Consider the following 57,671-nt stretch of genomic DNA (forward strand, 5'->3'; position numbering starts at 1 on the left):
TGAAAGCACTGCTAAGTTTTAGAATACCTAATGAGGAATTGAAACAGAAATTTGTGGAAGAAAATTCAGAATGCAAATTAGTTTTAGAATACCTAATGAGGAATTGAAACAGTGGTAAAAGATGTCCAAATTGCTTCGGAACTCCCGTTTTAGAATACCTAATTAGGAATTGAAACCAGATAAACATTCCAGCTATCATTTTGCAGTTCCCATGTTTTAAAATACCTAGTAAAGAATTGAAGCTGCTTTTTAAATATTTAGAAAAGAGGTAAACTATGGATAGATATATGTATTATGCAGTATTTGAGCCGTGTGAGAAAGGTGGATATTCAATATATTTCCCGGATTTGCCGAGTTGTATAACCGAGGGAGATGATTTGAGCGAGGCTCTTGCAATGGCAAAGGATGCACTAGAACTCCATATGTATTGTATAGAAGAAGATAGTGACGATATTCCCCAACCTACTCCGCCAGAAAAAATTAAAGTTGCTGGAGGTGACTTTGTTGTGCCTATCATAGCAGATATGAAGTTGGTAAGGACACAAATAAGCAATAAAACTGCCAACATTACTGTGACCGTGCCGCAATGGCTGAAGGACCGGGGAGAAGAAAGCGATCTGAACTTTTCTCAGCTTCTGCAGGAGGCAGTAAAACAAAAACTGAACATCGCTGACTAGCTATAATACTTTGTCCTACCTTGGGTGTAATGTCGTAAATCCAAGATTCAAATAATTTACAATCAGGAGTAGAAATATACATGCTAAACTTGCGGCATTCATAATACAATATAAATATATACAAAAAGTTAAAATACCTCTGGAAACCCACCGTATTTAATTGCGTGGGGCCTCAGAGGATCGCATTATGTTATTAGGCTGACAGAGTGAGATGTTTTGATTTATGAAAATTCTTCTAATTTCACATTACTGATGGGATAGTTGTAAGCATTTGGGCCATAGAAGTGCCACCATTCACTTTTGAGGCGTGTAAATCCGTGTTTCATCATAATTCCTGCAAGAAATTCCCTATTTTTGATGGCTTGGGCAGAAGCACCGCTGTAGTCGATAAAGGCTTTTTCTGTAAAATCATCAAAATCACTTGGCATTTCTACATTTATTCCATTTTTGTCTATGAGGGTTATATCCACGGCAGCACCCCTGTTGTGTACGGAACCGTGAGAGGGGTTTGCAACAAAGTCATCATCGGGCATAATTTTCCACATCATCTTCTGAACTGAAAGTGGTCTATATGCGTCCCATACTTTTATGGTAAGTCCATATTTATGGAATTCGCTGTTTGCTTCTGCAAGCTTTTTTGCAACTTCAAGCTGAAGAACAGCTTTCTTAACCGGGTAGACACTTTTCTTTAAGAAATTATCCTTTTTTGTATATTTTAAGTCAACTGCCAAAGTAGGATCTATTTTTGTAATTTCAACCAGCCCATCTATAATCTTCAGCTTTTTACCATTTACTTTTTTTATCATCATATCACTCCCATTTGATTCTTTTGCTTTTATTTAAGACTGCTGCCTGAATATTTCCTCGGTAGTTTGCCTGATAAATTCGTCTGTTTCATTAACATCAGTTTCATTGGAAGCAAAGCACAATATGAACGGCCTTTTGGCGTATACAATCCCTGCATCATGTGTGATCCCGTCATCATCGCCTGTTTTATGTGCGATACATATGTCTTCTGGCAGCAGATAGGGCATCTTGTAGTTGATCTGCTGGAGTTTGAATATCTCGAGCATGTCTCTGCTGTCATCAGGGGAGATCAAACTTCCATTCCACATCATTTCAAATAATCTGAGAATTTCACCAGGTGCAAAGTAGTTTTCTTTTCCGGATTTCTGGGCATCTGAATCAAATAAGATTCTGTTTACTCTTGTTTTTTTCAGGCTGAGTTTTTTCATTGTACTGTTGATGTCGTCCATTTTTAATTTATTTATCAAGATGTTTGCAGCCATGTTGTCACTTAGAATGATCATCAATATGCAGAGATCCTTCAGTGTAAGTTTTGCTCCAGGATGTATATAGGCAGCAGCTCCACAGGATGGAACTCTGTCTGATTCCCTGATCTCGACAAGTTCGTTCTTTGATAAGTCTTCTTCTTTAAATTTTCTGTATGCTTCAATTAAAACAGGTATTTTAATTATACTTGCAGCAATGAAGGGATCATCTTCGTTTACACCAAAACTATATCCGCTTTCCAGATCTTTGTAGCAAAATCCAACTTTACCTTTAAGGTTTTTAATTTTCTCCTTAATAATTTCAGAATTCATAAATTACCATCCCCTAAAAATGATTATTTGTTTAAGAAATCTCTGTCGACACAGTCAATTCCCGTTTTATTTCGCTCGTCGATTTTAACATACAGGTAAAACGGTATACCCAGAAGCATCAGTATGAATCCCCACAATACGGCTTCCTGACCGCAGCCGTAGACAGCATAGCAGCTGTAGGCGAAAGCTACAAGAGGGACAATTGATTTTCCGATAAAATTGCCGATATTTAGATTTTTACTATATTTTTTGCAAGTCAGCATCTCGGCACCGGCAGTTGTAATATAGGCCGGCAGAGTGGACATCGTAGACAGGAGCATTATAAATTGATATGCTGCATTTAATCCTTTTACATAATTTAAGATCAACAGAAGATTGGTTAATATACCTACAATGATCAATGACATTTCTGGCGTCCCATATTTCAAGTTCATTTTTTTAAAAACGGCCGGGAATGTTTTGTTGGCTGCACAGGCATAGGAACATCTTGCCGTAACTATGGCACATCCTGTTGCCGCTCCCAATGTTGATATGACAACTCCGATGGAAATAAATATACCTCCCCACCTGCCGCCGGTCATTAAATTCAGCATCTCGGCTATCGGTGCTTTTGAATCCGCAAGCTGATTTTGAGGCATAATACCAAATGAGACAGCGCTAACCAGTATGTAGATAATTGCTACAAAGATTGTTCCGAAGATTGTGGCCTTTTTAATGAATACAGGTGCATTTTTAGTTTCCTCTGCAGGGAAAACTCCCATTTCCAGACCCATGAAAGACCACAATGTGACTCCAATAGCCGCAGATAAAGTATTAATGCCTGATACTTTTTGGCTGGATACAGTATTAAAGTATTCCGGGTGAAAATGAAATAATCCAATTATCAAAAAAACCGCCAGGGGAATCAACTTGCATATGGTAGTGAATACAACAACACTTCCAGCTTGCTTAATACCTCTTATGTTAAAATAAATTATCGCCCACAGTATAATAGATGCTGCAGCGAAAGCAACTGCTCCATTTCCACTGATCACAGGAATTATATTTCCAAGGTACCTTATACATCCGTTTATCAATGCCCCTAAAGATGTCCATGCACCTATCCAATAAGCCCACCCCACCAAAAATGATGGAAATTCTCCAAATGCAACTCTTGTATATACCACCGGACCACCGGTTCTGGGAATCTTTGCCACCATATTTGCAAAAGTGATTGCAATGAAAATAGAACCAGTTCCTGTAATTGCCCAAGCTATGATTGCAGTCTTGGGATTTGTACTTGCAGCTAAATTTTGAGGTGCCATAAAAATACCTGATGCAATCATGCTTCCTACAACCATTGCTATAGCTGATGGAAAACCAAGTTCTCTTTTAAAGCCTGATCTTTCATCTTCGTTTTTATTATCATTTGACATTTTAATAACCCCCTTAATTTGTATCTTTTTTAATTATACTCCATAAATGAAATATTCTGAAAGGCTTAAATATCCAATTGTTTTTTATATTTACAAATGGTGAAGATAAAAATCAAGGCTGCCGCCGCATTGCAAAATAGAATCACTATTCCCATGGGGACAGATGTTTTTTCGCCGGCTATTCCTACAAGCGGGGAAGCTAGAGCACCTAATGCAAAGGGAACAAATCCCAGTAAAGAAGATGCACTGCCTGCATTGTCGCCTTTGGGATCCATTGCCAGGGATCCTGTAGTTGTTGTTATGGTACCGACAGAGGATATGACGATAAAAAGTGGAATCAGTATTGAAATCAGCGGGCCATTTATAACTGTCATGGCAAATAGTATTAAACTCCCCAAAAATGAAATGAGTAATCCAACCCCTAATATTTTATTTATGGCGAATTTCTTTGCCAGGTGTCCTGAAATCTGTGTTGTAAGGACAATACCCAATCCATTTATGGCGAAGCATAGACTGAACTGCTGGGCGGACAAACCATATATATCCTGAATGACAAAAGGTGAGGCCGATATGTATCCGAACATTCCTGCCAGGATAAAACCCTGAATGAAGGTGTACCCTATAAAAATTTTATCTTTGAAAAGATAGATCAAGCTTACAAAACTATTTTTTAGATTCCCGTTTATGCGCTTGTTTAATGGCAAGCTTTCTCTTGTACCTATCCATACTGTTATACACAGTAAAATTCCTAAAAATGTGAGAATGTAAAATATGCCTTTCCAGTTCACAAATCTCAGGAGCTGGGCTCCCAGTACAGGTGAGATTATTGGGGCAATTCCATTTACCAGCATTAGCATCGAAAAAAATTGTACTAAAAGTTTTCCGGAGTAAATGTCCCTTGCCATGGCCCTTGAAATGACAATACCGCCGGCTCCCGCAAGTCCCTGCAGAAATCTCATAAGAATGAAAATGTAAATCGATGAGGTCAGGGGGCACAGCAGAGAAGAAAGTGTAAAAATAATCAGTGATAGAATAAGGGGTTTTCTTCTTCCCGTTTTGTCACTTATGGGCCCGATGATAATTTGCCCAATAGCTAGACCCAGTAAACTTGTTGTTAAGCTTAACTGAGTAGTTGAAGTGGAGGCATTGAAAAAATTTGAGACAGTTGGGAGAGACGGAATATATAAATCGGTCACGAGAGGTCCCAGTCCGGCCAGGATTCCCAATATTATTGCAAGTTTTAGAAAATTTTTATCCATAAGTTTTGTCCTCCTTTATAATCAACTATTTAATTTTAACATAAAAATATAAAAAATCTTATTAATGTATGGTGAAAAATAGACTGTCCTGCATATATATTGATTGTAATGGCAAAGGGAAGGTGATATATATGTATGACCAACTGGTTAATTTAATCGGTACCTTAGGGGTTTCCCGCAGCAGTTAGTATATACCTGCTTTTTAGCTTTGGTGCAAAGCTTGATGCACTTATCAAGTCTGTGCAGGAGCTTGAAAGGAGTATATCAGCCGTTATGAAACATTTAGAATAGAAATAATTTCAATTTTCTCCGGTATTTAGATTAAATTTTCTAAATGTCGAGGAATTTGTTCATTTTTCCAAAGAAAATTCGATAATATAATGATTTTATAATAACTGCATTTTAGGTTAAAAAGCGGCAAAATATAAGCGAAAAGGGATATGATCTCAATTATGGATTATTGTATATTTTAATTGGGAAAGGGGATTAATATGGATATTTTTTTAGCGAGACAGCCAATTATTGACAAATCAGGAAGAGTTTTTGGATATGAAATCTTATTTAGAAACAGCGGTGATAGTAATAAATATGAGATGAGTTATGAAGATGGGGATAAAGCTACTATCAGGGTTATGCAGAATATTTTAGTCAACATGGGGGTAGACAGGATTGTTGGAAATAAGAAAGCTTTTATCAACTTCACTGAAAATATTTTGGAGTCGGATCTGTATTCTGTCGTTTCTCCTAAAAATGTGGTAATCGAAATTTTGGAAGGGATAAGTCCCACCGAGAAAGTCATAAATTCATGTAAATTTTTGAAGAAAAACGGATTTATTGTTGTACTGGATGATTTCGTGTTCAATAATACATATGTTGAACTCCTCAAATTTGTAGATAGTATAAAAATTGATTTCCTTGCAACAAAGGGAGAAGAAAGAAAAAATGTGATAGATAAAGCAAAGAGTATAAATCCAAATTTAAAATTTATAGCTGAAAAAGTTGAAACCCTGAAGGATTTTGATGAAGCTGTATCTCTGGGATATTCTTATTTTCAAGGTTATTATTTTAGCAAACCCCAGATAATTAAAGGTAAAAAAATACCTGTGAATAAAGTAATATATTTAAATTTGATAAAGGAATTGAATTCCAGTGAATTTTCCGTGGAAAATGTTGAAAATTTAATAAAAAAGGATGTCTCGCTGTCTTATGAGATGTTGAAATTGATAAATTCTGCAAAATATTTTTTCAAGAATAAAATTACTTCTATAAGGCAGACTGTGACGCTGCTGGGTGAGAGAGAAGTAAAAAAGTGGATATACTTTATATGTATGAAACCCATATGTGATGACAGGCCGCAGGTAGTTATGATAGAATCTTTATTTAGGGCAGAATTTTCAGAACTGTTGGTTGAAAGAAATAAAAAAGGCTCTCAATATCCCATGAATGCATATCTGACGGGAATTATGTCTCTTATGGATGTGATTTTACAAAAACCTCTCTATGAAATATTAGATGAACTGGTGATTCCGCAGGAAGTAAAATGTGCACTGGTAGGCAAAGAGAAAAATTATTACAGTAAAATACTTGATATAGTTATTGCATACCAAAAGGGAGAATGGGAAAAAAGTATAATGATGGCATCCTGTTTTGATATTGACAAGGAAGATTTGGCCGTTTCCTACCTCAAATCTATCAAATGGCTGGATGATGCTATTCCGGAACTTTAACTTCTGTTTTTGAACCAAGATTTAAATTTATACTTGCAGCAGATCCATTTATATGTCTTATACTGAATTTATAGCCTATCTTCACTACGGTGAGTATGTATTTTGGATCTCTGCTGTTAAGCTCTATTTTTTTCTCAAATTCTTTGTATGGGCATCTATGGTTCTGTCGAAATTTTAGTGTATACTTCCAAGTATTTATTTATGGTCCGGATTTAAGTGATGTAACATGTTTATTGATCATTATTTCATATCTTCACTTAAATAAGTTTTATTAAAAGCTATATTTTGTGCAGGATTTTTAACAAAAAAAATCGAATAAAGTATCGTATAAGTTAATTACCCCTAGTTATGTAAAATACGAATAAATGGAGGCTAATTATGGAAGTACATGAGATAAATGTTAAAACATATATTCTACAGGATATTACAGTAGAAGAAGCTTTGGAAGATCTGAGTAAATTGATCGACAAATCTTTTTATAAAAATAAAAATTTGACAAATTTTCATGAAGAGAATAAAATGAAAAACTATTGTTTTAACAGCCTGTATCCGTTGAATATGAAAACTAAAATATATGAAAAAGGATGCATATATAATTTTCAATTGAGATGTATAGGCTTTAAATTAAGAGATCATTTTTTAAAATTTTTAGCAAATGAGTATACATCGAAAGTAAAAGTACTTACATGTCAGAGTAAAAATATATATAAAAGACCTATAGATAGAATTTATAGTATAACTCCCTTGGTGGTGAAAATGCCAGGCAGTGAAAAGATTATATATTGGAGAAATGGATATACTGAAGATGAATTTTTTGAATACATAAGAACAACCAGTATAAAAAAATATGAGGTTTTAACGGGAGAGTGTTTGGACAAAAATTTGAAGCTGTTCAACTATATGAAAATAGATAATAAAAAACCTATAGCAGTTGATTTCAAGGGTAAGAGAATTCTTGGGGATAAGGTAACTCTAAGTGTTGAAACAAATAACCATGCTCAAAATATTGCTTACATGCTTCTTGGAACAGGCCTAGCTGATATGTGTCCGAGAGGATGTGGATTCATGAATTTCCAGTATGTTAGATAATTTTGGAGGTGATTATGTTTGATAAATGAAATCTGCAATATATTTAGTAGAGAATATCAAAAAAGCGGTGATGCCCTGATTGTAGACAACTATATTTTATCACCAGGAGATTATGTGAAATTTACGCTAGAAGATCAGGGAGAAGATATAGACATATTCAATGTGGACAAAAAGACAGATAGATTTCAGGATAGGTATAGAAAATTTGCAAAGATGGACTGTGTAAGCGGACTTATTTCAATGAACAAGCCTATTGATCCTGGTAAGATAGTACACAGCAATAATATGTATGCTTTTTATGTAAAAAAAGAAAATTTAAATTCAACTAGGGGAAAATTGAATGAGAAGGTAATAGATAGATACTATGATATTCTAAAAAATCCTGAGATTAAATATAAAAGCAAAACTAAAAGTTTGGAATTATATTTAAAATTTGAAAATGAAAATGGAAAGCCAGATGGGGAATTCATAGATAAAATTAGAAACTGGATAAAACAAAACATATATAAAATAGCAGATCGCTTAAATTTAAATAAAACCTATCTTAAATTATTCTATAGTACTGATCAGAAAAACTATGAGAGAGAAAGCCAGCGATACATAATACCCAATATTTATAACAGCACAAAATATAATATTAAAATTGGAAATAAAGTTTACGGGCTGCCGGATTTTAACATGGGATTGAATTCAAAAAAACCTTATCTTGATAATAAAACTAGAAAGAGCAGATTGCCGGTACTCATAGATTCCAGTACTGTTTCAATGGAAAAAAAGTTATTTGATAGTCTGTTGAACTATTCTGCGGAAAGAAAAAACTATATATATGTCGGTGAAGATATAGAGGCTGTAAATTATAAAGATAATAGGAAGACTGATTTTAGAGGATATTTCTTGAGAATAAACAAGGGAAAGGAAGTGGAAATTGCAGACTATGATTCAATAACTGAATACAGATATAAATTGAAAAGAGATATAGAGGTTTTCCCTATAATAGATAGAGGAATCGGCAAAAATTTTGAACTGTCTCTGAGCATTTTGACTGATATAGGTGAACTAAAAAGAGAAGTAAGTGAAATATTTTTTAACAAGTACCTGGAGAACAATTTTTTCACAGATGCAAAAGACATAAATTTAAATGATGCAAAGGTTAAAGAATGTCTTTTAAGGTATAGGTATGGGTTTTATACCTGGTTTTATAAAGGAGAGGATCTTTTAGTAAGTAAATTCTGGAATAGAATGACACTATATCTTTTATGTAATTCCATAAATAAGGGAAATGTAAACAGGGCAATAAATCAATTTAATTTAAGACATGCAGTACTTGGCTATTTTAATGATGGAAAAGGGGGAGAGAAAATGGGAGCAGTAGTTGAAAATGTTCGAAAGAATGTAGATAGAAAAATAAATATAAAAGAGGACAAAAAATATGAAGTGGAAATTGAGAACGATAGAGAATATCATTTTTGTATAGGGCAGCTTTTGAATTATTTCTATAGCTTAAACAAATCTTCAAGTAAAAATTATTCTTTTATAAATACTATAATCAATGCCAGAGATGTTAAAGTCGTAAGGGATAAGCTTAGGGCACTTTTTATAAAGTATGACTATGCAATACAATCATCCTTTAGATTCAACAATATGTACTATATGGTGCTATCCTATGAACCTGAAGGTGAAATTGACAAAGATCTTATAATAGCTGGATTTTTATGCCCTAATCTGATATATAAAAAATCCGAGGATAATAATAAAAAACATAATGATACGAGCAAGGAGGAAGATTAAATGAACAGAGTGTATGGTGTTATTGGTATCAAGTCCATTATGGCAAATTGGAATGCTGATTTTGGCGGCTATCCCAAAACAATAGGCGACGGATCTATATTTGGAAGTGACAAGGCACTTAAATACAGTATAAAGAAGTACTGGGAAGATAACGGAGAAAAAATACTCTACATAAAATCGTTTAAGACGGACAAGGATAAGATAAGGCCAAGATCCCTTGAAGAGAGGTATAATCAGGTATTTAATACCACTCTTACAAAAAAAGATGAAAGTACAGTTATATTAAAGAATCTTTTTTCAGCTTTAGATGTAAAGTCTTTTGGAGCTACATTTGCAGAGGAAGGGAATAATATATCACTTACAGGAGCTGTACAGATAGGTCAGGGATTTAATGTGTACGGAGGTTCCAGCACAGAGGAACAGCAGATATTATCCCCCTTCAGGAGCGATAGAAAAGTAAAGGATAATGAAGAAGCAAAAGAGGCAAATCAAAGTACCCTGGGTACAAAGATTGTAAGTGATGAGGCCCATTATCTGTATCCTTTTTATATAAACCCGATCTCTTATAAAGATTATGTGAATATGGGAGTGACGGATGGATATACGGAAGATGATTACAGAAAATTTAAAGAGGGTGCTCTTATAGGCGCTACAGCGCTTAATACCAATGCAAAAGCGGGATGTGAAAATGAATTTTCGTTATTTATAGAAACAGATGAAGAAACTTATCTTCCCAATTTGACTCAATTTATGAATTTTGATAAAGATGAAAATGGTGAGAATTCAATTACTTTTGCAGCAGAACTAAATGGAATTTTACAGGGAATCAAGGAAGACATTAAAAACATAGAGGTTTATTATAATGACTACAAGTTGAGATTAAACAATGTGCCGGAAGGAGCTAAAAAATTCAATATCTTTACAAGAAAAGAGGTTTAGACAATGAAGGTAGTTAGGTTCAAGCTTTCCGGGAAAACCGCATTTTTTAAAAAGCCGGATGTGAATACTTACTATTATTTTACATATGGCAATATACACAAGATAGCTCTTCTTGGCATCATTGGAAGTGTGCTTGGACTTGGAGGCTATAATGCGCAGAGCCAGGATTTTAAGAATAATGTTTATCCTGAATTCTATGAAAAGCTCAGAAACTCTAAGGTTTCAATAGTGCCTCTCAATGAACATGGTTATATAACAAAAAAAGTCCAGACCTTCAATAATTCTGTTGGATATGCAAGTAAGGAGAGTGGAGGAAATCTCATAGTAAAAGAACAGTGGCTGCAGGAACCAGAGTGGCTCATTTATGTAAAAATAGATAATGATACAGAGAAGTTTTCGTATATGATAAAAAATAATAAGGCCAAATTTATACCTTATCTTGGTACAAATGATCATTTTGCGGATATTACAGAGGTTAGTGAACTTGAAGCTGAAAAAATAAACGATGTGGATAAAATAGACAGCGTTTTTGAAACAAAATATTTTGAAATAGACAAATATCAGGATGAAAAAGGGGATACGGCCTGGAAATACACTGAATATCTGCCGGTAGCTCTTGACAGGGATTTAAATCAATATGAGTTTTCAGATTTTACGCAGACGAATATGTATATAGAGTCAGTTAACGGCGGCATACACATATACAGAGATGAGGAAATGAATAAAAATCTATATTTTTTTTAAGATTTGTAAAGGGTGAGTGTGGTGTATTTTGATAATGTAAAACTTTTTAGTGCTAAAAATTTTATACACAATGTGGATAAAATTTATGCACACAGGGACAGAAATGATAAAGACAACAAAGAAAAATTTATGAGGCATGTGAAATCAACCTATGATTATTTTAAACTTATATGTTCTGAGAAGAACTTGGATAATGTATTTTATAATTTTGAGCGGAGTATATTGAAAAATAGAGGTGAAGACACAATTCATTTGTGGAAAGAGATGTTTGCGAATACCATATATATGCATGATATGGGAAAGATAAATCCAGCATTTCAATATAATGTAATGTTGAATGAAGAGTATAAGAACAATACAGCTGTTGAAAAAAATCATTCTCTTCTTGGAGCCTATATATATGTAAGCTATTTCTATGGGAAAATAGAAAACATATGTAAAAGGCATGATAAATTTTATCTGAAATATTTTATGTATTTAAATTCCTACATAATATCAAAACATCATGGATTTTTGGACAGCATGGGGGAGTATAAAGAAAAGCTAAGGGCGTTTTCAAGAAGCCATAAAAAAGAGATCTATTATCCCAATTTAAATATGGATACATTGGATCAAAAAGTAATTCAAAATTCTTTTGAGAATTGCAGTAAATACATGAAGGACTGCTTATTATCAGATGATAGACTTGATTTTGTTATATACATCTATTCAAAATTACTGTTTTCCCTCCTTACAGCAGCGGATTATTATGCCACTTCTGAGTTTATGAATGGTGAGAAGATTAATGATCTTGGAATAATAGATGATGGCTTAAAAAGGAAGTTTGGTGAGGATGTAGACAGTTATAGTACTTTTAATAGCATAGAGGCTTATAGGAAAAATCCCGTGAAGGATGGGAAATATATAAGTATAAACCAGCTCAGATCAGAGATAACTATTGAGAGTGAAAAAAATTATATGGATAACCAGGATAAAAATATATATTATCTTGAAGCACCTACTGGTGGAGGCAAGACTATAACTTCTGTAAATCTTGCTAAATTGATACTGCAGTCAAATAAAAACATAAATAAATTATTCTATATTTTTCCCTTCAATACGCTGGTGGAGCAGACAGAAAATGAATTGATGAAGATATTTAATAATGACAGCATGATAAAGGAAAAATTGGCAGTAATAAACTCCATAACTCCTATAAAGATAAAAGATGTGGATGAGGACTGCAGTAATATAATTAATTTAAATACCGGTAAAAAGGTTGATTATAATAAATCTTTCGTAGACAGGATCTTTATAAATTATCCTTTTGTCATAACTACTCACGTAAAGCTGTTTAACTCCTTTTTTGGCACAAGCAGGGAAGAGGTATTTCCACTTGTGAATTTGTGCAATTCAGTGATAATTCTAGATGAAATACAGAGTTATAAAAATTCCATATGGAAGGAAATAATAAATTTTTTGAGCGTGTATTCAGAAATATTGAATATTAAAATCATAATAATGTCTGCTACGCTGCCGCGATTAAATAAACTTGTGGACAGTGATGTGGACAATTTTGTGTATTTGATAAAGAACAGAGATCATTATTTTAAAAATCCGTTTTTCAAGGACAGGGTAAAATTTGAAATGATTGACCTGGGAGAGGATGAAGATAAAGAATTTGAAAATCTTTTAAGAGATATAGAGCATGAAAGCAAAAGTAATAACAAAATATTGGTTGAATTCATATTCAAGACGAGGGCAGATAAATTTTTCGACTATATAAAGTCTAATGAAAAATTTTCTCAAAATTGTAAACATGAAGTTGCAATAGTTACTTCTGATGATAATAAAGCAGATAGAAACAGGGTCATAGAAAAGGCAAAAGAAAAGGATAAGAAAATAATTATAATAGCAACCCAGATTATTGAAGCCGGAGTTGATATAGATATGGATCTTGGATATAAAAACATATCTATTTTGGATGCAGAAGAACAGTTTATGGGAAGAATAAACAGGTCATGTTTAAATATTGGCAGGGTAAAATTCTTTAAAATGGATGATTGCAAAATTATATATAAAAGAGATGTGAGAAAAGAGGAAGAACTTACGCTGGCTAGCAGGGAGATCCAGGAGTTGTTGAAAGAGAAAAATTTTGGGAAGTATTATGAAAAAGTCATAGCTAAAATCGAGAAAGCTAAGAGGGAGTTAAATGATAATGGATATGGTGCTTTTATTAAAATTTTGAAAAATGTTGATTTTAAAGGGATAAAAGAACATATGCAGTTGATAGATGATTATAATCAGAATAAATATACTATATTTTTATCTAGGAAAATAAAAGATGAAAAAAATAATGTACTTGATGGGGATCAAATCTGGCAAGAGTACAAATCCCTTATAATGGGAAATAAAATGGATTATGCTGAAAAGAAAGTTAAGTTGTCGCAAATAAATTCCAAGTTGAATTATTTTATATATAGAGTTAAAAAAATGCCGCAGGAATACAGTGATATGCTTGGAGATATATATTACATTTCATATGGTGAAAAATACATAAAAGACGGCAGGTTCAATCAGGAGATATTTATTGGACAAACTCCTGACGAGGCAAATTTGTTTATGTAATTATGGAGTGATTTAACATGAGAATAAACGGTACGCTTATAAATTATTATTTTCACTGCAAGAGGCAGTGCTGGCTTCACGGCAGCAGAATCAACATGGAGGACAACAGCGAGGATGTTCACATAGGAAAGATAATCCATGAATTAAAATCCGAGGGAAAAAAGAATACAGAAATATCCATAGACAATGTGAAGATAGATAAGATCACAAGGGATTATCTTGTTGAGATAAAAAAATCCGATGCAGATGTAGAAGCGGTGAAATGGCAGGTGCTGTTCTATCTCAGCCTGTTGAAAAGCAAGGGAATTCATAGAGATGGAAAAATTGAATTTCAGGAGAAAAACAAGCAGGATAAAAAGATAATATATGTAAGCCTTACAGAGGAAAATGAAATGAAGCTAAAAGAGCTGAGCTCCAATATGGAAAAATTGTTTGAAGAGGACATGCCTCCTAAAGTCAAAAAAATAAAAGGATGCAGGAAGTGTGCCTATTATGAATACTGTTATATTTAGAATAGATTGTAGGAGGGTGAAATTTCATGGCCAGCGGTACTAAGTATTTGATGAGTATGGGTGAACTCAAGAGAAAGGACAATTCTGTTTTATTTCACAATGAAAAGGGAAATTTTTATCTGCCTATAGAATCCACAAGGGAAATATACTGTATGAATGAAATCACGGTGAACAGCAAATTTCTTGATTTTGCTGCGAAAGCCGGGATAGTAATTCACTTTTTTAATTACTATGGATACTACAGCGGTAGTTTTTATCCTAAAGAAACCCTGGTAAGCGGCAAAGTCACTATAAAACAGGTGGAAGCTTTTTTGAATAACAGAAACTATATAGCAAAGGCATTTGTACAAGGTATAGCGGATAATATATGTGAAGTGCTCTATCATTACTACAGACATGATAAAAAAGAAGTATATTCTACTATTAATTGGTTGAGAGAAAAAATTTCCGAGTATTTAGGAAATGACAATCTGAACATAAAACAAATATTGAGAATTGAAGGTGAAATATGGCAGAGATTTTATGAGAATTTCAAATATATTCTTCCTGAGGATTTCATACTTAACAAAAGAGTGAAAAGGCCGCCGGACAATCCTATAAATGCACTTATATCTTTTGGAAATTCTATTTTGTATTCCAAGACCGTATCTCAAATTTATAATACCCACCTGAATCAAACCATAAGTTATTTGCACGAGCCCTCTGAGGGCAGATTTTCTTTAAGCCTTGATCTGTCTGAAGTTTTCAAGCCGGTTATAGTGTACAGGACAATTTTTGAACTTATAAATACGAAGCAGATTCAAGTGAGCAAGCATTTTGATAAGAAGTATAATTACTGTCTTTTGAATGAGGAAGGCAAGAAGATATTTGTACAAGCCATTGAACAGAGATTTGAAAGTATTTTTGAACATAAAAAACTTAAAAGAAAGGTAAGTTACAAGACAGCTATAAAATTAGACGGATACAAGCTTATAAAATATTTGGTAGAAGGTGAAGATTTTAGACCTTTCAGCTTAAAGAATATGATGTAAGAATTGGGGGCAGTGCTTTATGGCGAAAAATTTTAATTTCAATTACGCCTTTGTATTTTATGATGTGAATGAAAAAAGGGTGAACAAGGTATTTAAAATATGTAAGAAATATTTTTATCACCATCAAAATTCTGTTTTCAGGGGGGTCATAACTCCTTCAAAATTGATAAAATTGAAAAGTGAATTGAATAAAATTGTTGAAGGGAAAGATTTTATAACAATAATAAAGCTTATAAATGACAGTTGTTTTGATGAAGAAACTTTGGGAGTAAATGTAAATAATACTGAAAATTTAATACTTTAATTTTCCAACCGAAATGAATTTTAAAAGTGCTTCAATATCTTGAATTAAAATGGATTGAGGCACTTTTTTGTTTACTTTTTAAAAAAGGAAAATTGGCTGGAAAATTTTCATCAAAATGCTTTATTTATGGGACTTTAAGTCTTATAATAGAAATAAAGAATGGCTAATTTACATTAGTTGAACCTTAACATGAGATGTATTTAAATCAGGTCTGTTTGACATGGCCCTAAAGATTGTCGGCGGGTTGAACCTTAACATGAGATGTATTTAAATAGAATAAGTTTAGATATTCTTGATGCATTTTCTTCGTTGAACCTTAACATGAGATGTATTTAAATTCTTCCGACATCTTGCCTTTCTCAAGCCGTACAGTAGTTGAACCTTAACATGAGATGTATTTAAATATGTCTTATAATACAGCTTCAAAATTGCTATTCTACGTTGAACCTTAACATGAGATGTATTTAAATATTATTTTTCTATCTAAGCTTTTTACTCTACCTATGTTGAACCTTAACATGAGATGTATTTAAATTATGTCTTTATACAACCTTCTACCCCTATAATTGAGTTGAACCTTAACATGAGATGTATTTAAATGCATGAAGAAAAGATATATAAAATTATAAACAAAATGTTGAACCTTAACATGAGATGTATTTAAATTGGCGAGCCTCCTAATTCCCAGTTCTTCTTTGCCCAGTTGAACCTTAACATGAGATGTATTTAAATTAAAAGTAATATCCGTAATTATTGCATTGGGGAGCGTTGAACCTTAACATGAGATGTATTTAAATTACTTATTTGCATATTCGGGCATCCATGACTCTATGTTGAACCTTAACATGAGATGTATTTAAATATTTTAGACATATTTATTGGGGAGATAATATAATGGTTGAACCTTAACATGAGATGTATTTAAATAAGTACAGTTCCACAGCTTTGTCGCATTTCCTCAGGTTGAACCTTAACATGAGATGTATTTAAATGCCTTGGTATCAAATTCCTCATTTATCTTGTTCAGTGTTGAACCTTAACATGAGATGTATTTAAATCCAAGACCATTACTGATATGGGACAATTTATTAAATGTTGAACCTTAACATGAGATGTATTTAAATTATTTGAACGACATTGTCCACGGCAGAGCTAACAATCGTTGAACCTTAACATGAGATGTATTTAAATTTAATTTCCTTTGAGAAGTTACATAGCTTCCACGTTGTTGAACCTTAACATGAGATGTATTTAAATAAATCCAAGTCATTCATTTCAAGAGCAACAATTTCCGTTGAACCTTAACATGAGATGTATTTAAATCAGATCTTTTAACATATTGTTCCCTCCTGTGAACTAGTTGAACCTTAACATGAGATGTATTTAAATCATTGCAAACCAGGTATTGGACGCATTGGCTTCCCGGTTGAACCTTAACATGAGATGTATTTAAATTGAATTACAAGCTCGGAGACTACATCAAAATAGTGGGTTGAACCTTAACATGAGATGTATTTAAATGCACCACGGTTTATCTGTGCCAGTGCAATAACCGGGGTTGAACCTTAACATGAGATGTATTTAAATGCTCTAGTTAAATCCTTTGCTTTTCTTGCATTAAAGTTGAACCTTAACATGAGATGTATTTAAATCAGGAGCATTACAAGCTATAGCGGGACTTATGCATGGTTGAACCTTAACATGAGATGTATTTAAATTGGTTCATCCCAGGACTAAGGAGGTCACAAACTTTATGTTGAACCTTAACATGAGATGTATTTAAATAATGGTTGTGGATGCCGCACCTGAAGCACTTGATACGTTGAACCTTAACATGAGATGTATTTAAATGACTTGCTAGAATGGACATGAAAAAGCAATTGATGAGTTGAACCTTAACATGAGATGTATTTAAATAATGGTTGTGGATGCCGCACCTGAAGCACTTGATACGTTGAACCTTAACATGAGATGTATTTAAATGACTTGCTAGAATGGACATGAAAAAGCAATTGATGAGTTGAACCTTAACATGAGATGTATTTAAATCAGCTAAATACCATGTAGTCAATGATGGCTCGGCATGTTGAACCTTAACATGAGATGTATTTAAATAATCTGCAGGGCGGGCAAAAATCATGTGGATGCCTAGTTGAACCTTAACATGAGATGTATTTAAATAATATTTGCTTACATTTCTTGTAAATGCTTTTCCTGTTGAACCTTAACATGAGATGTATTTAAATTACCAATGATTAATAAGCATTTTTTCAGCTAATTTGTTGAACCTTAACATGAGATGTATTTAAATTCTAAACTTCCAACGGCAAAGAAATTTAAACGCTGGGTTGAACCTTAACATGAGATGTATTTAAATCAATTATGCCTTCGATCCCTTTTAACGCCGCCATGTTGAACCTTAACATGAGATGTATTTAAATGTCTTGCCCCTGTATTGGAACTTGGGTATCAATATGGTTGAACCTTAACATGAGATGTATTTAAATCAGAGAAACAATCCCGTACGCCTTTCTCATCTTTGTGTTGAACCTTAACATGAGATGTATTTAAATATTTTAATTGGATAATTTTTGTAGTCTTCTAATCGTTGAACCTTAACATGAGATGTATTTAAATATTTTAAGGGCGTTCTCGGCTAAAATTTCGATATATGTTGAACCTTAACATGAGATGTATTTAAATACGTTATAAATCTTAATGCAGACAATATAACTGTAGGGTTGAACCTTAACATGAGATGTATTTAAATCTAGAAATTTTCCCTTTATTTTCATAGGGATGCTAGGTTGAACCTTAACATGAGATGTATTTAAATCGATTATGTTTTCTGCCTCTCCGAAAGCACATATAGTTGAACCTTAACATGAGATGTATTTAAATGCCGTACAGTATCAATTAGGCTTTTCATGGCGAGCCGTTGAACCTTAACATGAGATGTATTTAAATTGTCGATTTTGGTATTATGTTTGTACAGTATCATCAGTTGAACCTTAACATGAGATGTATTTAAATTTTTCCAAATCAGGGAGTCCTTCTTCAGCACCGTCGGTTGAACCTTAACATGAGATGTATTTAAATTACTGCTTGTTCAGTAGTTCCTCTGCTCTATTCTGTTGAACCTTAACATGAGATGTATTTAAATTGTCCCGATTTGAGAGTGCTTTTAATAACATTCTGGGTTGAACCTTAACATGAGATGTATTTAAATGCTTTTTTAACTGCGGCAACTTTATTTTCTCTTGCCGTTGAACCTTAACATGAGATGTATTTAAATTTTTTTACACTCCATACTATAACTATTTGTTAAACAGTTGAACCTTAACATGAGATGTATTTAAATGCCATATTATCACCACCTTTCGTAGTGATAATTCTAGTTGAACCTTAACATGAGATGTATTTAAATAGATGGCTGAAATCTACAATGCTCCGGAGCTTATGAAGTTGAACCTTAACATGAGATGTATTTAAATAAATCCAAGTCATTCATTTCAAGAGCAACAATGTCCGTTGAACCTTAACATGAGATGTATTTAAATAAGTCCAAGTCATTCATTTCAAGAGCAACAATGTCCGTTGAACCTTAACATGAGATGTATTTAAATAAGTCCAAGTCATTCATTTCAAGAGCAACAATTTCCGTTGAACCTTAACATGAGATGTATTTAAATAATCCTTGTTTAATAAAAGCGGAGAAAGCAAATTTACGTTGAACCTTAACATGAGATGTATTTAAATGAATTATTTAAATGCTTATGATGCCACCAAAAGAGAGTTGAACCTTAACATGAGATGTATTTAAATTCTAGGGCTATGCTTTGTAGATATCCAGTTACATAAGTTGAACCTTAACATGAGATGTATTTAAATTAGCTTCTAGGCTTGGATTTGTTCTTTTGTTCTTGGGTTGAACCTTAACATGAGATGTATTTAAATCTCACGGAGACCCCTAGGGCGTCGGCTATCTTTTGGTTGAACCTTAACATGAGATGTATTTAAATGTGCTGTGATAGAACACTGCGGACAATACCTAATAGTGTTGAACCTTAACATGAGATGTATTTAAATTTTCAAGAGCAACAATTTCCTCCCTCCTAAAACCACTGTTGAACCTTAACATGAGATGTATTTAAATGCTATTCTTTGTAGGGTTTTTGTATTTGGGTTTTTGTTGAACCTTAACATGAGATGTATTTAAATCTTATTATTTTACTCTGCATATCTGGTGTCATCCTTGTTGAACCTTAACATGAGATGTATTTAAATAAGGGATCCACCCACGCCCCGCAACTTGCACAATAGTTGAACCTTAACATGAGATGTATTTAAATGACGGTAAAAATAAATACGTTGTAGCTTTCTATATGGTTGAACCTTAACATGAGATGTATTTAAATCTTCAAGAACTTCTATATGGCAAATGGTTCATAGAGGTTGAACCTTAACATGAGATGTATTTAAATCAATAAAGCCCTGTTGTTCCTGCCCTTCTATCTCCCGGTTGAACCTTAACATGAGATGTATTTAAATTTTATCATTTTTATTCCTCCTTGTGGCAGTTTTCTGTTGAACCTTAACATGAGATGTATTTAAATTATCGACCTGGTATAAACTCCCCAGTTCTAAATACCGTTGAACCTTAACATGAGATGTATTTAAATCCCATATAAACGGAGCTGTATAAAGTTCCCTACCTAGTTGAACCTTAACATGAGATGTATTTAAATATTTTGAAACTAAGAAGTCTTCACAGGAAGCTATTCGTTGAACCTTAACATGAGATGTATTTAAATATAGATGAAGCTAAAGAATTACTTTACATGGTTTTAGTTGAACCTTAACATGAGATGTATTTAAATTCTTCGGTTGCTCTCTTTTTAGGTCCTGTATTATTGTTGAACCTTAACATGAGATGTATTTAAATTCCATATTTATTCCTCGCTTTCGATATCCTCTGGGTTGAACCTTAACATGAGATGTATTTAAATTTATTCAGTTGATATTGTAAAGCGTAAATCTGTTTTGTTGAACCTTAACATGAGATGTATTTAAATCTTCTCTTTTTCTCCTTTATTCTTGCTATTTAAATGTTGAACCTTAACATGAGATGTATTTAAATTTTCTAACATCCATTTCCAGCGTTACTCTTATTCTGTTGAACCTTAACATGAGATGTATTTAAATTGACCAAAGACCTTAATATGTGGGTACAGATGGCTGTTGAACCTTAACATGAGATGTATTTAAATCCCTCTTTGGCATCTGACTTAGCCTGTGCCATAGCAGTTGAACCTTAACATGAGATGTATTTAAATTGCAGTAATGTTTTAAGCCTTTCAATATCACCTTTAGGTTGAACCTTAACATGAGATGTATTTAAATTAGTCCATTAGCTCCAATGCATCTCCTAGTTTGAAAGTTGAACCTTAACATGAGATGTATTTAAATTCAAGTATTTTATCTCTATCAATTTCTCTATGTTTGTTGAACCTTAACATGAGATGTATTTAAATAGTTTTAAATTGCTAACCTTATCTACCCATAAAACGTTGAACCTTAACATGAGATGTATTTAAATATTAATGGATGATGAAACTTGGATGGATGCAAATACGTTGAACCTTAACATGAGATGTATTTAAATTCTATAGTTAATTCCTGTTCCTCTTCTTTTTCTTCGTTGAACCTTAACATGAGATGTATTTAAATCTCACTAAAATCGAACATCTGGACATTGCTTTCTGGGTTGAACCTTAACATGAGATGTATTTAAATCCATGTCTAAGGATACCCAACTATTTTTATAACACGTTGAACCTTAACATGAGATGTATTTAAATTCTCTTGCGGCTCCTATTTCGGCAGTAATACTTGCTGTTGAACCTTAACATGAGATGTATTTAAATCACCTCCTAAATTTCTAAATCGCTTCAAACGCCCCTGTTGAACCTTAACATGAGATGTATTTAAATGTAGGCAGAGTAGACAATTCCTCATTTGTAGCAACGTTGAACCTTAACATGAGATGTATTTAAATTTGTATTCCTGAATCATGGCAGACCTTTTCGCCTCAGGTTGAACCTTAACATGAGATGTATTTAAATCCGTTAATCCAAAGCGTACCTTCTGTACCGGAAAGTAGTTGAACCTTAACATGAGATGTATTTAAATTATTCATATCTGTGTCTATATTTTTTATATATCCCGTTGAACCTTAACATGAGATGTATTTAAATGCTAGTATTTTGTTACTTTTCGCTTCTAGCTCTTCAAGTTGAACCTTAACATGAGATGTATTTAAATTTGTCGCTTTTCACGATTTTGCCATCTTTGAAGTTTGTTGAACCTTAACATGAGATGTATTTAAATCAGAGAAAACTTACACAGACTCCGGGCTTACTCCGGGTTGAACCTTAACATGAGATGTATTTAAATGAAGTTACTAGAATAATATTGCTTACATTATCCGCGTTGAACCTTAACATGAGATGTATTTAAATTAGTAGAAACTTAACCCCGTATAAATGCCTATCTTGGTTGAACCTTAACATGAGATGTATTTAAATTTGTATGCTCTACTGCCATGTCCACCTAAAGCTCTTGTTGAACCTTAACATGAGATGTATTTAAATTTCCTGCCCATGGCATTATATTATCAAAATCGGATGGTTGAACCTTAACATGAGATGTATTTAAATTTCTCCCAATTCACCTTGCCGAAGATAAACTTTACTCGTTGAACCTTAACATGAGATGTATTTAAATTCTGTATAATTTGTATCTTTTGATATTTGGACATTTAGTTGAACCTTAACATGAGATGTATTTAAATTTTTCACCATGCTCTAAAAAGTTTAGAACTACTTTTGTTGAACCTTAACATGAGATGTATTTAAATAAAAATAAAAAATAATTTCAAACTAGGAGATGCATGTTGAACCTTAACATGAGATGTATTTAAATATGTCTTTGTAGTGTGTTAAGTAGATATATCGTCTTGTTGAACCTTAACATGAGATGTATTTAAATAGGGTAAATAATTCGTCTATAAGATCATGCGGTGACGTTGAACCTTAACATGAGATGTATTTAAATTGCCCATTCTTTTGGTGTACTGCATATGTCTCTTCGTTGAACCTTAACATGAGATGTATTTAAATTCTTCGGTTGCTCTCTTTTTAGGTCGTGTATTATTGTTGAACCTTAACATGAGATGTACTTAAATTCTTCGGTTGCTCTCTTTTTAGGTCCTGTATTATTGTTGAACCTTAACATGAGATGTATTTAAATTTTGCATCAGGCCCTTAGATGGGTGCCCTTCTATCGCGTTGAACCTTAACATGAGATGTATTTAAATAGTTTTTTATTTAAGGCTTCTTCTTTTTCTTTTCTCGTTGAACCTTAACATGAGATGTATTTAAATGAGTATACAAAAGAAAACATAGATGAAATAGTAGCAGTTGAACCTTAACATGAGATGTATTTAAATTGTATCCTCACCTTCTGCCTAACTCTTGTTGAATTTGTTGAACCTTAACATGAGATGTATTTAAATTAATATTCCCCCATTATTTTAACTTAATAATTACTGTTGAACCTTAACATGAGATGTATTTAAATGTTCCTCTATTAGCAATAGCCTCGCTAAGTATTACATGTTGAACCTTAACATGAGATGTATTTAAATTACTTTCCAAGAGGATCCCCTTTATTGCTTATTACGTTGAACCTTAACATGAGATGTATTTAAATTATCCTCTGCTTCTACTATTTCAATATAAGATTCAGTTGAACCTTAACATGAGATGTATTTAAATGAGGTGGATTTACCTTGATTGGTTAACTGATATAAGTTGAACCTTAACATGAGATGTATTTAAATAGCTTATATACCTATATTGAATAATATAGATATTGCGTTGAACCTTAACATGAGATGTATTTAAATGAACAGGACGAGTTGCAACAGGTTCTGGACCTGTAAGTTGAACCTTAACATGAGATGTATTTAAATTTATTGTCCTTTAACATGTAAGTTCCAAGAAGCTTGTTGAACCTTAACATGAGATGTATTTAAATGCTATCTGTTTTGCCTTATCATTATTGTCCTTTAAGTTGAACCTTAACATGAGATGTATTTAAATTAACAAATAAAAAGTACGCCCTAAAGCAGTCTTCTGTTGAACCTTAACATGAGATGTATTTAAATTATTTTAAAGTATTTGCTGTACCTGGAGCTACTAATGTTGAACCTTAACATGAGATGTATTTAAATCGGATAGATCTCCAATTTTCGCCGTAGTTATAGTAGTTGAACCTTAACATGAGATGTATTTAAATCAGAAGGTGTTGGCAGCTGTAACTCCAAGGAGGATAGTTGAACCTTAACATGAGATGTATTTAAATCCTTCTTTGGACGGAATATATCCACCTGTGTGATTGTTGAACCTTAACATGAGATGTATTTAAATGTCATTTAATCACCTACCCTTTCTTGTTCTGTTCCGTTGAACCTTAACATGAGATGTATTTAAATGCATCTGCTAGGTCTGGTTTTCCATTGCTTTGACTCGTTGAACCTTAACATGAGATGTATTTAAATCCTCTTACAGCAGAACTGATTACATCTGCACTTCCTGTTGAACCTTAACATGAGATGTATTTAAATTATCCTCCCATATGCCACCTGATTATAATAATTTCTGTTGAACCTTAACATGAGATGTATTTAAATTATTTCTAAAAATTGTTTTAACCTCCTGTAGTTTTTCGTTGAACCTTAACATGAGATGTATTTAAATTGGCTTACCCCCGCCAATTTTGCTATTTCTTCTCTAGTTGAACCTTAACATGAGATGTATTTAAATGGATTCCAAATATGGCATCTGCAACCTTGTCGGCAAGTTGAACCTTAACATGAGATGTATTTAAATGTATTGAGATTAGATTGTAATTCTAAACTTTCTTCCGTTGAACCTTAACATGAGATGTATTTAAATAAATGTTAATAATTTTGACTATAATCCTTGTACCTGTTGAACCTTAACATGAGATGTATTTAAATGACTTGCTAGAATGGACATGAAAAAGCAGCTTATGTTGAACCTTAACATGAGATGTATTTAAATTACTTGCTAGAATGGACATGAAAAAGCAGCTTATGTTGAACCTTAACATGAGATGTATTTAAATTAAACTATTCCATAAATATTATGGGTATGGGAAAAAGTTGAACCTTAACATGAGATGTATTTAAATCATAAATCGCACCAGCTTCTAGCATGTTCCAAGTCTGTTGAACCTTAACATGAGATGTATTTAAATATGCTACAGCCATAATCCCAACAAATATGCCCATACAGTTGAACCTTAACATGAGATGTATTTAAATGCATGTACAAGCTCCATAATCTTGTCACGGCCTATGTTGAACCTTAACATGAGATGTATTTAAATTACTTCCTTTCCATGGATTATTTTTTTGTATTTATCCGTTGAACCTTAACATGAGATGTATTTAAATCCTTTTCCCCGCCTACTGAATTCATGCGTATTTTCTGTTGAACCTTAACATGAGATGTATTTAAATAATTTAGAAAGTTATGGAGGGATTAACATGGATAAGTTGAACCTTAACATGAGATGTATTTAAATCATCTAGCTCTCTGCATAGTTTCATATTTTTTTATGTTGAACCTTAACATGAGATGTATTTAAATATTTTAGTGGGGTCTAATGGATAAAGTCCTTGTATAGTTGAACCTTAACATGAGATGTATTTAAATTCTTTGCTGTTCTGGATGAAATAAACTTGTTTAACTGTTGAACCTTAACATGAGATGTATTTAAATTATATCCTCCTATTCCAATGCATAAACACATATATTGTTGAACCTTAACATGAGATGTATTTAAATTACTTCTTAGTACATTCATTACAATACCTTTGTCCTGTTGAACCTTAACATGAGATGTATTTAAATCGGACGCCGCACTTGCTGCCAGCCCATCTACATGGGGTTGAACCTTAACATGAGATGTATTTAAATTTTACATAAAAATCTACTCTTATCCTCATAATGTCCGTTGAACCTTAACATGAGATGTATTTAAATCAACTTGGAATTAAGAATGTTAAATAAAGGAGCAATGTTGAACCTTAACATGAGATGTATTTAAATTTTTTAGGTATTACAAGTCTACATCTGCTGGATATGTTGAACCTTAACATGAGATGTATTTAAATATACTGGAATTTGAATGCAGTGGATTCCTTAAAGTAGTTGAACCTTAACATGAGATGTATTTAAATTAATTACTTATGGATGTTTTGCAGGCCATAGGAAGGTTGAACCTTAACATGAGATGTATTTAAATATAAACTTGAGGAACAACTTAAACAGCCAAAGGATAGTTGAACCTTAACATGAGATGTATTTAAATGACCTAAAGGAAAGCGGCGGAATAGAGGAAAACGCCGGTTGAACCTTAACATGAGATGTATTTAAATCTATGACATAAGGCTTTTTACAATATGGGCATCTGTTGAACCTTAACATGAGATGTATTTAAATGACTGTTTAGAAGCAGTTTTTTGTCGATTTTTGGAGTTGAACCTTAACATGAGATGTATTTAAATGCTATTGCATAGCTATCCTTTGGCTGTTGTAGCTGTGTTGAACCTTAACATGAGATGTATTTAAATTAGATGAACGGAAAAGAAACAAGCCCGCGGCTCCAGGTTGAACCTTAACATGAGATGTATTTAAATATTATATCCGTGTACGTATTTTCCCTCCTTTCGCGTTGAACCTTAACATGAGATGTATTTAAATTGCCTCCAGCTCCTTTCTTAGTAGGTTCAAGGCTTTTCGTTGAACCTTAACATGAGATGTATTTAAATTTTATTATATTCGTGGCTCTTTCTACCATGTCACTTGTTGAACCTTAACATGAGATGTATTTAAATACAGCCACATCTAACGTAACTGAAGACCAGAAAGCAGTTGAACCTTAACATGAGATGTATTTAAATCTAGCATTAAGTAACCTGATTCAGTTATAAGAAATCGTTGAACCTTAACATGAGATGTATTTTGTGCTTATGTTAATATTGGTGTAAATTAGATGTTTTAAGAAAAATTTTTTATATATTATTTTTATATATTATCAGAAAACTAGTAAAATATTTTTATAAATAGTTTGATTGATTTTGTACTGTCGACCCTCAATAGAGCAAAAATTGCCGGAGGTCGACGATTTTTATATCTGCAGTTAATTGGCGGCCTGGGATTGATTTTTGGAATTCTTCAAAAGATTTTCCTGTATATTGCAATTTTGGACAGGCTGGTGTATTCTGTATTTGATGGGTTTTAGGATACCTAGTAAGGAATTGAAACCCTCCTAGAGATTTATATAAAAAATAGGGGCTAAAGGTTTTAGGATACCTAGTAAGGAATTGAAACAACTATTTGGGAAAGCTTTAGGATTTTGTGGATGCGAGTTTTAGGATACCTAGTAAGGAATTGAAACCTTCTGGCACTGCAGCTTCTGCATTTGCGTGCGACGTTTTAGGATACCTAGTAAGGAATTGAAACCCTCCCGCTCTCTCCATGTAGTTTTCCAAGTCCTCGTTTTAGGATACCTAGTAAGGAATTGAAACGCAACCGTAATGGCGTCCGTAAATAACGTGATAGCCTGTTTTAGGATACCTAGTAAGGAATTGAAACTCTTCTGGGGGCGTAAACATGACTTTGTAGAAAACGCCGTTTTAGGATACCTAGTAAGGAATTGAAACTATTTTTTGATACCCCACGGATGGTCTGTATGATTGTTTTAGGATACCTAGTAAGGAATTGAAACAATTTTGTATTCCTTTGGTAAAACTGGCGTCATCCAGTGTTTTAGGATACCTAGTAAGGAATTGAAACTTCATCTGGGTAGTATAGTTTTTTATGCTTCTGTCGGTTTTAGGATACCTAGTAAGGAATTGAAACAGAATAAAATATAATAAACTAGAATAGGTTTTTTGGTTTTAGGATACCTAGTAAGGAATTGAAACATAAGGAAGGCGCACGAAGAAACAAGAAATATGAAAAAGTTTTAGGATACCTAGTAAGGAATTGAAACCTTTCCATCATCCACCATTCGAGCGAGAACGCCCATTTGTTTTAGGATACCTAGTAAGGAATTGAAACTGCAACCAATGTATTCCCGTTCCCTACGACTGTAAGTTTTAGGATACCTAGTAAGGAATTGAAACCTCTTACTACGGCACCTACAACAGGGCAGGCAGTTGTTTTAGGATACCTAGTAAGGAATTGAAACTCCCTGCCGCCTTCGCGTTGGCAATATTTTGGTGATGTTTTAGGATACCTAGTAAGGAATTGAAACCTTGCAGTGCTCCCTTCATGCTCGCAAGCAATACAGTTTTAGGATACCTAGTAAGGAATTGAAACCAGTCACATCATCTGCTACGGACCTGTCCATGCCTAGTTTTAGGATACCTAGTAAGGAATTGAAACTATAGATGTCCACGTCTTTTCCTTCAAGCTGGTTTGTTTTAGGATACCTAGTAAGGAATTGAAACTTCAAATCACTGGCGTATTTTGCCATGTCATTGGCGGTTTTAGGATACCTAGTAAGGAATTGAAACTTAGTCTGCAATAATGACTGATTTTCAAGTGATCTTAAGTTTTAGGATACCTAGTAAGGAATTGAAACCAATAGCTATAGGCCCTTCTATTTTACGTAGTGCATGTTTTAGGATACCTAGTAAGGAATTGAAACATAGACAGGGACATGTAAAATGCCCCTTCCATAATGTTTTAGGATACCTAGTAAGGAATTGAAACCACAGCAGGCAATACCTGCGGTCGATTTATTTGCGGGTTTTAGGATACCTAGTAAGGAATTGAAACGCCACAATAGCGGGGTTATCACAGCTTCATGTTTGCTGTTTTAGGATACCTAGTAAGGAATTGAAACTGGAATTATCTAGCGTCGTGAATTCGAGGTTATAACTGTTTTAGGATACCTAGTAAGGAATTGAAACAATTTTTCTACCAACTCCTCTGTTGGTTTTCCTGTTGTTTTAGGATACCTAGTAAGGAATTGAAACCCCATAGAGAACCTAACCACATTATTGTTGTCTACTGTTTTAGGATACCTAGTAAGGAATTGAAACAACAAAAGGCTGCGTTTACTTAAAAGCCAAGTATCTGTTTTAGGATACCTAGTAAGGAATTGAAACAGGGTGTGTATAGCCAGAGAAAAGACCATAGATTGCCGTTTTAGGATACCTAGTAAGGAATTGAAACTGGATCGGGGCTGAACACAATAAAAGAAGCACAGGGTGTTTTAGGATACCTAGTAAGGAATTGAAACCTGTTGCCAGCGTCCCGGTTATACCAGATGCGAGAGTTTTAGGATACCTAGTAAGGAATTGAAACTTCAAGCAAGAGAGGGACAGAAGGAAGTAATTCAGTTTTAGGATACCTAGTAAGGAATTGAAACTCATCCAGCAGATATAGATGAAATCAGAATAAGTTAGAGTTTTAGGATACCTAGTAAGGAATTGAAACCAGAGAAGGGGGTAAAAGTACATGAGAACTAATATGTTTTAGGATACCTAGTAAGGAATTGAAACAGAATATACGCTATTTATTTGTTTTAGGGCACTGTGTTTTAGGATACCTAGTAAGGAATTGAAACAAGCAATAAAAAGTGATATGACGCAAGTTGAAATGGTTTTAGGATACCTAGTAAGGAATTGAAACATATAGGCATAGGTAGGGAACTTTATACAGCTCCGTTGTTTTAGGATACCTAGTAAGGAATTGAAACTTTTGTTTTCTATTAACAATATGATCTATATCTCTTCGTTTTAGGATACCTAGTAAGGAATTGAAACCTAGGGTTTTGTGCACAGGATGTTCCTGCTCATCTGAGTTTTAGGATACCTAGTAAGGAATTGAAACTATTTATTATATTGCATGAAATTATCTTTCCATTTCTGTTTTAGGATACCTAGTAAGGAATTGAAACTACTTTTGTTCAACTTCTTGTCCATCGCTATTATATATGTTTTAGGATACCTAGTAAGGAATTGAAACTTGTGAATGACTTAGACCAGGCGAATTGGTGTTTTAGTTTTAGGATACCTAGTAAGGAATTGAAACTTTTTTCTATCCGTAGCTGCTTGATGTGTAATCCCAGTTTTAGGATACCTAGTAAGGAATTGAAACATTGTGGGTATTTGCCCACAAAACAAATAATGGGCGTTTTAGGATACCTAGTAAGGAATTGAAACTAATCCACTGTAATTATAATAGGCTTGCTTATTCCTGGTTTTAGGATACCTAGTAAGGAATTGAAACCAACAACCAAGGTATTTTTTAATGAAGAAGGGTATTGGTTTTAGGATACCTAGTAAGGAATTGAAACTCACCTGCTCCCAAGGTTTCATAATAAATTTTGTACGTTTTAGGATACCTAGTAAGGAATTGAAACTTTGTCTATACGTGGTTTGCTGTCCGAATACAATGGGGTTTTAGGATACCTAGTAAGGAATTGAAACCAACGAATACGGAGAAGCATTTTCCGAGAACAGAGAGAGTTTTAGGATACCTAGTAAGGAATTGAAACTTTAAGTTGGCAAATATACCCACGACGTCACCGTCAGGGTTTTAGGATACCTAGTAAGGAATTGAAACCTTCCCATCATCCACCATTCGAGCGAGAACGCCCATTGTTTTAGGATACCTAGTAAGGAATTGAAACTAGAGAACAAAACAAATGGATGCATAAGCCCACAGTTTTAGGATACCTAGTAAGGAATTGAAACAGTACCTAAACCCCGACAAAGATTTTAGATGGGTGGTTTTAGGATACCTAGTAAGGAATTGAAACTAGAGACAGCTAACGGAAAACCAGTTCTGATATTCTATGTTTTAGGATACCTAGTAAGGAATTGAAATTTAGTTGGGTGGGCGGCAAACGCCTACTCAGAGAGGGTTTTAGGATACCTAGTAAGGAATTGAAACTAGCTTTGTAATATTTATATTCCATATGTGTGTAATAGTTTTAGGATACCTTAAGGAATTGAAATTCTATATCGCTGTTATTTCTCACTTCGATTTTATCTGATTTTAGAATATCTATAAAGAATTGAGAGCTATTTTATGGACAAGTGGAATATGGCCTGTAAGCTGATCTTATATTGCCTATAGGGAATTGAAATTTATGGTAGCAAGTATATGATACTAATTTCCATATTAACTTGAAAACTAACATAACTAAACTAATCTATTTATATAAGATTTTCACTATCAATCTCCCTCATTGAAAGAATTAACGATAGTTTCAGGCTCACATCAAAACATTCCTTATTTAATTTATCTGATCACTTATTACTTTATTGTGCATTTCTATAAGCTTATCGAAATTATTTTTACATATTTCATTATTAATACTTTTTAAATTGTCATTTACATTCATTGTTGGGAATGTACTGTACAGATCTCTCTGTACTTTTTATTTTTTCAATTTTCAATATATATTTTAATGGTTTTTTCCAGATACACTGCAAATTATACAACAAAGGTGGCTTTTAGTTCATAATAAAAGAATTCTACTTTTTAGTTTAGGATATTTTTCTCTTGTGTGAATTTTGATAGAACAAAACTTGGTGATAATAGGGTAGTTTAGCGGATTCAAAAATATGCAAGAATATTAAGGCAATAATATATTATAAAAACTGACACTTACTTTTTAGTAGGTGCTTTTATTTTGAAATTTTATCTAAATATAGGAATTCAAGATGCTGTGATGCTAATATGAACTGATACGAAAAGTTTATTTGCCGCTTATGTGATGTAAACAACCGCTTGTAGAAAACCGATATACAAAAGGGATCGTTCTATATATACTATAATTGCAAAGAAAAAGGGAAGTGAAATGATGCAGGTTGAAATAAAGATCGATAAATCTTGCAAGGAGTCTAAAATTATAATTTTAACTAACAGGATTACGGATGAAGTAGATGAGTTGATTAAAAAACTTTCGGATACACGTCCACAGACTATAGCAGGTTTTAGGGACGGTACTCTGAAAATACTTGCTCATGACAACATTGTCCGCATTTTTGCGGCAAATCGAAAAATATATGCACAAACGGAAAAAAGTGAATACTTGCTTCGACTGAGGCTTTATGAACTTGAAGAAAGGCTTGATAAAAATACCTTTGTGAGGATATCAAAATCGGAAATTATAAATTTAAGGAAGGTTGAAAATATGGATTTGAATTTCAGCGGTACAATCTGTGTGAAATTATGCGGTAATATTACAACGTTTGTTTCCCGGCGTTATGTTTCCAAAATTAAAAAAGTATTAGGAATTTGAGGTGATTTATATGAAAAACAAGGCTATTGTGAGGGGATTTTTAGGGTTTCCCATTGGAGTTTTCATCAGTTATACCATAACAATTGTAATATCTTTAGTTCTGGCACAGGGTTATTATTCACCTGCCTCCCCCGAACTGGTGTCACAGTGCGGGAGCCAGATAAATGCAGTTGTCCTGCAGTTTATCCTGTCAGGTTTATTAGGTGCCGTTTTGGGGGCAGGTTCTGTAATATGGGAAAATGATGATTGGAGCTTTCCCAAGCAGTCTATTATACATTTTGTCATAACTTCTCTTACAATGTTACCGATTGCTTACTTTTCACATTGGATGGAGCACACGTTTGCCGGTATTGCAGGTTATTTTATCATATTTCTGGCAATATATATTGCAATATGGATAACACTATATGGTGTATGGAAACACAGTATCAAACAGATTAATGACAAATTGAAGAATGGATAATTTAATAATATCCAAAATAACGTAAGTAAAATTATAAATAAAATATTCTAAAAAGTATTGACTAATTGACAACTTATGCTATAATAATAATTAGTTGATAGAGATTATTAATAGATTATAAATCTTATTATATAAATGGAGGTATTGATTATGAAAAATGAAAAGAATTTGAAAGCTCAGGAAAGATTATACGAGGATGTTATAGATAAAAAAGTTATATTTGCAGCGGAGGACGACGATGTAGCATTAAATTGTGATGGTGAACCGTGCAACTTCTCTTATAATAGAGATTTACTTGACAATTAGTACAATAAAATAAAACACTCCTATAATACTAAGCATAAATTTCTGGGGCAGCTGAAAAAGCTGCCCGTTTTTTTATATTCAATAAAAAATTGCAGCAAAAAGGAAATGCCGTTCAAACTATATTCTAAAAATAGCTTGGCAGCATTTCCTTCTATTTAAGTAGTTAAATATCGATCTTACGACTACATTTCCTTGTCCAATTTTTTTATCATATTTTCAATCTCAGGTATGATGTAGTCATCTGTTTTTTTCACAATTTGACCATTCTTGACTACCATGTAAGGACTGCCCAAATAATTTAAATTTTCAATGGGGTCTCCATCTACTACAATAAAATCTGCATATTTTCCGGATTCCAGGGTACCGACTTCTTTGTCTATGCCTAGTATTTCAGAATTGGATTTAGTTGCATGCATTATAGCTTGTCTATTTGTAGTTCCTCCATCTCTGACATGGAGTTTTAATTCCTTCCATGTACCGTAGTGAGTTACATAAGGCATGGCGGCATCTGTACCAAGTGCTGTCCTGATTCCATTTTTGAGGGCCGTTTTAAAACCTGAGCTCATACGTTTTTCTATTATTTTACCGTTGGCAAATTGTATGTCAGTCAGTTTAGTGTATTTTGTACTGAGTCCTAATATATAATATATAGTGAGAAAAGTGGGTGCAAGAGAACTGTATCCTCTTAAAGATCTAGGGTTGTGTTTAAATAGGGAAATTACCTCATCGTCCATTTCAGCACCATGCTCTATGGTGTCCACTCCAGCTCTGAGAGCTTCCTTCAATCCCTTAGTACTTTGGCAGTGGCTTGCTACTAGATAGCCTGCCCTATGTGCCTCATCGCATATTGCTGCAATCTCATCATAGGTCATTTGAGCTCTTCCAGCTTCGCCTATTTTTTTAGAATCGGTGACTCCTCCGGTATTGGCTATTTTTATTAGATCGGTGCCATTGTATATGTGTTCTCTAACTTTTTTTCTCCCTTCCCAGGGTGAGTCTATGGCTTGGGATATAAATTTATACCCATGACCTCCCGTTATGCATATCATAGGACCTGCGCACAGCATTGTCGGCCCAACTTCCGGGCTGTTTTTTATTTCATTTTTTACTTCTATGTCGTAATAAAAGGGATCCCCGACGCTTCGAAAAGTGGTTACTCCTGCATGAAGTGCCGCCATTGCATTTTTTTTCATGGTTTCCTTGATCAGGTGTTTTCCAAGTGAAGACTTCATGTATTCCAAATTTTCATCTGGAGTTCTTTTTAATTGTTCTGGTGAAGTTGGGCTTCCATCACCAAAAAGGTGTGCGTGGGCATTTATAAGCCCTGGAAGTACATATTTGTCTTTTAAGTCCACAATTTTGCAATTATTTGGAATGCTCACTTCATCTTTATTCCCCACAAATTTTATTTTCCCCTTTCCATCAGCAGTTTCCACCAGTATTGTACCTTTTCTTACAGTATCTTTATCTTTTTCAAATTTTCCATCGATAATATTACAGTTAATAAAAGCACGAATATTGTTTCGTTTGTTCATAATAATAGCCCCTTTTTCATTTCTCTTTTTTGATTTACAAGTATAAATATTATTATAAATATTATATTATAAAGAGAAGATTTGTTTATGTGCTATTTTAACACATTGTATTGTAAAAGTTAATAGTAGATTGCTGTGAAATTTTAAGGCTATTTTAAGGATCAAAATATAATATAACAATATACCAACGCTTCTTAAATAAAAAAGTATTAATTACATTAGTGTCTGTGGCTGCAGGGCACTGTAAACTTAAATGCAGCCTCCATTAAATTATCTTTATTGTTTTTTAAAGTGGACATCCTATTTGGGGATGTCTGTTTTATTTTTGTGTGGGAAGTATTGTTTTGCAGAAAAGAAATAAATAAATTGAAGAAATATAGAAGTATTTGAGTTCCTGTGATAAAATTAACCTGTAAGTGGTAATACCATTATACCAATACCCTGTTTTTTTGGTGCTAATAAATATATTGTTTTAATATGGGATATATTAAATTATAAAATAGAGAGGAAGATCTATTTATGCCAATAGTCAAATTACCTTATAATAAAAAAACTGTTGAAGTTGAAATCGATAATAAAAATTTTGCTGCAGTACTTGAACCAGAGCAGTTCAATTGTGAGACTGGGCTTACAGAAGAGAAAATAGTGGAAAAATCCCTTGATAATCCAATAGATTCTCCAAAATTGGAGAAACTGGTCAAAGGTAAAAACAACATGGTTATAATAAGCAGCGATCATACAAGACCACTCCCGAGTAAAATTACGATGCCCATACTTTTAAGGAGAATAAGAAGGGCAAATTCTGACATTGATATAAAGATTTTAATTGCCACAGGATTTCACAGAGCTACTACGAGACAGGAACTTATAGATAAATTTGGGAGTGAGATAGTTGAAAATGAAAATATAGTGGTGCATGATTCAAGAGACAGAAATAAATTGGTTAAAATAGCCAGCTTTTCTTCTGGATGGGATCTTGAAATAAATAAAGTGGCGGCGGAAACGGAACTTTTAATTGCGGAGGGACTTATAAAATCTCATTTTTTTGCGGGATTTTCAGGAGGAAGAAAGAGCATACTGCCGGGAATATCTTCTGCGAAAACGATTATGTCCAATCATTGTGCTGAATTTATAGCAAGTCCCTATGCCAGAACTGGCAACCTTAGGAATAACCCGGTTCATGAAGATATGCTCAGGGCTGCAGAAAAAGCAAAATTGGCCTTTATATTAAATGTAGTTACAGATAAAAATAGAAAGATAATAAATGCCTTTGCAGGTGACTGCAAATTGGCCCATGAGAGAGGCTGCAAATTTGTTAAAAAACTGTCGGAAGTCAAAAAGGTGGAAGCGGATATAGTTATTTCCACTAACGGGGGATATCCTCTGGATCAGAATATATATCAGTCTGTTAAGGGAATGGTGGCTGCTGAGGCGACTTGCAGAAAGGGTGGTGTGATTATAATGGTAGCTGCCTGCAATGACGGCCATGGCGGACAGGCATTTTATGATAATCTGGCAAATGTAAAGACACCTGAGGAATATTTGAAAAAGGTTTCTAATGTTTCAAGGAGGGATACAACGCCGGATCAGTGGGAATCGCAGATGCTGGCCAGAATATTGAGTGAGCATACTGTAATTTTAGTTACAGATATGTGTGATCCTGAAATTATAGAGAATATCCACATGTTGCATACTTATACCGTGAAAGAGGCCTTGAATAAAGCCTATGATATTTTGGGAAAAGATGCAAAAGTTACCGTTATACCGGATGGTGCAGGTGTAATTGTAGGATAAAGTGCGGTGCTGTCATTTACCTTTGAGAAAATCAAATGGTAGATGACAGCTGCTTTATTGAAGTGATATCTTCTTTTGAAGTATAAAAAATCACTTTACAGAACAGACGTTCCATGATAATATTAAGAAAAGAATGGAAGTGGTATTGTGGATGTTTTTGATAAATTGAGAATTCTCACTGATGCTGCAAAGTATGATGTGTCATGTACTTCCAGTGGAGTTAATAGAAGAGCACAAGCCGGTGGGATAGGAAGTTCCGCTGCCTGTGGAATATGCCACAGTTTTTCGGCGGATGGAAGGTGCATTTCACTTTTAAAAATCTTGATGACGAATGTCTGTGTCTATGATTGCAAATACTGCGTAAACCGCCGTTCAAACGATGTTCCAAGGACTTCCTTTACACCGTGTGAATTGGCCGATCTGACCATGAATTTTTATCGCAGAAATTATATAGAAGGTCTTTTTTTAAGCTCTGGTGTGATCAGAAATCCAGACTATACCTGTGAACTAATGATCAGAGTACTTGAAATTTTAAGAAATGATTATAAATTTTTTGGATACATACATGTGAAAGCTATTCCCGGAGCTGATAGCAGGCTTGTACATCAGCTTGGTATTTTGGGAGACAGAATGAGTGTAAATATTGAGCTTCCATCGCAGAAAAGTCTGAAACTTTTGGCGCCGGATAAGTCAAAACACTCCATTTTAACCCCTATGGGATATATTAGGGACTGCATAAGGCAAAATTCAAAAGATACTGTAAGATATCGTCATGCATCCGGATTTGCACCGGCGGGCCAGAGCACCCAGATGATCATAGGTGCTACTCCTGATACCGATTTCCATATCTTGAACCTGGCCGAAGGTCTTTATAGGAAATATAAACTCAAGAGGGTGTTTTTTTCTGCCTACATACCTGTGTCTGAAAATTCACTGCTCCCCAAAGTGAACACCAGGCCGCCTCTTTTGCGGGAACACCGGCTGTATCAAGCTGATTGGCTTTTAAGACATTATGGATTTAAAGCCGGTGAAATTTTGGATGAAAGACACCAGAGTTTTGATCCGTACATAGATCCTAAATGTAACTGGGCGTTGAATCATAGAGAATACTTCCCTGTAGAAATAAATAGGGCACCTTATGAAAAATTGCTCAGGGTTCCTGGAATTGGCGTGAAAAGTGCAAAAAGAATTGTAGCTGCCAGAAAGGATTTTTTATTGAGCTTTGAATCACTTAAAAAATTGGGAGTTGTACTTAAAAGGGCACAGTACTTTATTTTGTGTTCAGGAAAAATAATGGATGGACTGACTGTGGAGAAGGATTCCGTCATAAGGGCACTTATGTCCAAAAATTCATTAAACAGATATTATAAGGATTTTACCTCTGGGGTAAAATATGAGCAGCTGTCTTTTTTATAAGGAGAGGAATACATATGATTGAAAAATCAAGTCTTATATATGAATATGATGGAAGTTTTGAAGGTATCATGTGCTGTGTATTTGAAAGTTATTATAAGAGAGAAATTCCCATGGATATTATATCTTCTGACAGATTTCAGACTACTTTTTTTCCTGTGAAGGAAATTGAGACTGATTTGAAGAAATCTACCAGAGTAATTAAGTCCATACCTGAAAAAATAGGGAGCTCTGCCCTGGAACTTTTAAAATATGCTTTTTTAACTTGTATGCCCCATAAAGAATTGAACATGCTTATGTTTTTGAGAAAGGGATTTCATTATGGGCCGCCGATTATGTACATGTTTAAAGATGAGCATGTAGATAAAATGCTCAAAGCTGTAAGACATTTAAAAAATGAAAGCCATCTCCTGAAGGGGTTTATAAGATTTTCTATTTTGGGAGGCATCCTTGTATCACAAATCGGGCCTAAAAATTATGTACTTCCACTTATTGCAGGGCATTTTTGCAGAAGATATGCGGGTGAACATTTTCTGATTCATGACAAAACCCACAATATGGCACTTGTATATAGACCCCGCCAGTATGCTGTTGTTCCTATGTGCAATTTTAAAATGGCAGAGCCGGACAGCCGAGAGAAGCATTTCAGAAAATTATGGGAGCTCTTTTATACCACTGTTGAGATCAAAGATAGGAGAAATTTTAAATATAGAAGAAGCAATATGCCCAAGCACTACTGGAAATATATGACTGAATTTCAAAAAGGCAGCTATTTCAAAGACAATGAATGATCTTTGAATGAAAGATTGATGTGGTGCAGCATAGAAATTGCAATATACAAAAGGAGGAGACGGGTATGAACCTTGATTGTGAAAAACTGATTTTGAAAGCCTTTCAGGGGAGAAAAAACGCCTATGCGCCTTACTCGGGCTTTAAGGTGGGTGCAGCTGTATTAACACAAGGTGGAAATATATACACCGGTTGTAATATAGAGAATGCTTCTTATGGAGCTAGTAATTGTGCGGAGAGGACTGCCATATTCAAAGCAGTGTCTGAAGGACATAAAACTCTATATGCAATTGCCATAGTTGGGGCGGAAGATAAATATACATATCCCTGCGGCATCTGCAGGCAGGTGATATCGGAATTTGCCTCACCGCATATGAAAATAATTCTGGCCAAAAATGAAAAGGAGTATATTGTCAAGACACTTGATGAAATTTTTCCTGGAGCTTTTACCAAAAAGAATTTGTTATAAAGTATAATAGTAGAGAAGAGGTGGTTTGTCTTATGAATATTGCTAAATTAATTGATCATACTGCACTTAAACCTGATACTACGAGAGCTCAGATACTTCAGCTTGTAGAGGAAGCTAAAAAATATGGATTTGCCTCTGTCTGTGTAAATCCCAAATGGGTTGGACTTGCAAGCGATGAACTAAACGGCAGCGGAACAGCTGTGTGTACAGTAATAGGTTTTCCTCTGGGGGCAAATACTACCAAGACAAAGGTGTTTGAAACTGTGGATGCCATTGGGAATGGAGCGCGGGAAGTGGATATGGTTATTGATATAGGAGAATTGAAAGATAAAAATGATGTTTATGTGGAAAAGGATATAAGCAGTGTAGTAAAAGCTGTCGGCGGAAAGGCACTGGTAAAGGTAATTATTGAAACCTGCCTTTTAAATCATGAAGAAAAAGTCAGGGCCTGCAGAATAGCCAAAAAATCAGGTGCGGATTTTGTAAAGACTTCAACTGGATTTTCAAAGTCGGGAGCTGCAGTTGAAGATGTAAGTCTGATGCGCAGTGTAGTTGGAGATGATATGGGAGTCAAAGCCGCAGGAGGCATTCATACCAGAAAGGAAGCTGTTTGTATGGTTAAAGCAGGTGCAAGCCGTATTGGAACGAGTTCTGGAGTTTCCATCATGGAAGGTTAGATTTATTGGAGAAAAGAGGTAATTTATAATGAAACCATTTAAGAGGGTGCACATCATAGTCATGGATTCGGTCGGCATTGGTGAATCACCTGATTCCGGAGAATTCGGAGATTTTGGTGTAAACACCCTGAAACATATTGCCGAAAAGAAAAATGGGCTCTGTATGCCCAATATGTCATCCCTGGGTCTTTCCAATATTTACCCGATTAAGGGTGTGAAAGAAGCTGCTGTGCCAAAAGCTTATTTTGGAAAAATGCAGGAAGCTTCCCGTGGAAAAGATACCATGACAGGACATTGGGAGATGATGGGGCTTTATATCGACAAGCCTTTTCATGTTTTTCCCGATGGTTTTCCTAAGGAGCTAATTGATAAAATTGAAAAATTCTCAGGGAGAAAAGTCATAGCTAACAGGCCTGCCAGCGGAACGGAGATTATAAAGGAACTGGGGGAAAGACAGCTTGAAACCGGTGAACTCATTGTATATACCTCAGCGGATTCTGTGCTTCAAATTGCAGCCCATGAGGATGTTATACCACTTGAGGAGCTTTATAGAATATGCAGGTACTGCCGCGACATAACTAGAGATGAACCCTATGCCCTGGGAAGAATCATTGCCAGACCTTTTGTTGGAAAAAGTGCAGATACTTTCAAGAGGACTTCCAACCGCCATGATTATGCTCTGAAACCTTTTGGAAGGACGGTGTTGAATTATTTAAAAGAAGCCGGACTGGACTGCATTTCAATTGGCAAGATTTCGGATATTTTTGACGGTGAGGGTATTACCAGGGCAATAAGAAGCAAAAACAATATGGATGGAATGGATAAATTGGCTGAATTGATGGATGAGAAATTTCACGGCATCAGTTTTATAAATTTGGTTGATTTTGATGCGGTTTATGGCCACCGCAGAAACCCAATAGGTTATGGAGACGCCCTGGAAGCTTTTGATAAAAGGCTGCCGGAAATTTTTCAAAAATTGCAGGAGGATGATTTAATGGTGATCACTGCAGATCACGGAAATGATCCTACTTATAGTGGAACAGACCATACCCGGGAATTTGTACCGCTTCTCGTTTATTCAAAGAGATTTAAAGGCGGGAGGAATCTTGGAATACGCAGGACATTTTCTGATCTGGGCGCCTCAGTTGCAGATAATTTCAAGGTACAGATGCCTGAGTATGGAAAGAGTTTTTTGGATGAATTAAAATAAGGGGTAATGGAAATGAGAATGGTAGATATAATTTCAAAAAAAAGATATGGTGGGCAGCTCAGCAGGGAAGAGATTGATTTCTTTATAAGAGGTTATACTATGGGAACAATTCCGGATTACCAGGCCAGTGCCCTGGCTATGGCTATCTGTTTCCAGGGTATGGACTACAGGGAGATGGCGGATCTGACGATAGCAATGGTAAAATCCGGCGAGACAATTGATCTATCCAGGATAAACGGTGTGAAAGTCGATAAACATTCCACCGGCGGTGTGGGAGACACTACTACTCTTGTGCTTGCCCCCCTGGTTGCGTCTTTGGGTATACCGGTTGCCAAGATGTCCGGCCGCGGATTGGGATATACGGGTGGAACCATTGATAAACTGGAATCCATTGAAGGGTTTCATGCGGAAATCACAGAGAATAAATTTATTCAGCTGGTAAATGACAATAAAATTGCAGTCATGGGCCAAGCCGGAAATCTTACTCCTGCAGATAAAAAATTGTATGCCCTCAGGGATGTAACAGCTACTGTGGAATCCATCCCGCTCATTGCCAGCTCCATAATGAGCAAAAAAATTGCAGCAGGAGCCGATGCAATAGTGTTGGATGTTAAAGCCGGCTCCGGAGCTTTTATGAAGAATGATGAAGATGCGGAAAAACTTGCCCGTGCCATGGTGAGGATAGGAAATAGACTGGGGAGAAACAGCATGGCTGTGATTTCTGACATGTCACAGCCGCTGGGTTTTGCTGTGGGAAATTCCCTTGAAGTAAAAGAAGCCGTTGATACTTTGAAGGGCAAAGGACCTCATGATCTTGAGGAATTGGTTTTAACATTGGGAAGTCATATGGTGCTCCTGGCTGGAAAGGCGGACAATACGGATGAGGCCAGAGAAAAACTTGTTGAATCTATAAAAAGTGGCAGGGCCTTGGAAAAATTCAAGAGCTTCGTTAAAAATCAAGGCGGGGATTCTTCAATTGTGGACAGTCCTGAAAAACTGCCCCAGGCAAAATATAAAATTCCCGTACCTGCTGAAAGGGACGGTGTAGTTTCACATATTTCGGCGGGAGGAATTGGCATCTCTACTATGCTTCTAGGTGCAGGCAGATCTACAAAAGAAGACAGTATAGATCCCTCCGTGGGTGTTGTACTTCGCAAAAAAATAGGTGATAGAGTGAAAAAAGGGGATGAGCTTTTGATGATATACTCCAATTGCCGGGATGTGGATGGTATAGCAGGTAGGATTCGCAGGGATATAAGTATTGACAGCAGTGCTGAAAAACCAGAATTGATACACAAAATCATCACAAAATAAATAAAAAAAGACACAAAAGAGTTTTGCTGATTGATATGACCCCAATAAGTTAGACTTATTGGGGTCATATCAGATTTTGTGTCTTTTTTATTCGTATTAGATAAATAGATTTACATTTGAGTCCTCGGCTCTGCCTAAATAATAGCCAACTCCGCCTACTTTGATGCCGTCTATGAGTTCTTCTTTTTTAATGCCCATGACATCCATAGACATCTGGCAGGCTACTATTTCCGCACCGTCATCTATAGCCGATTTAATCAGGTCTTCGAGGGAATTTATGTTTTTATTTTTCATAACTTTTCTTATCATTTTTGGACCCATTCCCATCATATTCATTTTGGATAATTTTAATTTTTTACTTCCCCTTGGCATCATAAATCCAAACATGGAATCCATAAAGCTTTTCTTTACGGGTACTTTTTTGTTTTTCCTCAGGATATTCAATCCCCAGAAGGTAAAGAACATGGTAACTTTTTTACCCATTGACATAGCTCCATTTGCTATGACAAAAGATGCTATGGCCTTGTCTAAATCACCGCTGAATACAATTATTGTTTTATTATCTTTTACAGTTACAGGTGCATTTTCTACTTCGACTTTAGCACTTTTTTTTTTGATAAGGGCGGTTATATTGCTTTTATCCTTGTTTAGATCAACAAGCTCATTATTTGTCCTCTGGCACCATGCTTTTATATCTTCATAAAAACCAGGATCAGAGGCGATTACTTTGAGGATCTGCCCTTCTTTTAAATCATCCATTGTTTTTTTAACCTGCATGAGAGGTCCTGGGCAGCACAGCCCGCAGGCATCAAGGCTTTTATCATAATTTGATTTATCTAAGGCTATCTCCTCTTCTTTTACAGTGTGTGTATTGGAATCTGAAAGCTTTCTCTGGGGAGTGTTCCTGTTTTTGTCCTGTTTTGGCGGAGAAAAACTTAAGGCAGATATGCTTTTATATCCTCCGGTTATGTTTTTAACCTTGAACCCGTATTGGGAAAGTATTCTTGAGGCAATATACCCCCTGAGCCCGACCTTGCAGTATGCAATGATCTCTTTATTTCTATCCAGCTCGCCTAGCCTTTCTCTTAAATTGTCCACAGGTATGTTTATGGCTCCTTTGAGGTGGCCGCTGTTAAATTCTATACTTGAACGTACGTCCAGAAGAGTGGTGTTTTCCATGTTATAGTTTAGAAATTCCGTTGGGGTAATAGAATCCACTTTACCGGAAAGGACGTTCTCTGCCACAAAACCAGCCATATTCACCGGATCTTTTGCCGAAGAAAATGGAGGTGCATAACATAGCTCAAGTTCAGTCAAATCTGATACTGAACCGCCGAGCCTCATTGTTGCGGCAATTACGTCGATCCTCTTGTCAACTCCGTCGTAGCCTATTGCCTGTGCACCCAGAATTTTACCCTCGCCGTTGAATATAAGTTTTATGGAAAGAGGCAGGGCACCAGGATAATATGATGCATGGGAAACTGGATGGATATATATAACTTTGTAGGGTATATTGAATTTCTTCAAAGTTCTTTCGTTATTTCCAGTACTTGCAGCAGTTAAACCAAAAATTTTGATTATTGCAGAACCCTGGGTTCCTTTATATATTGAATTTAATCCTGCTATATTGTCGGCGGCTATCCTTCCCTGTTTATTTGCAGGTCCGGCAAGCGGTACTGCAGTTTTTTGCTTGTTTATCAAATCCACAACTTCCACTGCATCTCCCACAGCGTAGATATTTTCGATATTTGTCCTCATTTTATTGTCAACTACTATGTGTCCTTTGGTTCCGAGCTTTATTTTGCTGTTTTTTATAAAGTCTGTATTTGGAGTTACCCCAATAGCCAATATGGCCAGATCGGCAGTGAGTTTTGTATTGCTGTTTAAAGTGACTTCAATATTTTGCCCATTGTCCTTGAAAGATTTTACTCCATCATTTAATACCAAATCTATACCGTTTTCTACAAGTTCCTTTTCGGCCATAACTGTCATGTCTGAATCAAAAGGAGCCAAGATGTGTGGAGCTGCTTCAACCACGCTAACTTTGAGTCCTCTTTCCTTGAGGTTCTCTGCCATTTCGATTCCCACATATCCTCCGCCTATTACTACAGCACTGCCCGCATTATTTTTATCTACTGAGGATTTTATATTGTCCGTGTCAGGTATATTTCTCAAGGTAAAAATCCTGCTGCTGTCTATGCCGTCTATTTTTGGCCTTACAGCTTTTGTGCCGGGAGACAGTATAAGGTAGTCATAACTTTCCTCATAAGTCCTGCCGCCCTTTTCTTTTACTTTTACCGTATTTTTGTCCGTATCTACATTTGTGACTTTACTGTTTACTCTTACATCTATATTAAATCTGGCATGCATGCTTTCCGGTGTCTGTACCAGGAGCCTTTGTCTTTCCTTAATTTTTTCGCCTATGTAATAAGGCAGCCCGCAGTTTGCAAAGGATATATAATTGTCCTTCTCAAACATTATTATTCTGGCATTTTCATCCAGCCTTCTAAGTCTTGCGGCCGCAGAAGCTCCTCCTGCCACTCCTCCTACAACTAATATTTTTTTACTCATATAAATCCCTCCTGTTTTTTAGATTTAAATTAAAGTTTAAAATAAAACTTCCATCAATTTAATAACCAAGGGGCTGCATATTCTATAGTTGATTTCGAGTCCGTTTCTCCTGCCTTCTATAATTCTCGCAGCTTTTAATTTTTGTATGTGCTGTGATAGTGTGGATTGGGGTATTTCAAGACAGTGCTGCATATTGCTTACGTTGCATGTTCCTCTTTCCATCAGCCCCCTGACGATGCACAACCTAACAGGATGTGCCAGTACTTTGAGAATTTCAGCTTTTTCATTATATTCTGCAAAATCTTTATCCATAATCTTACCTTTCTAAAATGTATTTATATATCAATATATTTATATATTACAATATAACGATATATTAGTCAATACTTTTTTATCTGCCTTGACATTGTAAAAATAAAATATTATCATTTGATTATTACTGGCAAGCAATGCTGGCAAAAGGGGAAAGGGCGGCAGATTTTATGAAAATACTAAAAAAATTTTTACAGTATTATAGACCTTATAGATTTCTTTTTTACGCAGATATGTTTTGTGCACTTATAGTGTCACTGGTGGATCTTGCATTTCCTTTAATATTGGACTATCTTTCAAAAAATGTTTTTATAAAGGATAAAACAGTAATACTGAATTCCATATTATATGTTGGAATAGCTTTATTGGCACTGTATGTACTTAAATATTTCTGTCAGTACTTTATTGCTTCCTGGGGTCATATTATGGGTGCGAGAATGGAAAATAACATGAGGAGGGATTTATTTTACCACCTTCAGAGAATGTCTTTTTCCTATTATGATGAGAATAATACAGGGCAGATGATGTCAATACTTGTGTCAGATCTGTTTGACATATCTGAACTTGCGCACCACGGACCGGAAAATGTATTTATTTCTGCAGTTAAAATAATAGGTTCCTTTGCAGTACTTATGTTTATAAATTTCAGAATGACACTTATACTTTTGGCGGTAACTGTGATAATGGTGGTGTTCTCGTTTTACGAAAATAAAAAAATGCAGAGAATATTTTTCGATAATAGAAAAAAGATGGGAAATATAAATTCATCTGTTCAGGACAGCCTTCTTGGAATAAGAGTTGTAAAGTCTTTTGCCAATGAAGGAATTGAGAGAAAAAAATTTGATAAAAACAATAATGCCTACCGTATTTCAAGAGAAAAAAGCTATAAGGTAATGGGGAAATTCATAGCTGGAAATACTTTTTTCGAAGGACTTTTGTACGTGGTCATTCTTGTCAGCGGGGCGTTTTTTATAGCAGACGGTTCACTGAAGATACCGGATCTTGCCGTTTATGCCCTTTATATAAATATATTTATAAATCCCATAGACATACTTATAAATTTTGCAGAGCAGTTTCAAAAGGGATTTGCCGGATTTAAAAGATTTATGAGTATTCTGTCTGTAGAACCTGAAATAGTGGATAAAAAGGATGCTGTAACCTTGGAGAATGTAAGAGGTGATATAGAGTATAGAAATGTCTCATTTAGCTATAATTCGGAAAAACAGGTACTGAAAAATATAAATTTGAAGATAGAAGCCGGTAAGAAAATTGCATTTGTGGGACCTTCCGGGGGAGGCAAGACTACAATTTGTTCACTCCTTCCAAGATTTTATGATGTTTCGTCAGGTTCTGTGATGATAGATGGAAAAGATGTGAAAGACGTCACTCTTGAATCGCTGAGAAATTCTATTGGAATAGTCCAGCAGGATGTGTATCTGTTTTCCGGAACATTGAAGGAAAATATAGGGTATGGAAAACCCGAGGCATCTGATGAGAAAATAATAAGGGCAGCAAAGGAGGCCAATATCCATGATTATATAATGAGCTTGGACAATGGTTATGACACTTATGTTGGTGAAAGAGGGGTTAGGCTTTCAGGAGGCCAGAAACAGAGAATTTCAATTGCCAGGGTATTTCTTGAAAATCCCCCCATACTCATACTGGATGAGGCTACATCTGCACTGGATAATGAAAGTGAGAATTTCATACAGAAATCTCTTGAAAAACTGGCCAAAAACAGGACTACTATAGTCATCGCCCACAGACTCAGCACTATAAGAAATGCTGATGAGATAATAGTCATTGATGACGAGGGCATAAAGGAAAGGGGAAGTCACAGTGAGCTTCTCAAAAAAGGCGGTCTTTATGCTTACTATTACAATATGCAGTTTGAAGGGCTTGATGTAAGAGAATAAAAGCTTTTGCACCGCCAAGTTATTCGTGAGGAAGACTCTTTGAAAAAGATTTATGTCAAGGAGAGTACTGTAAGAAAGTTCGTAGATATTTTTGATGCATATAAATTTAAACACTGGAGATTCATCATCTCCAGTGTAAAGTAAATACCAATGTACCAATAGACAAATATTCTGGTTCATATGAAACTTTAAACATTTTAATAACTTAAGTACATTTGATATCCTTATATGAATAGGATGTGTAGAAATTAAATAATTATTCCGGTAATTTTAGAATCAAGGAATAGTGAATGTCAGAGAAATAATTGGACAGGCAAAGAAAGGCTGAAGAAGCACGCTGCAGTCATTTTTATCTTAAATATGGCACCTGGCTTTTAGCCGGATGTCTTTAAAATTTCACAATGTTTGCAAATAGTTAATTAATATGACACTAAGCTGTAATAGAAACCATATATACTTATAAGTGTCCTAAGGAAATAGACCTTAGCGAAAATAAATGTATTTACATATACAGAAAAGAAGTAGTGTAGTGGCAATTACCAAGCAGTGTCTGCGGTTGCAGGGAACGTTAAATTTAAATGCAACCGCCAGTAGATTCTTCATAAAATCGATCTCCCTTAAAATTATACAAAATAAGCACCCCGAGCAATGGGGTGCTTATTTATTTTATACACTTATTTAAGGCTATTTCATAATCAGTATTTCACTGACTCCAATGATTATGTTACAGATATGTGGACTGGAAAGTAATTTTAATTTAAAATAAATTAAGAGTTCTGGATTTTGAAATGGATCTTATCCTTAATATTTTCTTAAACTGTATAAAAATTTAGATAAAAATTCATGATTGTTCACAAATAGTTTATTATTATGAAATTAAGCTGTAACAAATATCTTATATAATAATAATTGTCATAGACAATGACATTTAATAGTCTGCGGCTGTAGGACAGTACAAACGTAGAATGCAGCTATCACATAATTGAATTTCATAGAACTCCTTTATTATTGTTGTGTAGGCACCCGATATCTTATTGGGTGCCTATATTCTATGCTTGCTTCAGAGGTATGCTGTGGTAAATGTTGTTCCTTTGGATAGATGTTTTGCATAGTATGATATTGTGAAAAAATTTTAACTGGAGGTTTTAATGTATCCTTATATGTATCCTAAAATGGGAATTATGCCAATGTGCCGCTATTGTAGAGTTAACAATAAAATGTTTAGAAATGACGCATCTAGTAGTGGAGGAGGCACGTCAACACAGCCTCAACCTATGCCCGACATGGATATGATGGAAAATATAGATTCGAACACTCAGGAGATTGTGAGCATGCTTGAACGCCATCATCCAGATATAATAAACAGGTTGATATGCTGTAACATGTCTATTGATGAGGTTAGGGAATATTTGAGTAAAGTGGTTAGGATGGCGCTTATGCACCATATGATGCACCAGATGTAGAATTCTAAGAATGTGTATCCCTGGGAATTTTGAGAAATTCAATTTATCCTTTGGGATATTTTTATTTTGGGTTTCTTCCATGTTGTTTTTTTATTGATATAGTAGTATAAATATATGTGTATAAGTTTAATTAATAATATTATTTTGGATTATATTTCTATTTTTGATATAGAGGCAGCTGAATTGGAGGGAGTTTATGCTGTATAAGAGGAATACGATAATAACATTGGTGGTTTTTATAGTTATGATGTTTGCCGGGTCTAAAGCAGTTAATGCTGAAGACCAAAGTCAGATTACAAATAGATTGTATGGTGTGGATAGATATTCCACAAATATGGACGTGGTAAACTATGGTTGGACAGGCCATTCTGAATATGCCGTTATAGTTTCAGGTGAAAATTTTCCTGATGCAATCTGTTCGACATCCTTGAGTGCCAAGTACAATGCACCTTTGTTTCTCACCGCTGGGGACACTTTAAATGCCCAAATAAAAGACAAACTTGAGGAGCTTGGTGTTAAAAAAGTATTTTTAATCGGTGGAACAGGTGTTATGTCCGACGGGATAAAGGATGAACTTATGCAGAAGGATATAGATGTTGAGAGGTTAGGTGGAAGTACTAGAATTGAGACCTCCATTGAAATTGCAAAAAAAGTTGAAGAAAACAAATTGGGAGACGAATTGTTCGTGGCCTCTTCAGAGGGATTTGCAGATGCACTTTCTGTTTCCGCTTATGCTGCAGGTAAAGCTGAACCGGTGCTTTTGACCCCAAGCAGCGGTGAACCGGAAGAACTTAAAAATTATGTAAGTACATTAAAACCTTCGAAAACTTATATTATTGGAGGACAAGCTGTTATGCCGGATAGTGTGGCTTCCTGTTTTGAAAATTATGAAAGACTCGGCGGTATAGACAGATATGAGACAAATGCACAAATATTGAATAAATTCTATGATCTTTCAAATACAAATAAAATATATATAGCAGCAGGAATTAATTATCCCGATGCACTTTCCATTTCTCCTCTGGCTGCCAGAGATAATTCACCTCTGGTTTTGGCCGGCGATAATATGTCCGAGAATCAGGTGAAGATGGTGAGGGACAATAGAAATACCTTGAAAGAGCGTATAGTAGTGGGCGGTGAATCTGTAGTTCCGGATTATCTTGTAGACAGGCTATTTGCAGATTCTGATGATATTACTCCAGAGAATTTTATAAATTCCTATAACGGGCAGCTGCCATCTGACGAATTGTCTGCATTTAAAAATCTGGCTCTGGGTTTTTCTCTGTATCCAAATGACAGCAGCTTGAAATCTGCATTTGATGAAGGTGCATCCCATTTACTGGACTCTGCCGTTAAGATACATAATGGTGGTAATTATGATAAGGCTTTGGATATTTATAATTATCTGCTCCAGTTGAAGGTTCAGCTTCCCGTGGAGGTTAAAACCAACGCCACCGTATTTAGGAACGTGGCATTGTCTAAGAATCCCATAGCAAGCAGATATGTTTATAAGGAAAGTTCCCAGGCGATAGTACAAAATGCCCTGGAAGAGTACAGCAAACTCAATTTTAATTTTGACAATCCAATTAAATACAGTGCCATGCAGGAGTATCTGAATTTTTCTACAAATGATCATTTTACAACTGATAAGCCTGATTCGCTGACTTTTGATGAAAACGGGATTCCTATGGTTATATACAGAGAATTTGGTACACAATATAATTATGTAACCATTTGCCAGTATGCTCTTTACCTTCATGCTAAATATTTACAGGGAGATACTTCTGCAGTTAATCAATTTATCAAATGTGCGGATTTTCTAGTAGATCACATGGACAGCGACGGCAGTTTCAGGTACAAATTTCCCTATTATTCCTATGAATCGCTCGGTATGGACTGGACTTCAAGCATGTCACAGGGAGAAGCTTTGAACGTTTTTTCACGTGCTTATGAGATAACAGGGGATTCCAAATACATAACTGCAGGTAATAAGGCCTTTAATTATTTGATAACACCTGTAAGCAGCGGAGGTGTCATGGATACGTTGGGTAGTTTTGAGCCTAAGTTCAAAAATGATATATTTTTTGAGGAATATGTAAATACGATACCGAGTTATACACTAAACGGATACATGTTTACATTACTTGGAATATATGATTGGTCACAGCTTGCCAGGCAGGTGTCAAGTATTGACGGCAGCAAGGCGGATTATTACTTTAATGAGGGAATCAAATCTTTAAAAATAATACTTCCCTATTATGACATAGGCGGTTTTACAAGTTATGACCTAGTTCATCTCATGACTTCGAGAGATGCCAACCCGGCTTTGGATTATCATAAAGTACATATAGATTTACTGGAAGCGATTTATTCTATAACCGGCGATGAATATTTCATGGACATGAGAAATCAATGGGTAAATTATATCAGCTTTACCCAGAAGAATTAATTTATTTGGAATTGGAAAATGCCTTGGCTTTTACGATATTTTCATAACAGGAAAATATGGGTATCCTAAAGCCATAGGCTGTAATTTTATATTTTTTGTTGACTCTAAGTCCGCCATATATGTCTTCAGAATTGAATTTTAATTCTAAAAAACTATTTGTATTTTTAAATACTTTTGTTTCTCCGTTTTCCAACTGGGTATATATCATATATGTGTTGTTGCTATTTTCCACTTTTGTATGTTTGTTGGCAATTGTAACTATATAAGTGCTTCTAAAGAAGTGGGGTATGAGTTTGAATGTGCCTGCTGCAGCGAGAATTACAGCTATAATTATTATTACTGTTCTGATTTTGAGTTTTAAAAATGATCTGTGATGTCTTGAATTATAAAAATATTTTTTCCTCATGAGATCTCCCTGATTTTAATGGATATTATATATTATTAATATTCTTTTTTATTGTATATTATGTTAAATTATATGTAGCAGTTTTGTGATATGTGGGAGGTGAAAAAATGGATAGGTACGTCATTGTCTGCGCAATAGGAGGTGCAGCACTGAAATTTCATGAAAAGCTAACCAGCAGTGTATGTTATAAATTTAATAAAAGACGAACTAAGCTGCCTGCGCATTTTACAATTAAAGCTCCCTTTGAAACCGATAGAATTGAAGATGTGGAAGATGTGCTGGAGAAATTTTCTGCAAGCAGCCACAGGACATCTATTGAGCTAAAAGGGTATGGCAGGTTTAGGCAGGATGTGGTCTATATGGCCGTAAACATGTCTCCTGAAGCAAAAAAAGTCCATGATGACCTTATATTTCAACTTGAAAAGATATCCTGGATGAAATTCAAAAGAAACGAGGGAAGGAACAAAGTATTTCACTGTACTATAGTCTCCAAAAAAATAAAGAATAATTTCGGGGAAATATGGAATTATGTAAATAAATACCCTTGTGATTTCAATGAGTATTTTGATAATATATCGCTTTATAGTTGGAAAAACAATACATGGGTACTGCTAAAAAGATATGAACTTGCTTAAAAAAATTATTGGAGGTATTTGTAGATATGGCCAAATAAGAATCCATTTGAAAAGGTACCAAATGTCCTTTCAAATCTGATATCCAGAGATCCGGAAGTTGTAGAGGCTTATGATGAAGATCCTCTTGTGCTGAAAGAAAGCAATGTCAAACTTCTGGGTGAAGCCTTTGTAAAGGGTTCAATCTGGATTAAAAATAATGTAAAAAAGTACAACTATCCTTGTCTTATACTCCATGGAGTATAAGACAAGGATAGTGACAAATGAAGCGTCAAAATGGCTTTATAAAAATATATCTTCTAAGGATAAAAATCTGAAGATATACCCTGGATGCTATCATGAAATTCTAAATGAAAAAGTTGAAAAGGATGAAGTCATAAATGACATACACAGGTGGATCGAGGAGAGAATATAAATAAAAAAGATGCTGACAGGTAAGATGCCTGCCAGCGATTTTTCAAGGCTTAAAGTTTGGATAATTCAATGGATTTTTGGGTTGCCTTTCTTATGGCTGAAATAACTGCATCCCTGAAGCCCTTTTCTTCAAGAGCTGCTACACCTTCGATGGTAGTTCCGCCGGGGGAGCATACCATGTCTTTTAAGACACCAGGGTGTTTTCCGGTTTCAAGTACCATTTTTGCAGAGCCAAGTACTGCCTGTGCGGCAAATTTATATGCCTGGTCTCTCGGCATACCGTCCAATACGGAAGCATCTGCCATGGCTTCAATGAACATATATACAAAAGCTGGTGAAGATCCACTTACTGAAGTTACTACATCCATCAGTTTTTCATTTACTATTTCTCCTTTTCCGAAACTTTCAAATATGTGCAGCACTTCTTTTGCTTCTTCTTTAGTTACTTTATCATTAGGACATATTGCAGCCATTCCTTCTCCCACAAGTGCTGGTGTATTTGGCATGACCCTTACGATCTTTAATTTCCTGCCGAACATTTCTTCAGTTCCTTTTATATCTCTTCCTGCAGCTATGGTTACTATCAGGACATTTTCCCTGACATGATCCTTTATTCCCTTTATAACTATTGGATATATATTGGGTTTTATGGACAGTATTAAAATGTCAGAGTTTTTCGCTACTTCATTATTGTCTGTGGTGATTTTGACTCCATAATTTTCAGATGCTTTTTTAAGACTCCTTTCATCTAGATCGCCTACTATTATGTTATCCGGAGCTGCAAGGCCTGCTTTGATTATTCCTCCCATCATTGCCTGCCCCATGTTTCCACAGCCTATAAAACCTATTATTTTATTCATGATTTTCCTCCTTGATAAATGTATTTATAATTTATTTTAACAAATGCATATTTATTAGCAAGCACATCCGTCAAAAGTCTGTTCTGTTCTCTGAATTATTTCATCCTGAAGTACTTTGTCCAGGTTGTTGAAATAGTCGCTGTAACCTGCCACACGTACGATTAGATCTTTATATTCATCGGGATGCTTTTGAGCTGCAAGAAGTGTTTCCCTGCTTACCACATTGAATTGTATGTGATGGCCATCCAGCGTAAAATAAGATCTTACCAGACTTGCCAGGTTGTTCAGCCCCACGTCTCCTTCTAATGCACTTGGATTGAATTTTTGATTCAGCAAAGTTCCTCCGGTTCTCAGGTGATCCATTTTGGAAGCTGACTTTATTACGGCTGTAGGACCTTTTGCGTCTGCACCTTTTTCAGGCGAGATACCTTCTGAAACTGGAGCCTGTGCCTTTCTGCCATTTGGAGTGGCACCCATAACCGCCCCAAAATAAATATGGCAGGTAGTTGGAAGCATATCTATCCTGTAGAGTCCACCTCGTCCATTTTTCCTGCCATTTACTTCATTGTAATAGGCATCGAATATCTGCTTCATTACGGCATCTGCATAATCATCATCATTGCCGTATTTAGGGGTTTTATTCTTTACAAGATTTAATATGTCTTCGTGTCCCTTAAAATTATCTTTTAATGCATCCATGAGTTGGCTCATTGTTATATTTTTTTTGTCGAATACCTGATATTTTATGGCAATCATACTGTCAGAAATTGTTCCTATGCCGACACCCTGGATATAACTGGTGTTGTACCTTGCTCCGCCCGCATTGTAATCTTTGCCATTTAATATGCAGTCACTGATTATCGTAGACAAGAATGGTACAGGCATTAGGGAAGCATATAATTTTTCAATTACCCTGTTGCCCCTGATTTTAACATCTACAAAATATTTAAGCTGTTTTTTGAAGGCATTGAATAACTCATCATAGTTTTTGAAAGTAGTTATATCACCGGTTTCTATTCCCAGCTTTTTACCTGTAGTTATATCAATACCGTTATTTAGCGTTATTTGAAATATCTTGGGAAGATTCAGATATCCTGTAAGAATGTAGGCTTCTTTACCGAAGGCCCCTGCTTCGACACATCCGCTTGTACCGCCGCATCTGGCATCCTCTATGGATTTTCCTGCCCTTACAAGTTCTTGGGTAACGGCATCTGCATTGAACATGGATGGCTGTCCCCAACCTTTTCTGGCAATTTCGCAGGCCCTTTTTACAAATTTGCGAGGACTTTTTTTACTTATCTGGACATTTGAACTTGGCTGAAGAAGCCTCATCTCGTCTATTACATCAAGCAGGAGATAACTTACGTCATTTACACCGTTTTTACCGTCTATTGTTACTCCACCTACATTTATATTGGCAAAATCCGTGTAAGTCCCGCTTTCTTTTAAAGTTACGCCTACTTTTGGAGGAGCCGGCTGATTGTTGAATTTTACCCAGAAACATTCCAGCAATTCTTTTGCCTTTTCCCTGGTCAATGTTCCTTCTTTCATACCTCTTTTATAAAATGGATCCAGATGCTGATCCAGTCTTCCGGGGTTGTATGCATCCCAGGGATTTAATTCGGATATAACACATAGGTGAACAAACCAGTACATCTGCAGAGCTTCCCAGAATGTTCTAGGTGCACTGGCAGGTACATGCTGACATACCTTTGAAATTTTGACAAGTTCCTGTTTCCTTACGGAATTTTTTTCTTTTTCTGCAAGTTCTGCAGCATACTTGGAATAACGCTGTCCCAAAATCATTATTGCATCACAAGCTATGCTCATGGCCTCCAGTTGATTTTTCTTATCCAGCACTTCGTCATCTTCAAAGAAATTGAGGTTTTTCATAGCTTTGTTGATGTCATTTTTGAAATCCAAGAATCCTTTTTTGAAAACTTTGTCATCACCTGCGGTATGACCGGGGCCTCTTTGTTCCATAAATTCAGTAAATATTCCTGCTGCATAACAGTCTTTCCATTCATCAGTCATACTATTTAAGATCTTATGTCTCATGGATCTCTTTTCCCAATAGGGGATTATGGTATCCCTTTGAATTTTTTTATCCTCATCGGTTACTTTAAAGGATATTTTTTCACGTCTGTTCATTATGTCAAAGTCCTTTAAAGTGTGACAGCAGAGTTCAGGATAGGTATAAGTAGCTGCAGGTTCTTCTCCTCTTTCTCCAACTATTAGTTCGCCGTCATTTATACAGAGTTTCTTTTTACTCATCAATTCCCTTAAAACCAGTGCTCTAAGTACTGGTACAGACACTTTTCCCTCATATTTTTTGTAAACTTCACTTTCAATTTGAGCTCTTTCCATGGAGATTCTCGGCACAGCGTTTAAACTCTGTTCCCTAAGCTTTTTTACTCTTTCAGTCATCATGATTAATCAACCTCCTATTTTGATTTTAATTCCATGCCTTTTAAATTGTTGGCTTATTTTCTCCATCTCTTCACTGGATGGTTTTTCCATACCGGATAATTTGTAATTCATTCTGAGCCTTCTATATTTATCCATACCTATCTTGTGATATGGAAGCAGGTTTACCTGTTCTACGTTTACATTTGACAACAGCTTTATTGTATTGTCAATATGTTCTCTGTTGTCATTAATGCCTTTTATTATGGGCATTCTAAGATATATATTACATCCCATGCTTGAAAGTTTTTTTAGATTTTCAATTATCAGTGTATTTTCAACTCCAATATATTTTTTGTGATTTTTATTGTCCATAAGCTTGATGTCATATAAGAACAAATCAACTTTGTCTGCTATCCTTTCAAAGCTTTTCCATGGGGCATAACCGCTGGTGTCCACTGCAGTATGGATTCCTCTATCTTTGCACTTTGTTAGTATATCATCTAAAAAATCCGCTTGTGCAAGTGGTTCTCCTCCTGAGAAAGTGGCACCGCCTCCGGATTCTTCATAAAAAACCTCGTCTTTTGCAATTTCCTCTATGAGTTCGTCCGATGTAATATTTTTCCCAACTTGTTCTCTGGCATTGTTTGGACAAAAATCTGTACATTTTCCACAGAGAGTACATTTGAATTTATCAATTTCCGGGAAAACATGATTGATCTTAATTGCTCCTTCTGGACATTTTTTGATACATCTGCCGCAAACTGTACATCGTTCTTCAAAGAACATGATCTCATGTTTTAAATTTTGACTTTCTGGATTATGGCACCACCAGCATTTTAGGGGACATCCTTTGAAAAAAACTGTGGTACGAATACCCGGACCATCATGAATGGAATATTTTTGTATATTGAATATAATACCTGATGTCAAATGATTCACCTCCTAGTTGACAGTTATTTTTTTAAAAGATTTGGAGTGTGTACTGTCAATATTTTTACGATTTTGTTTGCGTTATTTGCCCAATTATGGCTGATGGTCGATTTATAATGGGCGCTGTCTCCAGGAAATAGTTCATATTTCTCATCGTTGATTAGTAAAGTTAGAACTCCTTCAAGTACATATATAAATTCTTCACCAATATGTGGATATGGAGTTATTTCCTCATTATTGCTGCTTGGAAGTATTTCAAAAATTCTTGGAAGCATATCATTATTTTCCATGTCACTTGTCAGTTGAAATTGTATGATTCGGTTGTTTTCTATTTCCAGTACTTCTCTTTCAAAGCTTCTCAGGATAAAATTTTTTTTGCTTTTAGGTTTATCTAGAAAATAGTACATAGTTACTCCCAAAGCTCTTGCAATGTTGTCCAGTGTATCTATGGCTACACTTGTTAGACCTCTCTCCAGCTGGGAAAGATATCCTGTTGATAAGTTGGTTTTTTCACTTAAATCACTTAAAGTCAAGTTTTTCTGGGTTCTCAGTTTTTTTATTTTTTCGCCAATATCTGAATTCAAATTAAGTCACTCCATTGCTATGAAAATTTGTATTACTTCTACTTACAGTATATTACATGAAAAGGTTTTTGTACATAATAAATTTATATAAATGAAAAAATATATAATAAATCAATTATTTTTTTATATATGTGAAAAAAATTTTATAAAATTAAAAAAATATGTTTACAAGAAATTCATGAAATGATATACTGAAAATTAGGAAATTAAATTAAATAAACATTATTCAGTAAATTATATTTATTTATATAATAGTAGGTGCTGTGGATAAAGGAGGTTGTATGTATGATTTTGTAAAGGATTTCAAATTAAGAAAAACTAGGAAAGGAGGGCATCTGCCAAATATTAATATCTATTTTATTGCCGCCGCTGTTCAAGTTGAACTGATATTGGTGGTTAAAGGGAGGGAAAAATAAGAGTGAAACAAAAAATTGGATTATGGGATCTAGTGTTTATGAATGTAATAGCACTTTTTGGGATCAGGTGGATTGCAAAGTCAACGGCATCAAGTTTTGGTCTTGGTTTAGGAGCTATTCCCACATGGATAGTTTTTGTATTTATATTTTTTGTTCCATCAGCACTTATCTGTGCCGAGCTTGCGGCAACATATCCAAGGGATGGCGGACTTTATGAGTGG

The 57,671-nt window shown here is 34.9% G+C and carries 41 protein-coding genes, 2 pseudogenes and 1 CRISPR repeat array (1 of these 44 running past the window's edge); of the genes and pseudogenes, 30 read left to right on the top strand and 13 right to left on the bottom strand.

The window, feature by feature from the left end; genetic code table 11:
- Positions 1-275 precede the first annotated feature (275 nt).
- On the top strand, positions 276-677 hold the full coding sequence (locus tag AB8S09_RS11680; protein WP_369869175.1) for a type II toxin-antitoxin system HicB family antitoxin: 402 nt from the start codon (positions 276-278) through the stop codon (positions 675-677).
- A 221-nt stretch (positions 678-898) separates the two neighbouring features.
- On the opposite strand, the gene AB8S09_RS11685 is transcribed toward AB8S09_RS11680, so the two are convergent.
- The 4 genes from AB8S09_RS11685 to AB8S09_RS11700 form a co-directional block, all read right to left on the bottom strand.
- Positions 899-1,486, bottom strand: coding sequence for a M15 family metallopeptidase (locus AB8S09_RS11685; RefSeq protein ID WP_369869176.1), 588 nt, complete (start codon positions 1,484-1,486; stop codon positions 899-901).
- A 30-nt stretch (positions 1,487-1,516) separates the two neighbouring features.
- A complete protein-coding gene (locus tag AB8S09_RS11690) occupies positions 1,517-2,281 on the bottom strand; it encodes a serine hydrolase (RefSeq protein WP_369869177.1) in 765 nt (254 codons plus the stop codon).
- A 23-nt stretch (positions 2,282-2,304) separates the two neighbouring features.
- Complete coding sequence (locus tag AB8S09_RS11695) at positions 2,305-3,696, bottom strand: amino acid permease (protein WP_369869178.1); 1,392 nt, start codon at positions 3,694-3,696, stop codon at positions 2,305-2,307.
- Between the two features lie 65 nt (positions 3,697-3,761).
- A complete protein-coding gene (locus AB8S09_RS11700) occupies positions 3,762-4,955 on the bottom strand; it encodes a multidrug effflux MFS transporter (protein WP_369869179.1) in 1,194 nt (397 codons plus the stop codon).
- Positions 4,956-5,135: 180 nt separating this feature from the next.
- Between AB8S09_RS11700 and AB8S09_RS11705 the strand changes: the two are divergent.
- Positions 5,136-5,246 (top strand): annotated as a pseudogene (locus tag AB8S09_RS11705) (YvrJ family protein); the annotation flags it as partial.
- Positions 5,247-5,446: 200 nt separating this feature from the next.
- Positions 5,447-6,682: an EAL and HDOD domain-containing protein gene (locus tag AB8S09_RS11710; RefSeq protein WP_369869180.1), complete on the top strand. Its 1,236-nt coding sequence runs from the start codon at positions 5,447-5,449 to the stop codon at positions 6,680-6,682.
- Here the strand turns inward: AB8S09_RS11710 and AB8S09_RS11715 are convergent.
- A pseudogene (locus AB8S09_RS11715) lies at positions 6,666-6,853 on the bottom strand (winged helix-turn-helix domain-containing protein); the annotation flags it as partial. The gene AB8S09_RS11710 and the pseudogene AB8S09_RS11715 sit on opposite strands and share 17 nt — an antisense overlap.
- Before the next feature lie 207 nt (positions 6,854-7,060).
- On the opposite strand from AB8S09_RS11715, the gene AB8S09_RS11720 reads away from it, so the two are divergent.
- From AB8S09_RS11720 to AB8S09_RS11770, 12 genes are all read left to right on the top strand, one after another.
- Positions 7,061-7,771 carry a hypothetical protein gene (locus AB8S09_RS11720; RefSeq protein ID WP_369869181.1) on the top strand — a complete coding sequence of 237 codons (711 nt, stop codon included), beginning with the start codon at positions 7,061-7,063 and terminating at the stop codon, positions 7,769-7,771.
- Positions 7,772-7,789: 18 nt separating this feature from the next.
- A complete protein-coding gene (locus AB8S09_RS11725) occupies positions 7,790-9,559 on the top strand; it encodes a hypothetical protein (protein WP_369869182.1) in 1,770 nt (589 codons plus the stop codon).
- Positions 9,560-10,498 carry a type I CRISPR-associated protein Cas7 gene (locus tag AB8S09_RS11730; RefSeq protein WP_369869183.1) on the top strand — a complete coding sequence of 313 codons (939 nt, stop codon included), beginning with the start codon at positions 9,560-9,562 and terminating at the stop codon, positions 10,496-10,498.
- Between the two features lie 3 nt (positions 10,499-10,501).
- On the top strand, positions 10,502-11,242 hold the full coding sequence (gene cas5b, locus AB8S09_RS11735; protein WP_369869184.1) for a type I-B CRISPR-associated protein Cas5b: 741 nt from the start codon (positions 10,502-10,504) through the stop codon (positions 11,240-11,242).
- Between the two features lie 21 nt (positions 11,243-11,263).
- Positions 11,264-13,849, top strand: a complete 2,586-nt coding sequence (gene cas3, locus AB8S09_RS11740) for a CRISPR-associated helicase Cas3' (protein WP_369869185.1) — start codon at positions 11,264-11,266, stop codon at positions 13,847-13,849.
- Between the two features lie 17 nt (positions 13,850-13,866).
- Positions 13,867-14,361 (top strand): CRISPR-associated protein Cas4, encoded by a 495-nt coding sequence (gene cas4 / locus AB8S09_RS11745; protein ID WP_369869186.1) that lies wholly within the window; start codon positions 13,867-13,869, stop codon positions 14,359-14,361.
- Between the two features lie 26 nt (positions 14,362-14,387).
- Positions 14,388-15,392 carry a type I-B CRISPR-associated endonuclease Cas1b gene (gene cas1b / locus AB8S09_RS11750; RefSeq protein WP_369869187.1) on the top strand — a complete coding sequence of 335 codons (1,005 nt, stop codon included), beginning with the start codon at positions 14,388-14,390 and terminating at the stop codon, positions 15,390-15,392.
- Positions 15,393-15,411: 19 nt separating this feature from the next.
- A complete protein-coding gene (cas2, locus tag AB8S09_RS11755; RefSeq protein WP_369869188.1) occupies positions 15,412-15,696 on the top strand; it encodes a CRISPR-associated endonuclease Cas2 in 285 nt (94 codons plus the stop codon).
- Between the two features lie 176 nt (positions 15,697-15,872).
- A CRISPR array of direct repeats spans positions 15,873-26,818; the repeat unit is 30 nt; unit sequence GTTGAACCTTAACATGAGATGTATTTAAAT.
- Positions 26,819-26,919: 101 nt separating this feature from the next.
- Positions 26,920-27,093 carry a hypothetical protein gene (locus tag AB8S09_RS15855; protein WP_440132418.1) on the top strand — a complete coding sequence of 58 codons (174 nt, stop codon included), beginning with the start codon at positions 26,920-26,922 and terminating at the stop codon, positions 27,091-27,093.
- A gap of 4,581 nt (positions 27,094-31,674) precedes the next feature.
- Positions 31,675-32,118 (top strand): LytTR family DNA-binding domain-containing protein, encoded by a 444-nt coding sequence (locus AB8S09_RS11760; RefSeq protein ID WP_369869189.1) that lies wholly within the window; start codon positions 31,675-31,677, stop codon positions 32,116-32,118.
- A gap of 10 nt (positions 32,119-32,128) precedes the next feature.
- Positions 32,129-32,581: a DUF3021 domain-containing protein gene (locus tag AB8S09_RS11765; protein ID WP_294185303.1), complete on the top strand. Its 453-nt coding sequence runs from the start codon at positions 32,129-32,131 to the stop codon at positions 32,579-32,581.
- 150 nt (positions 32,582-32,731) lie between these two features.
- The gene (locus tag AB8S09_RS11770; RefSeq protein WP_294185305.1) at positions 32,732-32,887 is read left to right on the top strand and encodes a hypothetical protein; all 156 of its coding nucleotides are present in this window, start codon (positions 32,732-32,734) and stop codon (positions 32,885-32,887) included.
- Positions 32,888-33,069: 182 nt separating this feature from the next.
- On the opposite strand, the gene AB8S09_RS11775 is transcribed toward AB8S09_RS11770, so the two are convergent.
- Positions 33,070-34,422, bottom strand: coding sequence for an amidohydrolase family protein (locus tag AB8S09_RS11775; protein WP_369869190.1), 1,353 nt, complete (start codon positions 34,420-34,422; stop codon positions 33,070-33,072).
- Between the two features lie 519 nt (positions 34,423-34,941).
- Here AB8S09_RS11775 and larA point away from each other — a divergent pair.
- The 7 genes from larA to AB8S09_RS11810 all read left to right on the top strand — a co-directional run bounded on the left by larA (position 34,942) and on the right by AB8S09_RS11810 (position 42,088).
- Positions 34,942-36,216, top strand: coding sequence for a nickel-dependent lactate racemase (gene larA / locus AB8S09_RS11780; RefSeq protein WP_369869191.1), 1,275 nt, complete (start codon positions 34,942-34,944; stop codon positions 36,214-36,216).
- Between the two features lie 147 nt (positions 36,217-36,363).
- On the top strand, positions 36,364-37,632 hold the full coding sequence (locus AB8S09_RS11785) for a putative DNA modification/repair radical SAM protein (protein WP_294185122.1): 1,269 nt from the start codon (positions 36,364-36,366) through the stop codon (positions 37,630-37,632).
- 14 nt (positions 37,633-37,646) lie between these two features.
- Entirely contained in the window at positions 37,647-38,420 is a 774-nt protein-coding gene (locus AB8S09_RS11790) for a TIGR03915 family putative DNA repair protein (RefSeq protein ID WP_294185123.1), read from the top strand.
- A gap of 44 nt (positions 38,421-38,464) precedes the next feature.
- Positions 38,465-38,887 carry a cytidine deaminase gene (locus AB8S09_RS11795; RefSeq protein WP_294185139.1) on the top strand — a complete coding sequence of 141 codons (423 nt, stop codon included), beginning with the start codon at positions 38,465-38,467 and terminating at the stop codon, positions 38,885-38,887.
- A gap of 32 nt (positions 38,888-38,919) precedes the next feature.
- Complete coding sequence (gene deoC, locus AB8S09_RS11800; protein ID WP_369869192.1) at positions 38,920-39,564, top strand: deoxyribose-phosphate aldolase; 645 nt, start codon at positions 38,920-38,922, stop codon at positions 39,562-39,564.
- A 28-nt stretch (positions 39,565-39,592) separates the two neighbouring features.
- Positions 39,593-40,774 carry a phosphopentomutase gene (gene deoB, locus AB8S09_RS11805; RefSeq protein WP_294185127.1) on the top strand — a complete coding sequence of 394 codons (1,182 nt, stop codon included), beginning with the start codon at positions 39,593-39,595 and terminating at the stop codon, positions 40,772-40,774.
- Between the two features lie 12 nt (positions 40,775-40,786).
- Entirely contained in the window at positions 40,787-42,088 is a 1,302-nt protein-coding gene (locus AB8S09_RS11810; RefSeq protein WP_294185129.1) for a pyrimidine-nucleoside phosphorylase, read from the top strand.
- 96 nt (positions 42,089-42,184) lie between these two features.
- Here the strand turns inward: AB8S09_RS11810 and AB8S09_RS11815 are convergent, their stop codons facing one another.
- Both AB8S09_RS11815 and AB8S09_RS11820 read right to left on the bottom strand, forming a co-directional pair.
- Entirely contained in the window at positions 42,185-44,659 is a 2,475-nt protein-coding gene (locus AB8S09_RS11815; RefSeq protein ID WP_294185131.1) for a CoA-disulfide reductase, read from the bottom strand.
- Between the two features lie 36 nt (positions 44,660-44,695).
- Positions 44,696-44,971 carry an ArsR/SmtB family transcription factor gene (locus AB8S09_RS11820; RefSeq protein ID WP_294185133.1) on the bottom strand — a complete coding sequence of 92 codons (276 nt, stop codon included), beginning with the start codon at positions 44,969-44,971 and terminating at the stop codon, positions 44,696-44,698.
- Between the two features lie 170 nt (positions 44,972-45,141).
- Here AB8S09_RS11820 and AB8S09_RS11825 point away from each other — a divergent pair, with 170 nt between their 5' ends.
- The 3 genes from AB8S09_RS11825 (at position 45,142) to AB8S09_RS11835 (ending at position 50,799) form a co-directional block, all read left to right on the top strand.
- Positions 45,142-46,887 carry an ABC transporter ATP-binding protein gene (locus AB8S09_RS11825; protein WP_294185135.1) on the top strand — a complete coding sequence of 582 codons (1,746 nt, stop codon included), beginning with the start codon at positions 45,142-45,144 and terminating at the stop codon, positions 46,885-46,887.
- A gap of 1,148 nt (positions 46,888-48,035) precedes the next feature.
- Positions 48,036-48,350 carry a hypothetical protein gene (locus AB8S09_RS11830; protein WP_369869193.1) on the top strand — a complete coding sequence of 105 codons (315 nt, stop codon included), beginning with the start codon at positions 48,036-48,038 and terminating at the stop codon, positions 48,348-48,350.
- Positions 48,351-48,546: 196 nt separating this feature from the next.
- Positions 48,547-50,799 (top strand): cell wall-binding repeat-containing protein, encoded by a 2,253-nt coding sequence (locus tag AB8S09_RS11835; RefSeq protein WP_294185160.1) that lies wholly within the window; start codon positions 48,547-48,549, stop codon positions 50,797-50,799.
- 1 nt (position 50,800) lies between these two features.
- Here the strand turns inward: AB8S09_RS11835 and AB8S09_RS11840 are convergent, their stop codons facing one another.
- Positions 50,801-51,205, bottom strand: coding sequence for a DUF1523 family protein (locus AB8S09_RS11840; RefSeq protein WP_294185158.1), 405 nt, complete (start codon positions 51,203-51,205; stop codon positions 50,801-50,803).
- 107 nt (positions 51,206-51,312) lie between these two features.
- Between AB8S09_RS11840 and AB8S09_RS11845 the strand changes: the two genes are divergently transcribed.
- The 3 genes from AB8S09_RS11845 to AB8S09_RS11855 all read left to right on the top strand — a co-directional run bounded on the left by AB8S09_RS11845 (position 51,313) and on the right by AB8S09_RS11855 (position 52,252).
- Positions 51,313-51,840: a 2'-5' RNA ligase family protein gene (locus AB8S09_RS11845; protein ID WP_294185157.1), complete on the top strand. Its 528-nt coding sequence runs from the start codon at positions 51,313-51,315 to the stop codon at positions 51,838-51,840.
- A 78-nt stretch (positions 51,841-51,918) separates the two neighbouring features.
- The gene (locus AB8S09_RS11850; protein ID WP_294185166.1) at positions 51,919-52,083 is read left to right on the top strand and encodes a serine aminopeptidase domain-containing protein; all 165 of its coding nucleotides are present in this window, start codon (positions 51,919-51,921) and stop codon (positions 52,081-52,083) included.
- The gene (locus tag AB8S09_RS11855) at positions 52,073-52,252 is read left to right on the top strand and encodes a serine aminopeptidase domain-containing protein (RefSeq protein WP_294185155.1); all 180 of its coding nucleotides are present in this window, start codon (positions 52,073-52,075) and stop codon (positions 52,250-52,252) included. Before AB8S09_RS11850 ends, AB8S09_RS11855 begins: the two co-directional genes overlap by 11 nt.
- Positions 52,253-52,301: 49 nt before the next feature.
- Here the strand turns inward: AB8S09_RS11855 and proC are convergent, their stop codons facing one another.
- From proC to AB8S09_RS11875, 4 genes are read right to left on the bottom strand one after another with little or no spacing between them, the layout of a single operon-like run.
- Positions 52,302-53,111 (bottom strand): pyrroline-5-carboxylate reductase, encoded by an 810-nt coding sequence (gene proC / locus AB8S09_RS11860; RefSeq protein WP_294185153.1) that lies wholly within the window; start codon positions 53,109-53,111, stop codon positions 52,302-52,304.
- 54 nt (positions 53,112-53,165) lie between these two features.
- Entirely contained in the window at positions 53,166-55,541 is a 2,376-nt protein-coding gene (hypD, locus tag AB8S09_RS11865) for a trans-4-hydroxy-L-proline dehydratase (RefSeq protein ID WP_294185151.1), read from the bottom strand.
- Positions 55,542-55,547: 6 nt separating this feature from the next.
- Positions 55,548-56,450 (bottom strand): trans-4-hydroxy-L-proline dehydratase activase, encoded by a 903-nt coding sequence (locus tag AB8S09_RS11870; RefSeq protein WP_294185149.1) that lies wholly within the window; start codon positions 56,448-56,450, stop codon positions 55,548-55,550.
- A 23-nt stretch (positions 56,451-56,473) separates the two neighbouring features.
- Positions 56,474-57,034 carry a helix-turn-helix domain-containing protein gene (locus tag AB8S09_RS11875; protein ID WP_369869194.1) on the bottom strand — a complete coding sequence of 187 codons (561 nt, stop codon included), beginning with the start codon at positions 57,032-57,034 and terminating at the stop codon, positions 56,474-56,476.
- Between the two features lie 281 nt (positions 57,035-57,315).
- On the opposite strand from AB8S09_RS11875, the gene AB8S09_RS11880 reads away from it, so the two are divergent.
- Together AB8S09_RS11880 and AB8S09_RS11885 are read left to right on the top strand one after the other, a co-directional pair.
- Positions 57,316-57,450, top strand: a complete 135-nt coding sequence (locus AB8S09_RS11880; protein WP_294185146.1) for a hypothetical protein — start codon at positions 57,316-57,318, stop codon at positions 57,448-57,450.
- Between the two features lie 2 nt (positions 57,451-57,452).
- Positions 57,453-57,671, top strand: the beginning of a protein-coding gene (locus AB8S09_RS11885; protein ID WP_369869195.1) for an APC family permease. Its footprint extends 1,203 nt past the window's final position; 219 of the gene's 1,422 nt are visible here — the first part of the coding sequence; it begins with the start codon at positions 57,453-57,455; its stop codon lies beyond the right edge, outside the window.

Source organism: Clostridium lapidicellarium (assembly GCF_041224415.1).
Taxonomy (GTDB): Bacteria; Bacillota; Clostridia; order Clostridiales; family Clostridiaceae; genus Clostridium_B; species Clostridium_B lapidicellarium.

What these genes read in the sequence shown, in the direction of transcription:
- hypD (WP_294185151.1), bottom strand. Translation starts at nt 55,541, where the DNA reads ATGATGACTGAAAGAGTAAAAAAGCTTAGGGAACAGAGTTTAAACGCT.
- AB8S09_RS11830 (WP_369869193.1), top strand. Translation starts at nt 48,036, where the DNA reads ATGTATCCTTATATGTATCCTAAAATGGGAATTATGCCAATGTGCCGC.
- AB8S09_RS11690 (WP_369869177.1), bottom strand. Translation starts at nt 2,281, where the DNA reads ATGAATTCTGAAATTATTAAGGAGAAAATTAAAAACCTTAAAGGTAAA.
- AB8S09_RS11880 (WP_294185146.1), top strand. Translation starts at nt 57,316, where the DNA reads ATGTATGATTTTGTAAAGGATTTCAAATTAAGAAAAACTAGGAAAGGA.
- AB8S09_RS11815 (WP_294185131.1), bottom strand. Translation starts at nt 44,659, where the DNA reads ATGAGTAAAAAAATATTAGTTGTAGGAGGAGTGGCAGGAGGAGCTTCT.
- AB8S09_RS11820 (WP_294185133.1), bottom strand. Translation starts at nt 44,971, where the DNA reads ATGGATAAAGATTTTGCAGAATATAATGAAAAAGCTGAAATTCTCAAA.
- cas5b (WP_369869184.1), top strand. Translation starts at nt 10,502, where the DNA reads ATGAAGGTAGTTAGGTTCAAGCTTTCCGGGAAAACCGCATTTTTTAAA.
- AB8S09_RS11845 (WP_294185157.1), top strand. Translation starts at nt 51,313, where the DNA reads ATGGATAGGTACGTCATTGTCTGCGCAATAGGAGGTGCAGCACTGAAA.
- AB8S09_RS11825 (WP_294185135.1), top strand. Translation starts at nt 45,142, where the DNA reads ATGAAAATACTAAAAAAATTTTTACAGTATTATAGACCTTATAGATTT.
- AB8S09_RS11855 (WP_294185155.1), top strand. Translation starts at nt 52,073, where the DNA reads ATGGAGTATAAGACAAGGATAGTGACAAATGAAGCGTCAAAATGGCTT.
- AB8S09_RS11710 (WP_369869180.1), top strand. Translation starts at nt 5,447, where the DNA reads ATGGATATTTTTTTAGCGAGACAGCCAATTATTGACAAATCAGGAAGA.
- AB8S09_RS11775 (WP_369869190.1), bottom strand. Translation starts at nt 34,422, where the DNA reads ATGAACAAACGAAACAATATTCGTGCTTTTATTAACTGTAATATTATC.
- AB8S09_RS11695 (WP_369869178.1), bottom strand. Translation starts at nt 3,696, where the DNA reads ATGTCAAATGATAATAAAAACGAAGATGAAAGATCAGGCTTTAAAAGA.
- deoB (WP_294185127.1), top strand. Translation starts at nt 39,593, where the DNA reads ATGAAACCATTTAAGAGGGTGCACATCATAGTCATGGATTCGGTCGGC.
- AB8S09_RS11790 (WP_294185123.1), top strand. Translation starts at nt 37,647, where the DNA reads ATGATTGAAAAATCAAGTCTTATATATGAATATGATGGAAGTTTTGAA.
- deoC (WP_369869192.1), top strand. Translation starts at nt 38,920, where the DNA reads ATGAATATTGCTAAATTAATTGATCATACTGCACTTAAACCTGATACT.
- AB8S09_RS11685 (WP_369869176.1), bottom strand. Translation starts at nt 1,486, where the DNA reads ATGATGATAAAAAAAGTAAATGGTAAAAAGCTGAAGATTATAGATGGG.
- AB8S09_RS11765 (WP_294185303.1), top strand. Translation starts at nt 32,129, where the DNA reads ATGAAAAACAAGGCTATTGTGAGGGGATTTTTAGGGTTTCCCATTGGA.
- proC (WP_294185153.1), bottom strand. Translation starts at nt 53,111, where the DNA reads ATGAATAAAATAATAGGTTTTATAGGCTGTGGAAACATGGGGCAGGCA.
- AB8S09_RS11770 (WP_294185305.1), top strand. Translation starts at nt 32,732, where the DNA reads ATGAAAAATGAAAAGAATTTGAAAGCTCAGGAAAGATTATACGAGGAT.
- AB8S09_RS11730 (WP_369869183.1), top strand. Translation starts at nt 9,560, where the DNA reads ATGAACAGAGTGTATGGTGTTATTGGTATCAAGTCCATTATGGCAAAT.
- larA (WP_369869191.1), top strand. Translation starts at nt 34,942, where the DNA reads ATGCCAATAGTCAAATTACCTTATAATAAAAAAACTGTTGAAGTTGAA.
- AB8S09_RS11700 (WP_369869179.1), bottom strand. Translation starts at nt 4,955, where the DNA reads ATGGATAAAAATTTTCTAAAACTTGCAATAATATTGGGAATCCTGGCC.
- AB8S09_RS11720 (WP_369869181.1), top strand. Translation starts at nt 7,061, where the DNA reads ATGGAAGTACATGAGATAAATGTTAAAACATATATTCTACAGGATATT.
- AB8S09_RS11840 (WP_294185158.1), bottom strand. Translation starts at nt 51,205, where the DNA reads ATGAGGAAAAAATATTTTTATAATTCAAGACATCACAGATCATTTTTA.
- AB8S09_RS11810 (WP_294185129.1), top strand. Translation starts at nt 40,787, where the DNA reads ATGAGAATGGTAGATATAATTTCAAAAAAAAGATATGGTGGGCAGCTC.
- cas2 (WP_369869188.1), top strand. Translation starts at nt 15,412, where the DNA reads ATGGCGAAAAATTTTAATTTCAATTACGCCTTTGTATTTTATGATGTG.
- AB8S09_RS11760 (WP_369869189.1), top strand. Translation starts at nt 31,675, where the DNA reads ATGATGCAGGTTGAAATAAAGATCGATAAATCTTGCAAGGAGTCTAAA.
- AB8S09_RS11835 (WP_294185160.1), top strand. Translation starts at nt 48,547, where the DNA reads ATGCTGTATAAGAGGAATACGATAATAACATTGGTGGTTTTTATAGTT.
- cas1b (WP_369869187.1), top strand. Translation starts at nt 14,388, where the DNA reads ATGGCCAGCGGTACTAAGTATTTGATGAGTATGGGTGAACTCAAGAGA.
- AB8S09_RS11680 (WP_369869175.1), top strand. Translation starts at nt 276, where the DNA reads ATGGATAGATATATGTATTATGCAGTATTTGAGCCGTGTGAGAAAGGT.
- cas4 (WP_369869186.1), top strand. Translation starts at nt 13,867, where the DNA reads ATGAGAATAAACGGTACGCTTATAAATTATTATTTTCACTGCAAGAGG.